This window comes from Natronoarchaeum philippinense (assembly GCF_900215575.1).
In the GTDB taxonomy this organism is placed as follows: domain Archaea; phylum Halobacteriota; class Halobacteria; order Halobacteriales; family Natronoarchaeaceae; genus Natronoarchaeum; species Natronoarchaeum philippinense.
Genome location: NZ_OBEJ01000003.1, coordinates 453298 through 507691, shown reverse-complemented (window position 1 = coordinate 507691; position 54394 = coordinate 453298). Strand labels below are relative to the sequence as shown.

Annotated in this window: 56 protein-coding genes and 2 tRNA genes (2 of these 58 running past the window's edge); 27 read left to right on the top strand and 31 right to left on the bottom strand. The window is 65.7% G+C overall.

The features are described 5' to 3' along the window. From CRO01_RS13255 to CRO01_RS13240, 4 genes are all read right to left on the bottom strand, one after another. Positions 1 to 1674, bottom strand: partial view of a cation:proton antiporter domain-containing protein gene (locus tag CRO01_RS13255; protein WP_097009617.1) — the 5' portion only. 249 nt of this gene lie to the left of the window's left edge; 1674 of the gene's 1923 nt are visible here — the first part of the coding sequence; it begins with the start codon at positions 1672 to 1674; its stop codon lies beyond the left edge, outside the window. Between the two features lie 205 nt (positions 1675 to 1879). Further along, a complete protein-coding gene (locus tag CRO01_RS13250) occupies positions 1880 to 3868 on the bottom strand; it encodes an AMP-dependent synthetase/ligase (protein ID WP_097009616.1) in 1989 nt (662 codons plus the stop codon). Between the two features lie 88 nt (positions 3869 to 3956). Continuing rightward, positions 3957 to 6014, bottom strand: a complete 2058-nt coding sequence (locus CRO01_RS13245) for an AMP-dependent synthetase/ligase (RefSeq protein ID WP_097009615.1) — start codon at positions 6012 to 6014, stop codon at positions 3957 to 3959. A gap of 110 nt (positions 6015 to 6124) precedes the next feature. Then, on the bottom strand, positions 6125 to 7036 hold the full coding sequence (locus tag CRO01_RS13240) for an MBL fold metallo-hydrolase (protein ID WP_097009614.1): 912 nt from the start codon (positions 7034 to 7036) through the stop codon (positions 6125 to 6127). Between the two features lie 127 nt (positions 7037 to 7163). Here CRO01_RS13240 and CRO01_RS13235 point away from each other — a divergent pair, with 127 nt between their 5' ends. Beyond that, positions 7164 to 7466 (top strand): zinc ribbon domain-containing protein, encoded by a 303-nt coding sequence (locus CRO01_RS13235; protein WP_097009613.1) that lies wholly within the window; start codon positions 7164 to 7166, stop codon positions 7464 to 7466. 173 nt (positions 7467 to 7639) lie between these two features. Beyond that, positions 7640 to 9022: a serine--tRNA ligase gene (serS, locus tag CRO01_RS13230; RefSeq protein ID WP_097009612.1), complete on the top strand. Its 1383-nt coding sequence runs from the start codon at positions 7640 to 7642 to the stop codon at positions 9020 to 9022. A 15-nt stretch (positions 9023 to 9037) separates the two neighbouring features. Here the strand turns inward: serS and CRO01_RS13225 are convergent, their stop codons facing one another. Continuing rightward, on the bottom strand, positions 9038 to 9424 hold the full coding sequence (locus tag CRO01_RS13225; RefSeq protein ID WP_310731938.1) for a nuclear transport factor 2 family protein: 387 nt from the start codon (positions 9422 to 9424) through the stop codon (positions 9038 to 9040). A 54-nt stretch (positions 9425 to 9478) separates the two neighbouring features. On the opposite strand from CRO01_RS13225, the gene CRO01_RS13220 reads away from it, so the two are divergent. Continuing rightward, positions 9479 to 10120 (top strand): alpha/beta hydrolase, encoded by a 642-nt coding sequence (locus tag CRO01_RS13220; RefSeq protein WP_097009610.1) that lies wholly within the window; start codon positions 9479 to 9481, stop codon positions 10118 to 10120. Between the two features lie 27 nt (positions 10121 to 10147). On the opposite strand, the gene CRO01_RS13215 is transcribed toward CRO01_RS13220, so the two are convergent. Together CRO01_RS13215 and CRO01_RS13210 are read right to left on the bottom strand one after the other, a co-directional pair. Next, a complete protein-coding gene (locus CRO01_RS13215; protein ID WP_097009609.1) occupies positions 10148 to 11395 on the bottom strand; it encodes an iron-containing alcohol dehydrogenase family protein in 1248 nt (415 codons plus the stop codon). Continuing rightward, positions 11396 to 12376, bottom strand: coding sequence for a ring-cleaving dioxygenase (locus tag CRO01_RS13210; protein WP_097009608.1), 981 nt, complete (start codon positions 12374 to 12376; stop codon positions 11396 to 11398). 287 nt (positions 12377 to 12663) lie between these two features. Between CRO01_RS13210 and CRO01_RS13205 the strand changes: the two genes are divergently transcribed. Further along, a complete protein-coding gene (locus CRO01_RS13205; protein ID WP_097009607.1) occupies positions 12664 to 14301 on the top strand; it encodes a bacterio-opsin activator domain-containing protein in 1638 nt (545 codons plus the stop codon). A gap of 253 nt (positions 14302 to 14554) precedes the next feature. Then, positions 14555 to 14628, top strand: a tRNA-Phe gene (locus CRO01_RS13200). A 418-nt stretch (positions 14629 to 15046) separates the two neighbouring features. Here CRO01_RS13200 and CRO01_RS13195 read toward each other — a convergent pair. Further along, a tRNA-Arg gene (locus CRO01_RS13195) sits at positions 15047 to 15121 on the bottom strand. Between the two features lie 43 nt (positions 15122 to 15164). Continuing rightward, positions 15165 to 15542 (bottom strand): YccF domain-containing protein, encoded by a 378-nt coding sequence (locus CRO01_RS13190; protein WP_097009606.1) that lies wholly within the window; start codon positions 15540 to 15542, stop codon positions 15165 to 15167. Positions 15543 to 15645: 103 nt separating this feature from the next. Here CRO01_RS13190 and CRO01_RS13185 point away from each other — a divergent pair, with 103 nt between their 5' ends. From CRO01_RS13185 to CRO01_RS13175, 3 genes are all read left to right on the top strand, one after another. After that, positions 15646 to 16245, top strand: coding sequence for a hypothetical protein (locus CRO01_RS13185; RefSeq protein WP_097009605.1), 600 nt, complete (start codon positions 15646 to 15648; stop codon positions 16243 to 16245). Positions 16246 to 16327: 82 nt separating this feature from the next. Then, positions 16328 to 16891, top strand: coding sequence for an AAA family ATPase (locus tag CRO01_RS13180; protein ID WP_097009604.1), 564 nt, complete (start codon positions 16328 to 16330; stop codon positions 16889 to 16891). Further along, positions 16888 to 17307: an RNA-binding domain-containing protein gene (locus CRO01_RS13175; RefSeq protein ID WP_097009603.1), complete on the top strand. Its 420-nt coding sequence runs from the start codon at positions 16888 to 16890 to the stop codon at positions 17305 to 17307. Before CRO01_RS13180 ends, CRO01_RS13175 begins: the two co-directional genes overlap by 4 nt. Positions 17308 to 17327: 20 nt before the next feature. Here the strand turns inward: CRO01_RS13175 and CRO01_RS13170 are convergent, their stop codons facing one another. Both CRO01_RS13170 and CRO01_RS13165 read right to left on the bottom strand, forming a co-directional pair. Continuing rightward, complete coding sequence (locus CRO01_RS13170) at positions 17328 to 18287, bottom strand: hypothetical protein (protein WP_375097344.1); 960 nt, start codon at positions 18285 to 18287, stop codon at positions 17328 to 17330. 44 nt (positions 18288 to 18331) lie between these two features. After that, positions 18332 to 19507: a hypothetical protein gene (locus CRO01_RS13165; RefSeq protein WP_097009601.1), complete on the bottom strand. Its 1176-nt coding sequence runs from the start codon at positions 19505 to 19507 to the stop codon at positions 18332 to 18334. Positions 19508 to 19707: 200 nt separating this feature from the next. On the opposite strand from CRO01_RS13165, the gene CRO01_RS13160 reads away from it, so the two are divergent. Further along, the gene (locus CRO01_RS13160; protein WP_097009600.1) at positions 19708 to 19965 is read left to right on the top strand and encodes a DUF7511 domain-containing protein; all 258 of its coding nucleotides are present in this window, start codon (positions 19708 to 19710) and stop codon (positions 19963 to 19965) included. Positions 19966 to 19997: 32 nt separating this feature from the next. On the opposite strand, the gene CRO01_RS13155 is transcribed toward CRO01_RS13160, so the two are convergent. Then, a complete protein-coding gene (locus CRO01_RS13155; RefSeq protein WP_097009599.1) occupies positions 19998 to 21401 on the bottom strand; it encodes a signal recognition particle protein Srp54 in 1404 nt (467 codons plus the stop codon). A gap of 201 nt (positions 21402 to 21602) precedes the next feature. On the opposite strand from CRO01_RS13155, the gene CRO01_RS13150 reads away from it, so the two are divergent. From CRO01_RS13150 to CRO01_RS13140, 3 genes are all read left to right on the top strand, one after another. After that, positions 21603 to 23882 carry an amino acid permease gene (locus tag CRO01_RS13150; protein WP_097009598.1) on the top strand — a complete coding sequence of 760 codons (2280 nt, stop codon included), beginning with the start codon at positions 21603 to 21605 and terminating at the stop codon, positions 23880 to 23882. A gap of 50 nt (positions 23883 to 23932) precedes the next feature. After that, on the top strand, positions 23933 to 24361 hold the full coding sequence (locus CRO01_RS13145; RefSeq protein WP_097009597.1) for a universal stress protein: 429 nt from the start codon (positions 23933 to 23935) through the stop codon (positions 24359 to 24361). 112 nt (positions 24362 to 24473) lie between these two features. Next, entirely contained in the window at positions 24474 to 24656 is a 183-nt protein-coding gene (locus tag CRO01_RS13140) for a hypothetical protein (protein ID WP_097009596.1), read from the top strand. Between the two features lie 31 nt (positions 24657 to 24687). Here the strand turns inward: CRO01_RS13140 and CRO01_RS13135 are convergent, their stop codons facing one another. After that, positions 24688 to 24900, bottom strand: coding sequence for a zinc ribbon domain-containing protein (locus CRO01_RS13135; protein WP_097009595.1), 213 nt, complete (start codon positions 24898 to 24900; stop codon positions 24688 to 24690). Positions 24901 to 24967: 67 nt separating this feature from the next. Between CRO01_RS13135 and CRO01_RS13130 the strand changes: the two genes are divergently transcribed. Beyond that, positions 24968 to 25216, top strand: coding sequence for a hypothetical protein (locus CRO01_RS13130; protein ID WP_097009594.1), 249 nt, complete (start codon positions 24968 to 24970; stop codon positions 25214 to 25216). Between the two features lie 96 nt (positions 25217 to 25312). Here CRO01_RS13130 and CRO01_RS13125 read toward each other — a convergent pair whose 3' ends face one another. The 8 genes from CRO01_RS13125 to ahaH all read right to left on the bottom strand — a co-directional run bounded on the left by CRO01_RS13125 (position 25313) and on the right by ahaH (position 33660). Then, complete coding sequence (locus CRO01_RS13125) at positions 25313 to 26734, bottom strand: ATP synthase subunit B (protein ID WP_097009593.1); 1422 nt, start codon at positions 26732 to 26734, stop codon at positions 25313 to 25315. A gap of 2 nt (positions 26735 to 26736) precedes the next feature. After that, a complete protein-coding gene (locus CRO01_RS13120; protein WP_097009592.1) occupies positions 26737 to 28497 on the bottom strand; it encodes an ATP synthase subunit A in 1761 nt (586 codons plus the stop codon). A 3-nt stretch (positions 28498 to 28500) separates the two neighbouring features. Next, positions 28501 to 28830 carry a V-type ATP synthase subunit F gene (locus CRO01_RS13115; RefSeq protein ID WP_097009591.1) on the bottom strand — a complete coding sequence of 110 codons (330 nt, stop codon included), beginning with the start codon at positions 28828 to 28830 and terminating at the stop codon, positions 28501 to 28503. After that, positions 28827 to 29882, bottom strand: coding sequence for a V-type ATP synthase subunit C (locus tag CRO01_RS13110; protein ID WP_097009590.1), 1056 nt, complete (start codon positions 29880 to 29882; stop codon positions 28827 to 28829). Before CRO01_RS13110 ends, CRO01_RS13115 begins: the two co-directional genes overlap by 4 nt. Next, entirely contained in the window at positions 29879 to 30460 is a 582-nt protein-coding gene (locus CRO01_RS13105) for a V-type ATP synthase subunit E (RefSeq protein ID WP_097009589.1), read from the bottom strand. Before CRO01_RS13105 ends, CRO01_RS13110 begins: the two co-directional genes overlap by 4 nt. A 22-nt stretch (positions 30461 to 30482) precedes the next feature. Beyond that, entirely contained in the window at positions 30483 to 30794 is a 312-nt protein-coding gene (locus CRO01_RS13100; protein ID WP_097009588.1) for a hypothetical protein, read from the bottom strand. 267 nt (positions 30795 to 31061) lie between these two features. Further along, entirely contained in the window at positions 31062 to 33341 is a 2280-nt protein-coding gene (locus CRO01_RS13095) for a V-type ATP synthase subunit I (RefSeq protein WP_097009587.1), read from the bottom strand. Further along, positions 33328 to 33660 carry an ATP synthase archaeal subunit H gene (gene ahaH / locus CRO01_RS13090; protein ID WP_097009586.1) on the bottom strand — a complete coding sequence of 111 codons (333 nt, stop codon included), beginning with the start codon at positions 33658 to 33660 and terminating at the stop codon, positions 33328 to 33330. Before ahaH ends, CRO01_RS13095 begins: the two co-directional genes overlap by 14 nt. A 128-nt stretch (positions 33661 to 33788) precedes the next feature. On the opposite strand from ahaH, the gene CRO01_RS13085 reads away from it, so the two are divergent. Further along, positions 33789 to 34409, top strand: a complete 621-nt coding sequence (locus CRO01_RS13085; protein WP_097009585.1) for a methyltransferase domain-containing protein — start codon at positions 33789 to 33791, stop codon at positions 34407 to 34409. Between the two features lie 10 nt (positions 34410 to 34419). Here the strand turns inward: CRO01_RS13085 and CRO01_RS13080 are convergent, their stop codons facing one another. Together CRO01_RS13080 and CRO01_RS13075 are read right to left on the bottom strand one after the other, a co-directional pair. Next, entirely contained in the window at positions 34420 to 34887 is a 468-nt protein-coding gene (locus CRO01_RS13080; protein WP_097009584.1) for a type IV pilin, read from the bottom strand. A gap of 110 nt (positions 34888 to 34997) precedes the next feature. Continuing rightward, on the bottom strand, positions 34998 to 36236 hold the full coding sequence (locus tag CRO01_RS13075) for a DUF7096 domain-containing protein (protein ID WP_097009583.1): 1239 nt from the start codon (positions 36234 to 36236) through the stop codon (positions 34998 to 35000). A 191-nt stretch (positions 36237 to 36427) separates the two neighbouring features. Between CRO01_RS13075 and CRO01_RS13070 the strand changes: the two genes are divergently transcribed. From CRO01_RS13070 to CRO01_RS13060, 3 genes are all read left to right on the top strand, one after another. Next, positions 36428 to 37738 (top strand): helix-turn-helix transcriptional regulator, encoded by a 1311-nt coding sequence (locus tag CRO01_RS13070; protein WP_097009582.1) that lies wholly within the window; start codon positions 36428 to 36430, stop codon positions 37736 to 37738. 108 nt (positions 37739 to 37846) lie between these two features. Further along, entirely contained in the window at positions 37847 to 38641 is a 795-nt protein-coding gene (locus CRO01_RS13065; RefSeq protein ID WP_097009682.1) for an electron transfer flavoprotein subunit beta/FixA family protein, read from the top strand. Continuing rightward, positions 38638 to 39597 (top strand): electron transfer flavoprotein subunit alpha/FixB family protein, encoded by a 960-nt coding sequence (locus CRO01_RS13060; protein WP_097009581.1) that lies wholly within the window; start codon positions 38638 to 38640, stop codon positions 39595 to 39597. The genes CRO01_RS13065 and CRO01_RS13060 overlap by 4 nt, the downstream gene beginning before the upstream one ends. Positions 39598 to 39697: 100 nt before the next feature. Here CRO01_RS13060 and CRO01_RS13055 read toward each other — a convergent pair whose 3' ends face one another. Further along, entirely contained in the window at positions 39698 to 40921 is a 1224-nt protein-coding gene (locus tag CRO01_RS13055) for an FAD-dependent oxidoreductase (protein WP_097009580.1), read from the bottom strand. Between the two features lie 115 nt (positions 40922 to 41036). Here CRO01_RS13055 and CRO01_RS13050 point away from each other — a divergent pair, with 115 nt between their 5' ends. Next, positions 41037 to 42272 (top strand): cation:proton antiporter domain-containing protein, encoded by a 1236-nt coding sequence (locus tag CRO01_RS13050; protein WP_179747486.1) that lies wholly within the window; start codon positions 41037 to 41039, stop codon positions 42270 to 42272. 87 nt (positions 42273 to 42359) lie between these two features. Here the strand turns inward: CRO01_RS13050 and CRO01_RS13045 are convergent, their stop codons facing one another. After that, the gene (locus CRO01_RS13045; protein WP_097009578.1) at positions 42360 to 42554 is read right to left on the bottom strand and encodes a cold-shock protein; all 195 of its coding nucleotides are present in this window, start codon (positions 42552 to 42554) and stop codon (positions 42360 to 42362) included. Between the two features lie 211 nt (positions 42555 to 42765). Continuing rightward, positions 42766 to 43620 (bottom strand): alpha/beta hydrolase, encoded by an 855-nt coding sequence (locus tag CRO01_RS13040; protein ID WP_097009577.1) that lies wholly within the window; start codon positions 43618 to 43620, stop codon positions 42766 to 42768. Positions 43621 to 43732: 112 nt separating this feature from the next. On the opposite strand from CRO01_RS13040, the gene CRO01_RS13035 reads away from it, so the two are divergent. Further along, positions 43733 to 44053 (top strand): 2Fe-2S iron-sulfur cluster-binding protein, encoded by a 321-nt coding sequence (locus CRO01_RS13035; protein WP_097009576.1) that lies wholly within the window; start codon positions 43733 to 43735, stop codon positions 44051 to 44053. 23 nt (positions 44054 to 44076) lie between these two features. Here CRO01_RS13035 and CRO01_RS13030 read toward each other — a convergent pair whose 3' ends face one another. Next, the gene (locus CRO01_RS13030; RefSeq protein ID WP_097009575.1) at positions 44077 to 44757 is read right to left on the bottom strand and encodes an RNA ligase partner protein; all 681 of its coding nucleotides are present in this window, start codon (positions 44755 to 44757) and stop codon (positions 44077 to 44079) included. 44 nt (positions 44758 to 44801) lie between these two features. Next, positions 44802 to 46457 (bottom strand): sensor histidine kinase, encoded by a 1656-nt coding sequence (locus CRO01_RS13025; RefSeq protein WP_097009574.1) that lies wholly within the window; start codon positions 46455 to 46457, stop codon positions 44802 to 44804. Between the two features lie 212 nt (positions 46458 to 46669). Between CRO01_RS13025 and CRO01_RS13020 the strand changes: the two genes are divergently transcribed. Next, on the top strand, positions 46670 to 47794 hold the full coding sequence (locus CRO01_RS13020; RefSeq protein ID WP_097009573.1) for an RNA ligase: 1125 nt from the start codon (positions 46670 to 46672) through the stop codon (positions 47792 to 47794). Here CRO01_RS13020 and CRO01_RS13015 read toward each other — a convergent pair whose 3' ends face one another. Beyond that, on the bottom strand, positions 47795 to 48874 hold the full coding sequence (locus CRO01_RS13015) for an AI-2E family transporter (protein WP_097009572.1): 1080 nt from the start codon (positions 48872 to 48874) through the stop codon (positions 47795 to 47797). It abuts the gene before it with no gap. Between the two features lie 93 nt (positions 48875 to 48967). Between CRO01_RS13015 and CRO01_RS13010 the strand changes: the two genes are divergently transcribed. After that, positions 48968 to 49759 carry an alpha/beta fold hydrolase gene (locus CRO01_RS13010; protein ID WP_097009571.1) on the top strand — a complete coding sequence of 264 codons (792 nt, stop codon included), beginning with the start codon at positions 48968 to 48970 and terminating at the stop codon, positions 49757 to 49759. Here the strand turns inward: CRO01_RS13010 and CRO01_RS13005 are convergent. Then, on the bottom strand, positions 49756 to 50127 hold the full coding sequence (locus CRO01_RS13005; protein WP_097009570.1) for a truncated hemoglobin: 372 nt from the start codon (positions 50125 to 50127) through the stop codon (positions 49756 to 49758). The genes CRO01_RS13010 and CRO01_RS13005 overlap by 4 nt on opposite strands. Before the next feature lie 100 nt (positions 50128 to 50227). Here CRO01_RS13005 and CRO01_RS13000 point away from each other — a divergent pair, with 100 nt between their 5' ends. From CRO01_RS13000 to CRO01_RS12990, 3 genes are all read left to right on the top strand, one after another. Further along, positions 50228 to 50458 carry an Lrp/AsnC ligand binding domain-containing protein gene (locus CRO01_RS13000; RefSeq protein WP_097009569.1) on the top strand — a complete coding sequence of 77 codons (231 nt, stop codon included), beginning with the start codon at positions 50228 to 50230 and terminating at the stop codon, positions 50456 to 50458. 190 nt (positions 50459 to 50648) lie between these two features. Beyond that, positions 50649 to 51038 carry a hypothetical protein gene (locus CRO01_RS12995; RefSeq protein ID WP_218839193.1) on the top strand — a complete coding sequence of 130 codons (390 nt, stop codon included), beginning with the start codon at positions 50649 to 50651 and terminating at the stop codon, positions 51036 to 51038. Positions 51039 to 51041: 3 nt separating this feature from the next. Further along, positions 51042 to 51239 (top strand): helix-turn-helix transcriptional regulator, encoded by a 198-nt coding sequence (locus CRO01_RS12990; RefSeq protein WP_097009568.1) that lies wholly within the window; start codon positions 51042 to 51044, stop codon positions 51237 to 51239. Between the two features lie 130 nt (positions 51240 to 51369). Here CRO01_RS12990 and CRO01_RS12985 read toward each other — a convergent pair whose 3' ends face one another. Beyond that, positions 51370 to 52617, bottom strand: coding sequence for an RNA-guided endonuclease InsQ/TnpB family protein (locus tag CRO01_RS12985; RefSeq protein WP_097009680.1), 1248 nt, complete (start codon positions 52615 to 52617; stop codon positions 51370 to 51372). 227 nt (positions 52618 to 52844) lie between these two features. Here CRO01_RS12985 and CRO01_RS12980 point away from each other — a divergent pair, with 227 nt between their 5' ends. The 3 genes from CRO01_RS12980 to CRO01_RS12970 all read left to right on the top strand — a co-directional run. Next, a complete protein-coding gene (locus tag CRO01_RS12980; protein ID WP_097009567.1) occupies positions 52845 to 53207 on the top strand; it encodes a hypothetical protein in 363 nt (120 codons plus the stop codon). A 334-nt stretch (positions 53208 to 53541) separates the two neighbouring features. Beyond that, entirely contained in the window at positions 53542 to 54117 is a 576-nt protein-coding gene (locus CRO01_RS16705; protein WP_179747485.1) for a heme NO-binding domain-containing protein, read from the top strand. A 1-nt stretch (position 54118) separates the two neighbouring features. Continuing rightward, a protein-coding gene (locus tag CRO01_RS12970; RefSeq protein WP_097009565.1) for a methyl-accepting chemotaxis protein crosses the window boundary here: on the top strand, positions 54119 to 54394 show its 5' portion. The gene runs 1242 nt beyond the window's last position; only the first 276 of its 1518 coding nucleotides appear in the window; it begins with the start codon at positions 54119 to 54121; its stop codon lies off the right edge, out of view.

Here is a 54394-nt window from a genome sequence, read left to right as displayed (position 1 = left end):
CCAGTCCGACAGCGCGGGGCGCTCGATCATGTTGTCGATCGCCCACGCGGTCGCCAGCGACGAGGAGACCGTCTCGACGCCGAGGTCTTCGAATGCGTCGACGTTGCTCGGCTCGTTGACGCGCGCGAGCACGCGTTCGACATCGAACTTCGAGCTTGCAAGTTGGGCGACCAACAGGTTGGCGTCGTCGTTGCCGGTCGCGGCGATGACGGTCTTGGCGTGGTCGGCGCCGGACTGTTCGAGTACCTCCGAGTCGGTGCCGTCACCTTGGTGGACGGTGAAGCCGCGCTCGCGGGCGGTTTCGATGCTATCCTTCCGGTCGTCGACGATGACGACGTTTTCTCCGCGGTCTTCGAGGCGTTCGGCGAGGGCAAGCCCCACGCGACCGCCTCCGACGATGAGTACGCGCATTGGTAGTACGTCTAGTTTTTCTGCGATCTGTCTGGCGAGGCCGCCTTGGAAGACGACCGTCAGTAGGATGGTCAGGAAGACGGTTCCGAGCAGCAGGTCGGCTTCGGCGGCGAGCTCCGGGGTGTTGGTCTCGGCCGCCAGCGTCTGCAGTTCGAGCGCGAACAGCGTTGCGACCGACGCGGGAATGATCCCGCGCGGGCCGACGAGTCCGATAAAGAGCCGTTCGTTCCGGGTGAAGCGCTCACCGGAGGTCGAGATCCACGCCAGCAGCGGCCGGATGACGACCCCGACGAGCACGGCGACCAACAGGCCGCGCCAGCCGACGACTGCGAGCGTGCTGAACTCGATCTGGGCGGCCAGCGCGATGAAGACGAACGACAGGACGATCAGCGTCATATCGCCTTTGAACTCCTCGATCTGTTCCTCGTAGGGAACGTCGGCGTTGCCGAGCAGGATGCCGGCGGTCGCCGCCGCGGCGACGCCGGCTTCCTTGGCGATGGTGTTAGCGCCTGCGAATGCGACGATGGCGCCGGCCAGCGTCAGCAGGCGGGCGTGCTGGGGAGCGCTCCCCCGGGAGAGATCGACGTGCTCGAAGAGATACCACAGCACGAGCGCGACGACGCCGCCGACGATCAGGCCGGCGCCCAGCCGCTCGAAAAACAGCGAGACGAACTGGACGTCTTCGAGGCGCTCGGCGGTGACGCCCTTGAACACGACGATCGCGAGGATCGCCGCCGTGACGTCGTTGACGATCCCCTCGACTTCGAGCGCCGCGGCAACGCGGTCACGTACGGGAACGACTTCGAGGATCGGCGTGATGACGGTCGGCCCGGTGGCAACCAGCAGAGCGCCGATCAGGAGCGAGATGTCCCACGCGGCAGGCAGCAGGAAGTGAACGGCGGCGCTGGTACCCAGAAACGCGATCAGGGCGCCGATCGTCACGAGGTTGACCGCGGCCGACGGCGCCGTCCGGATCTTATCGAGCTTGAGGTGAAAGGCCCCCTCGAACACGATAATGGCGACGCTGATGCCAACGATCGCCGAAAGCGTTTCGGGCGCAAAGTGGATGAGGTCGAGCCCTTCCGGCCCCATGATGATCCCCGCGAGTATCAAAAACAGCACGCTGGGCACGCGGAACCGGTCGGCGATCACCTGCGCACCGATGCCGACGGCGATGATCGCCGCGATGATAATGACAATGTTCGAGTGGCCGCCGGATTGCTGGAGCGGCGCCAGCGACTGGAGGCCGAGCGCGACGTTCATCGCACCTCGCCGCTGGCCAGCGGCGTCCGACGGGTGTAATTGTTGAAACGACCCACAGCGGGCCTTGGGTTGCTACTTACAAACCGGTTTCCCATCCGGACACCGGCTCCAGAACGAAAGCCGGATCGGCCTCTCGGTACAGGGGCAATCTAGGGAATAGTTCAGGAATCGATAGCCAATCGATCGTCTCGCGGTGGAGCGACGATCACTCGGCTGGCGCCGGTTCGGTGTCGGAGGGCTCGTCGGCGTCGTAGATGTCCGCGACCTGCTCGTCGAACCGCGCCAAGATGTTGCGCCGTTTCTTCTTCATCGTCGGCGTCATCAGGTCGTTGTCCTCGGTGAACTCCTGACCGACCAGCCGGAACTTCTTGATCCGTTCGTGGGGCTCGAAGTTCTCGTTGACTTCGTCGACCTCCTGCTGGATGCGTTCTCGGACGCGCTCGTCGTCAGCCAGCGCGTCGGCGGCCGGGAGGTCGACCCCTTCGCGGTCAGCCCACTTGCGCAAGCCTTCGATGTTCGGAACGAGCAGGGCGCCGACGAACTTGCGGCCGTCGCCGACGACCAGACACTGCTCGACGACCTCGCTGGAGGCGAAGGCGTCTTCGATCGGCGCCGGCGCGACGTTCTTGCCCGTCGACAGCACCAGTAGCTGTTTGGCCCGCTCGCGGAACACGAGGTAGTCGTCGGGGCGCTGCTGGACGATGTCGCCGGTCCGGAACCACCGCTTGCCGTCGATCTCTGTGAAGGCGGCCTCGGTCTTTTCGGGCTTGTTCCAGTACCCAGAGGTGACGTTCGGGCCGCGGACGAGCAACTCGCCGACCTCCCCGATCTGGTCGGTGAACTCGCCTTCGGGGACGACCGAGGTGTCGATCTTCACCTCGACGTCGGGCAGCGGCGGGCCGATCGTACCGACCTTGACGTCCTCGGGCGGGTTCGTCGAGACGACCGGCGCCGTCTCGGTCAGGCCGTACCCCTCGTGGATCGGCAGCCCCATCCCGTGATACAGTCGACAGAGGTCCGGCGAGAGCGTCCCGCCGCCGCTGTTGAGAATTTCCAGTTCGCCGCCGAGCGCGTCCCGAACGTCAGAAAACACCAGCGCGTCAGCGACTTTCATCTTGACTTTGAGCCCGAGCCCGGGGCGCTCCTCGCGCTGGTACTCTTTGCTGACATCGGTGGCCCACTCGAAGATCCGAGCCTTCAGATCGGACTCTTGGGCCTGCTCGCGGATCGCGTCGTACATCTTCTCGTACACCCGCGGGACGCTGGTCGCCGCCGTCGGCTTGATGGCTTGAAAGTCGTCCTGCAGGGTATCGGGGCTCTCGGCGTAGCCCACCGAGGCGCCGACGGCGAACATGAGATAGTGGCCGACGGTGCGCTCGTAGACGTGAGCCAGCGGGAGATACGAGACGGCCCGCGTCTCGTGGTCGATCGAGGGCAACGAGGCGTCCCGATCGGGGCGTGGCGCGACCCGCCGGTAGATCTGAGAGACGTTCGCACGGAGGTTCCGGTGGGTGAGTTCGACGCCTTTGGGCTGGCCGGTCGTCCCGGACGTGTAGATCAGCGTCGCCAGATCGTCGAGATCCCGGGCGTCGAGCCACGACTCGTACTCGTCGGGATCGAACAGTTCGGCGCCACGTTCGTAGATATCCGCGAGCGTATAGACGTTCGCCCGCTCGCCGGCCGCGCCGTCGAGGTCGTCCATCGCTACCACGAAGTCGATCCCCACGTCGTCGGCGACGGCCAGCACGCGATCGAGATGGTCTTCGGACTCGACGACGACGCCGGTGGCGCCCGGGTCGTCGAGTAGATACTCCACCTGATCCGGCGACGATCCCTCGTAGATCGTCGTGACGACGCCGCCGGCGGCCAGCAGCGCGAAGTCCGATTGGGCCCACTCCATGCGCGTGTCAGCGAAGATGCCCACGCGCGTGCCCGGCTCGACGCCGAGGTCGCGGAACCCGGCCGCCAGATACCGGACGATCTCGCGCATCTCGTCGTAGGTGATCGACGCGTACTCGCCGTCCGGCGCCGGGTCGACCGCGACACCGGCCAGCGACCGGTCGTAGATACCACCCTTATACTGCTGGGCGGACTGCCCGCCGTGGCGCCGGGCGGCCGCCTCGAACGTTTTCGGGAGCGTCTGTAGCTCCGTTATCTCGTCGTCGTACTCCCGTTCGGCATCCCGCCAGCTCATAGCTAGCGTGTCAGTCAGACTCTATAATAATAAATTAGTGGGTCGTTTTTTCGGAGTCCCAGTCCGAGAGAACGAGTGTAGGAGCCTCCTACTCGTACATCGAGTCGATCTCGGGCTCGAAGCGCTCCAAGATGTTGCGGCGCTTTTTCTTCATCGTCGGCGTCATCAGGTCGTTGTCCTCGGTGAACTCCTGACCGACCAGCCGGAACTTCTTGATCTGCTCGTAGGTCTCGAAGTTCTCGTTGACTTCGTCGACCTCGCGCTGGATGCGCTCTCGGACCCGCTCGTCGTCGGCCAGCGCGTCCTCGTCGTCGGGCAGGTCGATCCCCTCGCTGTCGGCCCACTTCTGCAGGCCGTCGAGGTTCGGGACGACGATCGCGGAGACGAACTTGCGGCCGTCGCCGACGACCATGCACTGCTCGACGACCTCGCTGGAGGCGAAGGCGTCCTCGATCGGCGCCGGCGCGACGTTCTTGCCCGTCGACAGCACGAGAATCTGCTTGGCGCGCTCCTTGAACTCGATGTAGTCGTCGGGACGGAGATGAACCACGTCGCCGGTGCGGAACCAGCGGTCGTCGGACGCCTCGGCCGCGGCCCCGCCATCGGCTTCGGCTGATTCGCCGTCGTCGGCTGACGCCGCGGCGTCGGCGGCGTCGCCCGCCCCGCCGGCGTCGAGCGCGGCGTCCGAGACAAAGGCCGACTCGGTCTCGTCCGGCCGGTTCCAGTAACCCGACGTGACATTTGGCCCCTTGACGAGCAACTCGCCCACGTCGCCCGGCAGTTCCTCGTACTTCTGCTGGGAAACGACGGACTCGTCGACCCGGACTTCGGCGTCGACGACCGGCGGGCCGATCGTGCCGACCTTGGGCTCCTCGGGCGGGTTGACGGCGACGACCGGTGCCGTCTCGGTCAGACCGTACCCCTCCATGATCGGCAAGCCCATGCCGTGATAGAGCGCGCAGAGTTCCGCCGAGAGGCTGCCGCCGCCGCTGATGAAGAAGTCGACGTTCCCACCAAGTGCTTCCTTGACCTGCCCGAACACGAGCTTGTCGGCGACTTTACGCTTGGCTTCGAGCACGAATCCCGGCGAGTCGGCCTCGTGGTAGTCCCGTCCCACGTCGGTCGCCCACTCGAAAATCCGGGCCTTCAGATCGGACTCTTGGGCCTGCTCGCGGATCGCGTCGTACATCTTCTCGTACACCCGCGGAACGCTGGTTGCGGTGGTCGGCCCGACAGTCTGGAAGTCCTCCTGTACGGTATCGGAACTCTCGGCGTAGGCGACGCAGGCGCCGACGGCGAACATCAAGAAATGGCCCGCGAGGCGCTCGAACACGTGGGCAAGCGGGAGAAAGGAGACGGTCTGCGTGGTCTGGTCGATCGCCGGTACGTCGCCCTTGTCCGGTCGGGGACCGTATCGGGTGTACACCTGGTTGACGTTCGACCGGAAGTTGTGGTGGGTGAGTTCGACGCCCTTGGGCTGGCCGGTCGTCCCCGACGTGTAGATCAGACTCGCCAGATCCTCGGGGTCGCGCTCGTCGAGCCACGATTCGTACTCGTCGGGATCGAACAGTTCCGCGCCCCGGTCGTGAACGTCCGCGAGCGTCAGGATGTCCTCACGGTCGAAGGCGTCGTCGCGCTCGTCGAACTCGTCGATCACGACGATGAACTCCAGATCGAGTTCGTCCTCGACGGCCAGCACGCGATCGAGCAGTTCCTCGTTCTCGACGACGACGCCGGTCGCGCCCGGATCGTCGAGGAGGTACTGAGCCTGCCGGGGCGAGGAACCGGTGTAGACCGTCGTGACGACGCCGCCGGCGGCCAGCAGCGCGAAGTCCGACTGGGCCCACTCCATGCGCGTATCGGAGAAGAGGCCCACGCGCGTGCCCGACTCGACGCCGAGGTCGCGGAACCCGGCCGCGAGGTGACGGACGATCGAGCGCATCTCGGCGTAGGGGATCGACCGGAACTCGTCGTCGGGGGCCGCCGGCAGTACGCTGTCGGTCAGCGACCGATCGTACACGCCGCCTTTGTACCGCTGGGCGGGGCGGTTCTCGTTGCGCTCCGCGCTCGCTTCGAACATCCGCGGGAGCGTCGTCATCCGCGTCACCTCGTCGGAGAAGTCCCGTTCTGCCTCTCGCCAGTTCATGTGCATGTCAACGCCCCCCGTTCATGATAAAAGGTCCTGAACTGGCAGGGCGTGTATAGTTGTGTACAGTCGGGTGGCTGGATCGACCGGACGCCCTACGTCGAGTCCCGTCATCGCTGATCGAGGTAGCCCAGCACGCCCCGAACGTTCATCGCCGTCTCGGCGCGCGTCTTGTGCTCACCCCAGACCTCCACGAGTTCGGGATCGACGTTCCCCGCGAAGTGCTCGATGACGGCTTCGTCATCCGCTTGCTCGGCGCGTTCGCGCTCGACGGCGTCGACCCACTCGGCCAGCACGTCGGCGTACTCGTCGAGCACGCCGTCGGCCGGACACGGTCCGAAGTGAGCGAACAACAGCGTCTCGACGCCGAGGTCCTGCAGCATCTCCACGTCGTCGAGCGCCGCCTCCAGATCGAAGTTCGACGGCGGCGAGGTCGGTTCGATCTGATCCAGCGACGGCACCCAGATGCCGGCGGCGTCGGCGGTAAAGACGGCGTCGTTGGCGGGGTCCTCGAAGACGACCTGATGGGGGGCGTGGCCGGGCGCGTGGTGGGCGATCAGTTCGTGGTCGCCAAGATCGATCGCGTCGCCGTCGGAGAGTTCGACGATCCGGTCGGCGGCGATCGAGCGCGGTTCGACGTAGTACTCCCACTGATCGCCGACCGCGCGCTTCGTCCCCTCGACGAGGCGCTCGGGGTCGGCGAGGTGGCGCGCGCCGATCTCGTGGACGTACACGTCGGCGTTCGGGCAGTCCCGCGCGAGAAAGCCCGCGCCGCCGGCGTGATCGAGGTGGACGTGCGTCACCGCGATCACCTCGATGTCGTCGAGAGAGAGTCCGACTTCCTCGATCGCGTCGACGACGCGCTCGTAGTTCGTGCCGATCCCGGTGTCGATCACCGCGGGGCGCTCGGCGTCTAACACGTACACCGAGCCGTACTCCGGGGAGTCGTACATCCCGGTATCGACGTAGTGTAGGTCCTCGCACTCGCCCGTCGTCACCTCGAAGACATCGCCTGCTGCCATACCTTGACGCCCGTCCCCCGTCCTCAAAGAACTTGCCGCGCCGGAAGCCGTTGCTGTCGCCGCATCACCGGAGACACCAGCGGTCGGCCCCGCAATCTTATGACACCCGAACGGGAACAACCGGGCAATGAGATACTGTCACCACTGCGACGCCGTGGTCGACCCCGACGCCGAGGTCTGTGATGAGTGTGGCGGCGACCTGTTCGAGCCGCCGGAGGACCTGCGCGCAGACCTCGACGAGGATGTCGAAGGAGAGGGCGACGACGCCGACGATACCGAGGCGGACGCCGAAGCGGCGGCTGTGGACGATGCCGAAGACGAGGCTGGCGCGGCCGAAACCGACGACGAGGACGCCGACAGCGAGGGAGCGGACGCCGACAACGAAGACGACGATGGCTTCGTCGACTCGCTGCTGGCGAAGTTCAGGTAACGAGGACAGAGCAACGGCGTCGAACCGCACGCTCGATCAGCGGCGTCGAGCAGCAATTGACCAGCGGCGTCGAGCGACACCCCGTCCGGCGGCGTCGAACGCGAGCGCTGGCCGACGCCGAAGCCCCGGCATCGACACGGTTTTGCCACGCGCCGCGGAACTGCCGAACAAGAATGCTCGACAGAACGTTGCTCCGCGAGGACCCCGAGCAGGTGCGCCGAGCCGTCGAGGTGAAAGGCGTCGACGGCGTCGACGTAGACCAGATCATCGCGCTCGACGAGGAGTGGCGCGAGCTGAAGGCCCGCGGCGACGACCTGCGCCACGAGCGCAACGAGGTCAGCCGCCAGATCGGCGAGTACAAGCAGTCCGGCGAGGAGGAGAAAGCCCAAGAGGCGATCGAGCGCTCGCAGGAACTCAAAGACGAACTCGAAGACGTCGAGGACCGCGCCGACGAACTCAAAGACGAGATCGACGAGCGCATGCTCGAACTCCCCAACATCCCCGACGAGGACGTGCCGGTCGGCGACGACGAGGCCGACAACGTCGAGGTCGACCGCTGGGGGTTCGACGAGCTTCGTGACCTGCCCGAGGAGGTCATCCCGCACTACGATCTCGGCGAGGAACTCGACGTGCTCGACTTCGAGCGCGGCGCGAAAGTTTCCGGCGGCGGGTTCCAGTTCGTCAAGGGCGAGGGCGCGCGCCTAGAGCACGCGCTGATACAGTTCATGCTCGACGTGCACCGCGAGCAGGAGTACCTCGACGTGCTGCCGCCGATCCCCGTCAACTCCGCGTCGATGGAGGGTACCGGGCAGTTGCCGAAGTTCGACGAGGACGCCTACCGCATCGGCTCGCGGCAGGACGACGAGATCGACGACGACGATCTCTGGCTCCTGCCGACCGCGGAGGTGCCGGTCACCAACATGTACCGCGACGAGATCCTGCTGGACGACGACCTCCCGATCAAACACCAGGCGTTCTCGCCGAACTTCCGCCGCGAGGCCGGCGAACACGGCACCGAAACCCGGGGATACGTCCGGGTCCACCAGTTCCACAAGATCGAACTGGTCAACTTCGTCCGTCCCGAGGAGAGCTACGAGCGCCTCGACGAGCTGGTCGAGGAGGCCGCCGAAGTGCTCGAACGCCTCGATCTGCCCTACCGCGTGCTGGAGATGTGTACGGGCGATATGGGCTTCACGCAGGCCAAAAAGTACGACATCGAGGTCTGGGCCCCCGGCGACGACATGGAGGACGGCCCCGAGGTCGGCGGGCGCTGGCTCGAAGTCTCCTCGGCGTCGAACTTCGAGGACTTCCAAGCCCGGCGCGCCGGACTTCGGTATCGCCCCGAGCGCCACGAGTCCGCGGACTACATCCACACGCTCAACGCCTCCGGCGTCGCCATCCCGCGCGTGCTGGTCGCGGTGCTGGAGTACTACCAGAACGACGACGGTACCGTCACCGTGCCCGAGGCGCTCCGTCCCTACATGGGCGGACAGGAAGTCATCGAGGGTCACGACCCGGTCGGCGAGTCGGCAGTCGGTGCGGGCGAGAAAGAGTAGGTCGCTACGGCTTTTCTACTGCGTATACGTTCTCAAATGGACGATCCGTTCGTCGTCGACGGTGTGAACGTCGGCAAATCGGAACAGTTCCTCGCCCGCCGAGTCGAATAGCCGCCCCTCGACGACCACGCGCGAGTCGTCGACGATCACGCCGTCGATCTCGTGGGTCGTGTCCGCGTTCGGGCGGTCGTCGCGCATGAACGCCACGAACGACTCGCGGTCCTCGAACGTCCGGTCGGGCCGCTCCTGCACGAACTCGGGATCGAGCACCCCGCGCAGGTCGTCGTAGGCGTGCTCGTCGAGGGCGGCGTAGTACGTGCGGACGAGCTCCTCGGTTGTGGCCATGACGTTCGTTTCCGGTGGGAGGACACTAAAGGCGTCGCAGGCGCTATCTGAAGCCATGCAAGAACCACGACGTTTGACGGGGGAACCGGCCGCGAACGGAGGGCGATCGGCGTGAGCGGTCCCCATCGGGACCAGCCGCTCGTGACGGCCGGCGCGGAACTGGAGGACGCCGACGCCGCCGCGGTGCTCGTCCACGGCCGGGGTGCGACCGCCCAAAGTATCGTCGGGATGGGCGAGGAGTTCCATCAGGACGGCGTGGCCTACCTCGCCCCCCAAGCCGCCCGAAACACGTGGTATCCCAACTCCTTCCTCGCGCCCGTCGAGCAGAACGAGCCCGGTCGGAGTTCGGGCTTGCAAGCGGTCGGCGACGCCGTCGAGCGGGCGACCGACGCCGGCATCCCGACCGAGCGCGTCGTCGTGCTGGGGTTCTCGCAGGGCGCTTGTCTCGCCAGCGAGTTCGTCGCCAGAAATCCGACGCGCTACGGCGGGCTGGTCGCGCTGAGCGGCGGGCTGATCGGCGAGGCGATCGACGAAGGCGACTACGAGGGCGACCTCGAAGGGACGCCCGCCTTCTTCGGCTGCAGCGACGTGGACCCCCACATCCCCGAACAGCGCGTCCACGAGTCGGCGTCGGTGTTCGAGAATCTGGACGCCGACGTCGAGAAGCGCCTCTACGAGGGGATGGGCCACGGCGTCAACGAGGACGAAATCGAGTACGTCTCGGCGCTGCTGGCCGATCTGGTCGACGAATAGCTACCAATCGCTGCGGCGAAGTCGGCGTCAGTACGCCTCGCGCAGCACGGCTTCGATTTCTTCTGCCCGGACAGCGAGTCCGGGCGGCGCGTTAGCGATGAACGAGTCCGCGACGATCTCTTCGGCGACCTGCGGGAACGCCTCGGGCTCAGGGCCGTCGACATCACGGAGTCGCGCGGGAAGCCCCAGCGCGTCGCGGACCTCGGTGACGGCATCGACGACTGCCTCGGCGGGATCTGCGGCGTCGGGCGCGCCGAGCGCGTCGGCGAGCAGGTCCCGGCGGGCGTCGACGCGCTCGAAGAGATATCTGAGTGCGTGCGGTGCGATGACCGCGTGAGCGGCGCCCTGCTGGACATCGGAGGTCCGAGTCAACCCGTGGCCGAAGGCGTGGATCACAGAGAGCGTCGTCTCGCCGGGCCGCGAGATGCCGTACTGGACGAGCAGGATGCCTTCGACGACGGGTTCGAGGACTTCCGCAGTCGGCCCCTCATCGCCGAGCCTGCGGAGGCCGTCGGCGAGCAGGCCCAATCCGCGGGCCGCCGTCGCGTCCGTGACTGGCGTCGCGTTCGACGCATAGAGCGTCTCGACGCCCTTGTCGAAGCCGTTCATCGCCGAGGCCGCGAGCACGCGCTCGGGCGTCGTGGCAAAGAGTTCGGGATCGTAGACGGTCGCGGCGGGCATCAGCCGTGGGTCCGAGACGCCGCCGCCGACGGCGTCTGTGCCGGCTGGCACGTCATCCGGCTCGACGAGGCCCGAGTCGGGCGACGCCGTCACGCCGGCCACCGCCGAGAGGTCGGCGCCGGCGAGCGTCGTCGGAACGCCGACGACGGGGAGCAAATCGCCGTCAGGAACGGTGATCGAGCTCGTGTCGGCGAGTTCCCGACCGACCGCTTCGGGGTCGCGGTCGTCGGCCGAGAGCGCGCTGATCAGCGTCGCCACGTCGAGACTGCTCCCGCCGCCGAGCGCGACCAGCGCGTCGGCGTCGTGCTCGCTGACGGCGTCGAGCCCGTCGTAGGCGGTGGCGAGGCGCTTTTCCGGCGTCGTCTCGGCGAACACGCCCGCGAGCCGGTCGCCCAGCCCCTCGGTCACGGGGTCGATCACGTCCGGCGTCGATCCGACGGTCGAGCCACAGACGACGAGCGCGCGCTCGATTCCCTGCCGATCGAGTTCGTCGACCAGTTCGGCGGCGCTCCCCGAGCCGAACCGGACGACGCCCGGGTCGTACTCGAACCGGAAGCCGTCACGAGGCGAGGCGATGGCGTCTGGACGAGCCATCTACTCGCTCCCGGCGTCGGCCGAGGAGTGATCGATCGAGGGACCGTCGAACGCGGGCAACTGGGCTTCGATCGCCTCGCGCTTGGCTTCGAGCCGCTCGGGCAGCACCAGCGAAGAGCCCAGCTCGTCGATATCTTCGTCGACGGTGAAGCCGGGGCCGGTCGTGGCGATCTCGAAGAGGACGCCGCCGGGCTCGCGGCAGTAGATCGACCGGAAGTATGTCCGGTCGACGATCGTGGTCGCTCGCAGCCCGCGCTCGGCGAACGCCTCACGGTACTGCTCCTGTTCGGCCTCGTCCTCGGCCATAAACGCGACGTGATGGACCGTCCCGACGCCCATCTGCCCGCGGCCCGCGTCGGTCTCGACGAGGTCGACGATGGAGTGGGGCCCACCGTCGGCGGCGCGGTAGCGGCGGCGACCGTCGGCCTGTCGGTCGAGTTCGTAGCCGAGAACGTCGGTCAGCACCGACTCTGTCGGTCCGAACTCGGCGACGCCGAGCGTGACGCCGTGGAACCCGCGGAGTTGGTGCTCGACCGGGACCGGCCCGTCGGCCCACGGCTGCACTTCGGCGTCGTCCGCGAGGTCGGTGGCGACGAGTTCGAGACCGATCCCGTCGGGGTCCTCGAACCGGAGAACCGTCTCGTCGAACCGCTCGGTTCGCTCGAACTCGACGCCGCGGTCGTCGAGGCGGTCGGTCCAGTACTCGAGCGAGTCGGGCCGGATCGCGTAGGCGGTGTCGCGGGTCTGGCCGGCGCCGAACTGCCCGGAACGTCCCGACTCGGGCCACGGAAAGAAGGTGATGTTCGTCCCCGGCGTCCCGACCTCGTCGCCGAAGTAGAAGTGATAGGTTCCGGTGTCGTCGTGGTTGACCGTTCGCTTGACGAAGCGCAGTCCGAGCGTGCCGACGTAGAAATCGGCGTTGCGCTGGGGATCGCCAGCCATCGCGGTCACGTGGTGGAGTCCGGCAGTTGTAGGTGCCATTAACGTCTCGTAGGCGCCCGACGTTGGTATGGTTTTGCGGACAGCAACACCACTAGGTTACGCCGATGTCACCGGCCGGCGACGCGGGAGACGCCGTGGCTCGCGGCAGCGAGTTCCGGACGAACTGCCGCGACCGGCGCAAGCACCCTGATCGCTGAGACGACAGCGGCGGGGCGCCTCCAGCACGGGAGCGTTAGGCGAGAAATCTGTCGTGCAACTATGCAGATATCTTGGTGAATCAGACTGGTAGGAAACGTATTTTGTGGCGTTCGACGTACCGGCACGCAATGGAAACCGTCACGGACGTCGTCGAGCCGACGGTGCTGCTCGCTGGACGCCCGGACGCCGTCGATTCGACGGCGGCGGCGCTGCGAGAGTCCCGGCCTGCGACCGACGTGATGACTGCCACCAGCAGGGACCGGGCCGAGACGCTCGTCGGCGAGGACGAGATCGACTGCGTCGTCTGTGACGAAGAGCTGTCGGACACCGACGGTATCTCGGTGCTGTACGCGATCCGGGAAGAACACCGTTCGCTCCCCGTGGTCCTCTATGCCGGCGACGGGAGCGAGGAACTGGCCAGCGAGGCGATTTCGGCGGGCGTTACCGATTACGTCCCGCTGTCGTTGACCGACGAACAGCCGGCCGTCTTGGCGAACCGGATCCGGAATGCGGTCGAGAAGTATCGGGCAGAAACAGCCCTGAAGGCGCGGGGGCGGCGTCTGGCAGCGATCAACCAACTCCATCGCGTGCTGCAGGACATCACGACATCGGTGATCGAGACGCCGACGCGCGACGAGATGGAACAGCGCGTCTGTGACCGGTTGGTCGAGTCCGACACCTACGCGGCGGCGTGGTTCGGCGACTTCGATCGCGGGACCAACGCCGTCACGCTCTCGGCGTCGGCGGGTGAGTCGTGTGAGCGTCTCAACGAGCTTGCTAGACAGGACGGCGACGACGGGCACGAACCAGCAACGCAGGCCGTCCGCTCGAAGGAGATACAACTCGTCTCGGAGCTCGACGATGGCGGCGACGAGCGCTGGCGCGAGGCCGCACTCGAGTGCGGGTATCGGTCGCTGGCATCGATCCCGATCACCCACCGACGATCACTGTACGGCGTCCTGACGATCTACTCGAAGCGTTCAGGGGCGTTTCGTGGGCACGAGGACGACATTCTCGAAACGCTCGGGAACGTCCTCGGCCACGCGTTCGAGGCGTTCCAGCGCAAGCAAACCCTGATGAGCGATGTCCTGACGGAACTCGAACTGCGGCTACCCGAATTGGAAACGCCGCTGGTCGACGCCGCTGCGGGCGAAGATTACACGATTCGCGTCGATCGGACGCTCCCGGCCGGCGACGACGAGTACGTGCAGTATCTCACCGCCGACGGACTCGACACCGATGCCGTCGAACGACTCGCGGACGCGGTCGATAGCATCGAACGCATCTCACCGGTCGGTGCCGGCGAGGAATTCCACCAGTTCGAGGTGACACAGACAGCCCCACCGCTGACCGGTACCATCGCAACGTTCGGCGGGCGCGTCCGCTCGGCGACTGTCCGGAACGGGGAGTGTCACGCTGTCGTCGAACTGCCGTCGGACGTTGACGTTCGCTCGCTCCTCGAAGCGCTCCGGGAGCGGTTTCCCGAGGCCGAACTGGTCGCTCAGCGAACAGTCGAACAGGACAGCGTCACGACCGGCGAGTTCCGCAGTCGGGTGTTCGAGGAGCTCACCGAGAAACAGCGCACCGCGCTTGAGGCCGCGTACTTCTCGGGGTTTTTCGAGTGGCCTCGCGACAACAGCGGCGAGGAAATCGCCGAGACGCTCGGCGTCGCTCCGGCGACGTTCTCCCAGCACATTCGCAACGCCGAGCGCAAAATCGCCGACGTGTTGCTCAAACACGAGCGCGAAGACCGCTCCGAGGAGTAACTACCGCTCCAGTGGTGCCCCGCAGTCGGGACATCGTTCGTCGCGGATCGACGCCGGCGCATCACACTCCTCGCAGAACACGAGATAGCAGGCGCGCTCTCCCATGAGGTTTGCTGACTACCTCCGTGAGTAAAACCCTCACGACCAGTCAGACTGACACGGGATTGCGGCATCGTACCACGGTACGGCGTCGGCGACGGATCGAAATCCTTTTTCCTTTCATCGTTCGAGTAAGGAGTACGCCACGCGGCGGGCCGCCTTAGCTCAGACTGGGAGAGCACTCGACTGAAGATCGAGCTGTCCCCGGTTCAAATCCGGGAGGCGGCATACTTTTGCGGCGAACGTTACGGCGAGCAGTTCATCTGCTCGCCTCTCCGTGAGCCGGAAATATGATACCTGACCGGATTTGAACTAGACCGGGAACGCGCAGCGAAGCGAGCATTTCCGGGCGTAGTTCACAATCCGGGAGGCGGTATTCAGATTCTACGCGAGTCTATTCGAAGAGCTTTCGCACTCACCTGAAGATCGAGCTGTCACCGTTTCCGGGAGCCAGCGATCCGGAAGTCGAAAGACGAGCACGGCGAGTCTCGCACCGATCTCCGAGCCATATACCGCCGTGCGCAGCAACATCAGCGGGCACGGTGGGATTCTCACCCGATGCCAGACCTCACTGCGTTCGGTCTGCCGTGGTTCGAATCCACCTCTTTCAGTGATTCACTCGTCGCGTCCGCTCCTCGCAGAATCACGGGCACGGTGGGATTCGAACCCACGACCGTCGGATTAGAAGTCCGACGCTCTATCCGGACTGAGCTACGTGCCCTCGGCCGGACTTTCCGTCCGAGTTCTCAAAAGCGATTGGATTTCTACCCGTCGAAGCGGTACAGCGACGTTACGAACGGCAGGCGGTTGAACATCCAGTAGGCCACCGGCAGCCCGATAATCGTCACCGAGAGGAGGGCGGCGACGTTCGCCCACAGCAGGCTGGCCCACCAGCCGACGAGGACGAACCAGATTGCCCGCACCACCAGCGAGCGCTGCCCGCGGGCGCTGTCCGGTTCCGACAGGGATCTTGGTTCTTTGAGGGTCAGCACCGTCGGAACGAGGTTTATCAGCTTGATCCCTACCGGCAGCAGGATGATCGTCACGTTACACAGCCACGCGACGTTAATCACGATCGGCGTGAGCCACCACCCGACGAGGACGAACCACAGCGCGCGAACCGGCAACGAACGTTGTGCCATGATACCAATTCTATCGCACGTCCGTATACAGGTCACGGTCCGCTACGGTGCAATCGTGTCTCACGCGCAACACTAATGTGACGAACCGCCGAAGTGACACGCGATGGACCGACGCCGTCTCACAGGAAAAGCGATCGAACTTGCAGGGGTCGTCAGCGCGACTGCCCTGCTGGTTCTCGCGCTTGGGTGGCCGATCGAGCGGCTCGTGCCGATCGCGTTAGCGTTCGTGGCCGTGAAAATCTACGACGCCGTTCGGGACCGATACGACCTCAACCCCGGCTGGTCGAAGACGATCCTCGGCGTCGCGCTGGCCGTCCTCGGCGTCGTCGCGCTCTTTCGGCCCGGCGGACTGCTGTGGATCAAGTTCGGCTTCCTCGTCGCCGGTGCGTGGCTCGCACTCGACGGCACATTCGACCTCCGCGTCGGCGCCGAGCCGCGGCGGACCGGAAACGCCTACGTCACGGTACAGGACGGCGGGACGATCTGGCGTTCGCTCGACGCCGATCCAAAATCGGCCGAAGAACTGTACGACGCCGTCGACCTGCCCGACGACCGGATCGAGCAGGCCCTCGAAGAGCTCGAACGGCAGGGCCGCATCGAGGAAGCAAACGGCGTCTACCGGACCAGCACCCCCGATCGCGACTGGACGAGCGTCCCGGACCGCATCTTCGACCGGCTCCTGCGACCGTTTGGGCAGTTCTGACGCCGCGGGTTGGCGCGTCGTTTCGGCGTGCCGGCGCTCGGAACACAGCCCTTAAGCGCCCGTCCGCGCTACAACTGACCCGATGAGAGTTATCGGGACCGTCGGCCTGCCGGGAAGCGGTAAGGGCGAGGCCGCCGAGGTCGCCCGCGAACTGGGCGTCCCCGTCGTGACGATGGGAGACGTGATCCGCCGGGAGTGTCGGGAGCGCGGACTCGATCCCGCGACCAGCCACGGCGAGGTCGCCCAAGCGCTGCGCGAGGAGAACGGACCGGCAGCGATCGCCGAACGATCGCTCCCACTGCTCCGCGAGGCGCTCGACGACGCCGATACGGTGCTGGTCGATGGCATCCGGAGCGATGTCGAGGTCGACGCCTTCGAGAGCGCCTTCGGCGAGGACTTCTCGCTGGTCAGCATCGAAGCCCCTGCCGAGGTTCGGGCCGAGCGGCTCGACGAGCGCGGGCGCGACGCGGGCGCCGACGAGGGCGGCGAAACGCTGGCAGAGCGCGACGAGCGCGAACTCGGCTTCGGCATGGGCGAGGCCATGGAGCGCGCCGACGTGCGCATCGACAACACCGACTCGCTGGAGTCGTTCCGGCGGACGGTTCGAACGGTCATAGAGAGCGGTCCCGAGGAGGCCACCCAATGATCTACAGCATCGACGTTCAGATTACGGCGCCAGTCAACGACACCGAAGTTACCGACCGCGTCCGGGACGCCATCACGAACCTGTTCCCGAACGCCGACGTGGAGTTCCAGCACGGCGAGCTGGTCGGCGAGACGCACTCGATGGATCACTTCTCTGAACTGCTCCACCGACAGGAGATTCTCGACACCGCCCGCGGCGAGTTCTTCGGCGACAAGCAAGGAGAGACGTTCTCGTTCGGCCTGAAGAAACAGCCCGCCTTCGAGGGCGTGGTCAACTTTGCGGTCGGCAACCCCGACGAACTGGGCGACATCCGCGTCCGGGTCGAGGTCGAGGATCCCGATGTCGAGGCCTTCGTCGACCACGTCGCGCCGCCGACCGAGGAGGGCAAGCCCGTCACCGACGAGTCCGACGCCTGATCGTCCGGTCCGACTCCTTACTACACGACGAGCAGCGCGACCGTCACGCTGATAAACACGATTTTCAGGGCCGTGTTCACGAGGATTACCTTCGTCCCGAACTCCGGACCCCAGATGCCGTACTGGAAGGGGATCGAGCGCTTGAACGTCGAGAACGCGAAGGAGACGACGCCGCCGATCAGCATCGTCGCCACGGCTTCCTGCGTCGTGAACGGCGCTCCTAGCTGGGGTGCGATAGCGGCCGCGCCGCTTGTCGTGTCGATCGCAAACACGGCGATCACGCCCGCGCTTGCGGGCGGGAGTCCGAGCAACGAGGTCACGGGCTCGACGCCCGAAAACAGCGCCGTGATGTCGAACCGGGCCGTGAGAACCGCGACAGTTGCATAGACCACGGCGAGCCGCGGGACGATCGTCCGGAGCTTCGACGCCGTGCGATCGACGGCCGTTCGGACTTTCTCGCCGGCGGACTCGGCGTCCCCGTCGTCGGCGTCGATCGCCGATTGCGCGCTCGGATCGACGTTGTCAGTCGAGAGCAACACGGCGCCGGCGAGCAGGCCGACGAGCGTGATCGCCAGCGAGATGCCGGCCCGCGCCCCGACGTACGTGAGCCCGACTTCGACGCCGAGGATCGGGATCAACACCGGCACGTAGAACGTGAGGATGTGCTGGAGGAAGCCGAAGAACGTGTTGATGGTGATCGCGACCAGCGTCGCGGCGTCGTCGATCAGTCCCGACTCGCGGTACTCCGCGAGCATCCCGTAGCCGGCCGTCGGCGACGTTGCGGTCGCCAGAATGGCCGTCCCGACCTCGTCGGGCAGGTTCGCCGGCCCGGTCAGCGGCCGCGAGAGGACAGCGATGTACTCGACGACACCAAAGGCCACTGCGAGGTTGGCCAGTCCGACGCCCACGCCGACGAACAGGGCGATCGTCGCTACTCTGGGCAGGACGTTCCCGAGTAACAGTTCCACGAGCCACTGCACACCCACCGAACGGGTGGCTGCGAGCAAAGGGCTGCCGATTCAGTCTAGCAGTTCTTCGCAGCCTCAACCTGCTGTTGGCCCTCTTCGGCCTTGCTGCGGGCGCGAATCAGGTTGCCGTTGTCGGCGGCAGTCGCGGCTTCTGAGAGCGTGTCCGCGGCCTCGACGAGGTGGCCGCTGCGACACCGGGCGGTCTCGAAGCGCGAATCGAACTCGCCGGCGGGCGCGGGCTCGGTGTCGAACGTCGCGCTGGCGTCCTCGAAGGCCGCCCCGGCGGCGGCGAACGACTCGCTGGCGGCTTCGTATTCTTCGTTCTCGAACTGCTGGCGGCCGGTCTGGAGATCGGTCATCCCGCCCAGCATCGTCGCGTATCCGCCCGCGAGGGTGTTGAGCGAATCGCTCCGGTCGGTCGCACGCGAGAACCGCTCGTCGAGCTGCTCCGGTGCGGCCTCGGCGCCGCTCTGGAAGGTGCTCTGGGAGTTCTGGAAGTGCGTCCGGGCGTTTTCGAACGCGGTCTGTGACTCGCTGTAGGCCTCCTCGGTGAACCGTTGCTGGGCCGTGTCGATGTCGGCGACGCCGTCGACGAGTTGCAGGTAGCCCAGCGAGAGTCCATCGAGCCCCTGCGAGAATCCGACCAGCGTCGACGCGGCGTCGGAGACGCGGCTGATCGCGGCGTCGAGATCGCGCAGGACCGACGCTTCGGCGCTTTCGAGTCCAGAAGTCGCGTTCTCTGCCGCCGTGACGGCGCTGCTCAGGGGATCGCGACTCGCTTCGAGCATCGTCCGCAGCTCGCCGATCGCGTCGGGATCGAACTGCGATTCGAGCGTCGAAAGATCCCGTGCACCGGTCAGTAGGTCGGCGAATGCGTCGACCATCGCCGCGATCACGTCGGCGTAGGTCCGCGCCTGCTGGAGTTCGGTCTCGAACGATCCCGACGCGGCGTCCTCGGCCTCGTCCAGCGCTGTCCGGGCGGTCTCGATGCGATCGCGGGGGCCCGAGGCATCGAACTCGACATCGGCGGGTGTCTCGATGTCCGCGCTGACCGTCCCGAGCGCCAGCGCCGCGGTGTTGAGTTCCCCGATGGCGGTGTATAGCTTGTCCATAACCGCGTTCTGTGGGTCTCGCTCGGGCGTCGACCCGTCGGAGAGCGGGTTCGAACAGCCCGCAAGCGAGGCGCTCGCACCGGTTGCAGCGAGCGCGGAGAGGTAGCGTCGTCGATCCATACACGTACGGAACCGTCCGATCCCCTTAACGGTTGTCGCCAATTCGGTAGGTACAGCCTACCGACCGTTCGTGGTCGTGCCGACGGACGTGGCTGTCGTCGTCGGTTCCCGAGCGCGTGGTACCGCTATACAGCAGTACTGCTCGGACCGGCGGCCTCCTAGCAACGTATTTTGGATGTCGGTGTCGGCGTCTAGACGGGATGGTTTCAGACGACCTTCGCCGCCGATCCGCCCCAGCCCCGGACCACGGAACTGCACCGGACGCCAGCGCCCGGACAGCCATCGAGCGTGTGCGTGCTCGGGACAGTCCAGTCGGTCTTTGTCACGAGGTCGTCGCCGAGGCTGATGGCCCGGATCGATGCACGATATTCCCGCCGGACGCCACCGGCGTGGTCAAAATGTCGACGTGGCTGACGGCGGACGCTGACGCCTTCGTCGATCTCTCGACCGTTCGATAGACGCCGTCGCGTCCGCGGCGTCGACCGGCCGTTTAGAACGGCCCCTGTCCGCCGCCGCCGAGACCGCCCATGCCGCCGCCACCGCCACCGCCGCCCTGCTGCATCTTCTTCATCATGCGCTGCATGTCGCCGTCGCCCATGCCCTGGAACTGCTTGATGGTCTGTTCCATCATCTTGTGCTGCTGGAGCAGTTCGCGCACCCGCTCTTCGGGCTTGCCCGATCCACGGGAGATGCGCTCGATCTGATCGGCGCCGATGGCGCGGGGGTACTCCATCTCCTCGTCGGTCATCGAGTCCATGACCACGTCGAAATCGCGCATGCGCTCTTCGGTCACGTCCATGGCGTCATCGGGGAGCTGATCCATCAGCCCGCCGCCGAGCCCTGGGATCATGTCCATCACCTGATCGAGCGGCCCCATGTTGTTCATCGCCTCCATCTGCTTTTGCATGTCCTTGAGGGTGAACGACCCCGACATCATGTCCTCGGGGTCCCAGTCGTCCTCGGACTGGCCGGTCTCTTCCATCGCGCGCTCGACGCGCTCGGCGAGCTGGCGCAGGTCGCCCATCCCCAGCAGCCGCGAGATGAAGCCGTCGGGCTCGAAGCGCTCGACGTCGGCGACCTCCTCGCCGGTCCCCAGGAAGGCGATCGAGGAGTCGGTCTGATCGACGGCGGTCAGCGCCCCGCCACCTTTCGCCGTCCCGTCGAGTTTCGTGATGACGACGCCGTCGATGCCGATCGACTCGTCGAACTGCTGGGCCTGATCCTTGGCGCCCTGCCCGATCGCGGCGTCTAACACGAGCAGGTTCCGGTCGGGATCGACGACCGATTCGATGTCCTCGATCTCGTCGATCAGATCGTCTTCGAGCGCGTGGCGACCGGCCGTGTCGACGATGTGAACGTCGGCGTCGCTCGTCGCTTCGAGCCCCTCGCGGGCGATCTGGACGGGGTCGTCGGCGTCGGGGTCACCGTAGTACTCCACCTCGGCGCGGTCGGCCATCTGCTTGGCCTGATCGTACGCGCCCGGCCGGAACGTGTCGGTCTGGATGACGGCGGGTCGGAGCCCCTTCTTCGAGAACCACCACGCCATCTTCGCGGCGGAGGTGGTCTTCCCCGACCCCTGCAGGCCGGCGAGCATGATCGTCTGCTCTTCGAGCGGGAGGTCGGTGCTGTCGCCGACGAGGCCGACCATCTCCTCGTAGACGATCTTGAGCACGTGATCGCGCGCGGACGTGCCGCCCGGCGGTTCTTCCTCCAGCGAGCGCTCTTTGATCCGACTCGAAAGGTCTTGGACCAGCGCGATGTCGACGTCAGCTTGGATCAGGGAGCGCTGGATCTCCTTGACCACTTTGTCGACGTCTTCTTCGGTGACGCGGGACTTCCCACGGAGCGTATCGAGCGTGCCCCGAAGGGAGGTGCCGAGATCGTCGAGTACCATTTGCGGGGACGTAGGCTTGCCAGTCGTTAAAGGCTTTCTCGGTCCGCCGCGCTCGCGCGTATCGTAGCACCCTTAACGACTCGGTAACCAGTGATGGTACATGAACACGACTCGACAGTCACCGCGCTCCCCAGCGGACGATCCCGCAAGTCCGGACTACCTCGGGGACGAACGATCGCGCGAAAGCGCGGAGGTCGGTAGATGAGCGACGAGGAGCTCGCCAAAGACCTCGGCCTGCTGTCGGCGCTGACGATCGGTATCGGGACGATGATCGGCGCCGGCATCTTCGTGCTACCGGGGACCGCCGTTGCCCGCGCCGGTCCGCTCGCCGCGGCGACGTTCGTTCTCGGTGGCGTGATCGCACTGTTTACCGCGCTGTCGGCTTCCGAACTCGGCACGGCGATGCCAAAATCCGGCGGGGCGTACTTCTACGTCAATCGCGCGCTCGGGCCCCTGTTCGGATCAGTCAGCGGCTGGGCCAACTGGCTGGGGCTGGCCTTCGCCTCGTCGTTCTACATGTACGGATTCGGCGAGTACGTCAACACGCTCGTCGGCGTCCCCTCACTTGCTCTCGGTCCGATAACGATCTCCGCCGCCCAGCTGATCGGTCTCGTCGGCGCCCTGCTGTTCATCGGCATCAACTACGTCGGCGCCAAGGAGACGGGCGGGCTCCAGATCGTGATCGTCCTCACGTTGATGGGCATTCTCGGCCTGTTTACCGTGGTCGGACTGCTCAACGGCGATATCGACTCGCTGACACCGCTTGCGCCCGGCGATACGACCAGTGAAGTGCTGCCCGTGACCGCGATCGTGTTCGTCTCGTATCTCGGCTTCGTCCAGATCACGTCGGTCGCCGAGGAGATCAAAGATCCCGGCCGGAACCTGCCGCTGGCAGTGATCGGGTCGGTGCTGATCGTCACCGTCATCTACGCGCTGTTCCTGCTCGTGTTGCTGGCGGCCGTACCGAACGAACTCGTCGCCAACAACAGCACAGCGGTCGTCGACGCCGCCGAGTTGCTCTTTGGCCAGTACAGCATCTTCGGGTTCAATCTCGGCGTCGTCGGCTCGGCGCTGTTGCTGATCGGCGGCCTGCTGGCGACGGCCTCGTCGGCGAACGCGTCGATCCTCTCGTCGTCCCGGATCAACTTTGCGATGGGCCGCGAGAAGATCGTGACGCCGAAGCTCAACGAGATTCACCCGCGTTTCGGGACGCCCTCGAAGTCGATCATGATCACGGGCGGGCTCATCGTCTTTTTCCTGCTGGTCGGTGACATCGAGCTGCTGTCGACGGCCGGCTCGGTATTGCACTTGATCGTCTATGGCCTGCTGAACATCGCGTTGATCGTCATGCGCGAGGCAGACCCCGACGAGTACGATCCCGACTTCCAGGTGCCGCTGTACCCCGTCGTCCCGATCATCGGCGCCGTCTCGTCGTTCGCGCTCATCGCGTACATCGAGCCGTTCGTGATCGGACTCTCGGCTGCGCTCGCTGCCTTCGCTGCCCTGTGGTACCTGTTCTACGCGCGCTCGCGCGTCGAGAGCTCCGGCGTGCTCGCCGACTGGATCATCGACCGCTCCGAGGAGATGCCCGACGCCGCCGTCTCGGCGGCCGACACCGTCCGTCCCGACGCCGCTGGCACCGCCGTGCCAAACGGCGGCGACTTCCGCGTGATGGTGCCGCTGGCAAATCCCCGGACAGAGACTGATCTGATCACGCTCGCCAGCGCCGTTGCCAAGCAGAAAGGTGGTACGGTCCACGCCGTCCACATCGTGCAGGTCCCCGACCAGACGCCGCTGAACCGCGGCGACGAAATCGCCGGCCAGCTCGACGCCGAGTCCAAGGAGCTACTGGACCACGCTCGGGAGGACGCCGAGACGTTCGGCGCCGCCGTCGAGACCCACACCGTCCTCTCACACCGCACGTTCGACGAGGTCTTCGACTCGGCCCGTCGGCTCGACGCCGATCAGGTCGTGATGGGCTGGGGTCCCCACTCCCACGGCCGCGCCGAATCGCGCGTCGACGAGCTCACCGAGGACATTCCCTGTGACTTCCTCGTGCTCAAGGACCGCGGGTTCGACCCCGATCGCATCCTGCTGCCGACCGCCGGCGGCCCGAGCACCGACCTCAGCGCCGAGGTCGCCAAGCTCCTGCGCGAGGAGTACGGCTCGGAGATCACGCTGCTCCACGTCGCCGACGAAGGCGGTCGTGACGAAGCGCGTGCGTTCATCGACGACTGGGCAGCCGACCACGGCCTCGACGACGCTGAGGTACTCGTCGAGAGCGGCGATGTCGAGGAAGCGATCGAACGAGCATCCGCCGATGCGACGATGATGGTGATGGGTGCGACCGAGCGCGGCCTGCTCTCGCGGCTGGTGAACCAGTCGCTCGTGCTCGACGTGCTCGATGACGTCGAGTGCTCGGTGCTGCTAACCGAGAAGGCCCACAGTCGCTCGCTCAAAGAACGACTGTTCGGTCGGTAGCGCCGCCCGACGACGGTACTGTTTTTGTCGGTGCGCGGAAACCACTAGGTATGACGACGCCACTGTTCGAGCGCGCGCTCGTTCCGCTCGCCAGCGAAGACGACGCACGATCGACCTGCCGGGCTATCGAACCGCATCTCCCCGAAGACTGCGAGATCGTTGCCGTCCACGTGATCGAGAAGGCCGGCGGCGCGCCCGACAAGGCCTCGGTCGAGCAGCGCGAAGACGTGGCAGACCATATCTTCGAGATCGTCACCGACCGGTTCCCCGACCGCAACGTCTCGACGGACGTGCTCTACGGCACCGACGTGGCCGACACGATCATCGAGTACGGCGGCGAGGTCGACGCATCCGTCGTCGCGTTCACGCCGCGGGAAGCCGGCCGACTCGTTCGCCTGCTGACCGGCGATACGATGACCTCGATGGTAACCGAGACGGATCGGCCGGTGTTGGTGTTGCCCGACCCCGACGACGAGTAACGCCCGTCGCGTTGATCGTACCGCACGACGCCGAGGGGAGGGTCGACGCTGTCGCCGAAAATATCTAAAAAACAGCCCGTTTTATGTAGTTTGAGACACATATACTCGCTTGATGGTCCGATCTACGACTGCCGGTTCGACGCCGCTCGGCGAGCGAATCGAACTGGGTCTTCTCGGCCTCGGTACGCTGGCGACCGCCGTCGCGGCCTACCACGCCGGGACGACCGGGAACTGGGTGCCGTTGCTGATCGCCAGCGTGGCGACGGGAACGCTGGTCGCGCTCACATCCCGATAGGGGGGCCGCGAAGCGGCGACGCAGTCGCCGGTCACCCGAGAAACAGATCCGCTAGATTCCCGCTCGACGAACTCTTGTACAGTTCGGCGTACCCGCAGTTCACGCAAGAGACGACCTGAAACGACCTGTTCTGTACGTCGAACATCTTCGAGAGGCCGCCGCCGGTCGTCGAGATGCTGTCGAGTTCCGTTTCGGTGTGGCCACATTTTGGACAGCCTCTCTCGTCGGTCTGTGGAGGGCTCATATTTCGAATGGGAGTCTGCACCGACAAAACCTTTATGCTCAAATGATACGTTCGAAACGTTAACACTATGTCCGGAGTCGGCGTCATCGCGGTGCTCGCACTCGGCGTCGGCGCGACGTTTGTTCTGTACGGCCTCATCGCGAGCGAGACGGCCGATCCCGAGATCGTCGACCGCGAGACGGCCGAGCGCAAGGCCCGAGAGCGCGGCGGACGCGGTGGCGCCGCTGAGACGACCGATCGCTCCGACACAGAGCGGGACGATCCGGACGCGGTCGGCTGGGACACTCGTGACGACGGTCGGTGGAACGACGGCTAGCAACCCACGTACGACGCTGTTCGGGGTGGGGGCCTTGGCTAAAATGAACCGCAGGTGTCTCCGGTTGATCGACCGGAGCCGGTGAACTGAGTGCGATCAGTCGGCGGTCGCTTCGACGGTTTCTCCCTCGTCCTCGCGGTAGTGCTCCGCGATGAGGTCCTCGTCGATGCGGTTGAGGGCCTCCTTTGGGAGCATGCTGAGCAGGTCCCAACCGAGCTCGATCGTGTCGTCGATCGAGCGGTCGGTGTCGTAGCCCTGCTGGACGAACTCGGCCTCGAAGCGGTCGGCGAAGTCGAGGAACTTGTTGTCCCGCTCGCTGAGCGCTTCGCGGCCGACGATGTTCACGAGGTCCCGAAGGTCCTCACCTTCCGCGTACGCGGCGTACATCTGGTCGGACACGTCGGCGTGGTCCTCGCGCGTGAGGCCCTCGCCGATGCCGTCGTCCATCAGTCGCGAGAGGCTCGGCAGCACGTTGACCGGCGGCTGGACGCCCTGACTGTTGAGGTCCCGATCGACGTAGATCTGGCCCTCGGTGATGTATCCCGTCAGGTCCGGGATCGGGTGAGTGTCGTCGTCGCCGGGCATCGTGAGAATCGGGATCTGCGTCACGGAGCCCTCGCGGCCCTCGATGCGGCCGGCCCGCTCGTAGAGCTGGGCGAGGTCCGTGTACATGTATCCGGGGTAGCCACGTCGGCCCGGAACCTCCTCACGCGCGGCGCCGATCTCGCGCAGCGCCTCGCAGTAGTTGGTCATGTCCGTCAGGATGACCAGCACGTGGTAGTCCTGCTCGAAGGCGAGGTACTCCGCCGTGGTCAGGGCCATCCGCGGCGTAACCGTCCGCTCGACTGCGGGGTCGTCCGCGAGGTTCATGAACACGACCGAGCGCTCGAGCGCACCGGTGCGCTCGAAGTCCTCCATGAACTCGTTTGCCTCCTCTTGGGTGATCCCCATCGCGCCGAAGACCACTGCGAACTCCGAGCCCTCGTCGTCGTCGCCGGCGTCTTCTTCTTCCGGGACGGTCGCCTGACGGGCGATCTGCAGGGCGAGTTCGTTGTGGGGCAGGCCGGATGCCGAGAAGATCGGCAGCTTCTGGCCACGCACCAGCGTGTTCATGCCGTCGATGGCGGAGACGCCGGTCTGGATGAACTCCTCGGGGTACTCGCGGGCGTAGGGGTTGATCGCCTTTCCGACGATGTCGATGCGGTCGTCGGGGACGATCTCGGGGCCGCCGTCGATCGGGCTGCCCGACCCGTCGAGCACGCGCCCGAGCAGGTCCTCGGTGACGGGCATCTTCATCGTCTCGCCCAGGAAGCGAACCGACGAATCGCGGTCGATGCCGCCGGTTCCCTCGAACACCTGGATCGCAACGACGCCTTCGCTCGATTCCAGTACCTGGCCGCGCCGGGTGTCGCCGTCGGGGGTCTCGATCTCGACGACCTCGTCGTAGCCGACGGGCTCGTCGACCTCGGCGAACACCAGCGGACCGCTGATCTCGGTGATTGTCTGATACTCTTTCATTGTTAGTACAGCTCCCGGAGCTGGTTCGTGATGTCGTCTTCGAGATCGCTGATGAACTCCTCGTAGTCCTCGGCGACGCCCATACGATTGAGCTGCGGGGCGGCGTCGATGTCTTGGATCTCCTCGACGGGAACGCCGGCGTCGAGCGCCTCGAACGCCTCGTCGTTGAACGTCTGGATCGCCTGTAGCATGCGGTAGGTCTTCGTCGGCTCGCAGTACGTGTCCACGTCGTGGAACGCGTTCTGCTGGAGCCACGCCTCACGGAGGTAACGGGCGACCTCGAGGGTCAGCTGCTGGTCCTCCGGCAGGGCGTCCTTGCCGACGAGCTGGACGATCTCCTGGAGTTCGTCCTCCTCGTCGAGCACGTCGATCGCCCACTGGCGCAGCTCGGGGTAGTCCTGCGCGACGTTGTCGCGGTACCACGGGTCCAGCTGGTCGCGATACAGCGAGTAGGACTCGTTCCAGTTGATAGAGGGGAAGTGACGCCGTTCGGCGAGGTCGGCGTCGAGCGCCCAGAACGTCTTGACGATACGCAGCGTGTTCTGGGTGACGGGTTCGGAGAAGTCACCGCCCGGCGGGGAGACGGCACCGATCGCGGACACCGATCCCTCGCGGCCGTTGAGCGTCTCGAACTTGCCGGCGCGCTCGTAGAACTCTGCCAGACGAGCGGCCAGATAGGCGGGATAGCCCTCCTCGCCGGGCATCTCCTCCAGTCGGGAGGAGATTTCGCGCATGGCCTCTGCCCACCGGGAGGTGGAGTCGGCCATCAGCGCGACGTCGTAGCCCATGTCGCGGTAGAACTCCGCGATGGTGATCCCCGTGTAGATACAGGACTCGCGGGCGGCGACGGGCATGTTCGAGGTGTTGGCGATGAGGCAGGTTCGGCTCATCAGCGGCTTGCCCGTCTTGGGGTCTTCCAGCTCGGGGAAGTCCTCGATCACTTCCGTCATCTCGTTGCCGCGCTCGCCACAGCCGACGTAGACGACGATGTCCGCGTCGGCCCACTTAGCGAGCTGGTGCTGGGTGACGGTCTTGCCCGACCCGAACGGACCGGGAATCGCGGCCGTCCCGCCCTTCGCGATGGGGAACAGGCCGTCGAGAATGCGCTGCCCCGACACGAGGGGCGTGCGCGGGGTTCGCTTCTCCTCGGCCGGGCGCTGCTGGCGAACCGGCCACTCTTGGTGCATCTGGACCTCTTCGCCGTTGTCCAGCTCGACGATCGTCTCCTCGACGTCGTAGGTGCCCGACTCGACGGCGACGACCTCACCGCCCTCGTAGTCCGGCGGCACCATCACTTTGTGCTCGATGCTCTCGGTCTCGGGAACGGTCCCGACGATGTCGGTCGGGCCGACTTCGTCGCCCTCCTCGACGGTGGGGTTGAACTCCCACGTCGCGTCGAGGTCGATCCCCGGCGCGTCGACGCCGCGGTCGAGGAACGCGCCCATCTTGTCTTCGAGCACTTCTAGGGGACGCTGGACGCCGTCGTAGATGGAGTCCAGCATTCCCGGCCCGAGGTCGACGCTCAGGGGTTCGCCCGTGTTCTCGACGGGTTCGCCCGGCCCGACGCCGGACGTCTCCTCGTACACCTGAATCGTCGTAACGTTACCTTCGATCTCGATGACCTCGCCCATCAGCCCTTCGTGACCGACGTAGACCACGTCGTTCATCCGGGCGTCGAGGTCCGTCGCGGTCACGACGGGACCGCTCACGCTCTCGATGAGTCCGTCTTCGCGGACGGACTCGGATTCTGTTGCTTGGCTCATGATTTAGCTCTCGTCTTCCTCCATCAGGTCGATACCGATCGCTCGCTTGATCTGTTCGCGCAGTCCGCCGCTGCCCGCGCCGCCACCGAGGGTGACGACGACCGGCTCCACGCTCGTCTCGACGTCCTGTCGCACGCCCCGCGAGAGGTGATCGAGGTCGTCGGAGTGCATCACGACGATGCCGACGCCCTCGTCGGTGAGGACGCGTTCGACGGCGTCGTCGAGCGCGTCGCCTTTCTCGTCGTCCGGGACGTTCTCGAACTTCCGGACGCCGGCAAGCCGGAACCCTGTGGTGAAATCCGGGCTGCCGACGACAGCGATTTCTTGGCTCATAGTACCACCAGCTCGTCTTCGATCTCGGCCTCGTCCAATCCGGCCTCGCGGCCGCGTGCGATCGCGCGGATGTTCTCGACCTCGCGCTCCTTGGCGAGGATGTAGGAGAGCACCGCGGCGATCGACACCGGGTAGACGTTCGACAGCTGATCGGAGTACTCCAGCAGCGCCGCCTCGAGGGCGTGCTCGAAGCCGATCAGACTATCGGCCGCTTCGAGTTCGTCCAGCGCGAGGTCTAGCTGGTCGCCGTAGTGGCTCTCGCGGATGTGCGCGACGAGTTCGTCGAAGTTCCCGACGAGTTGTCTAAGCGTTCGCTCGTCGAAGAGGGTTCCGCCCTCGATGAAAAACTCCGTCGGCTCGAGATCGGCGCCGCTGCGGGAGAGCCGCAGGGCGTTCCGGAAGTCGATCTCGGCCTCGAGGAACTCGACGTAGCGCGCTTTCGGCCCTTCGACGTTCGGCCCGACGCTGACGCCGGAGAGCAGTAGCTCGTAGAACGCGCGGTCGGTAGCGTTCTCGAGCGGGACGAGTAGTCCCTCTGCCTCGAAGGCCTCGTAGGCCTCGTCGAGCGGTTCGTAGAACTCGGTTCCCTCCAGCAGTTCGATCGCGTCTTCGATGCTGCCGGCTTCGGCCAGCCGGTCGAGCAGTCTGTCGTCGAACTCGCCGGCGCGGATGTAGTCGGACTGGATCGCCTCGGCGTCGGCGTCGGTGTAGATCCCACGCAGCGCCGTCTTGACGTTCCAGACGTCGAACTTCCGCAGGTATCGCGCGATCAGGTCGTACAGCGTTCCCTCGGACCACTCCAGCAGGTCGTCGAAGTGCTTTGCGAGGTTGGCGTGCAGCGCGTACTCGATCAGGTCGACGCCGCCGTAGCGCGACCCGAGCGTGTTGATCTCGCTCTCGTACTCGCTTTCTTCCATGAACCGCGCGATCTCGCCGGGACCCATCCGCACCAGCTTGCGGTAGTCCTCGTCGCCGAACAGCTTCCGCCGCCGGGAGCGAACGCGAGCGTTCACGTACTCCGGATTCGAGGCACCGTGCTGGCTCGTGCTCATTGTTCGAAGAGCCGCGAGCTGATCTCTCGCAGGTTGTCCTCCCAGACGTCTTCGAGCACCGAGTCGAACGTGTTGTTGACTCGCAGACGACTCGACTCGCTCTCGACGACGACGCCGCCGAGACAGTCGTACTCGCCGCCGTACTCGAACCCGTCGTAGTCTTCGAGGATCTCGGTCAGGAGCTCCTCGTCGTCGGCGCGACCGTACACGACCACGTCGTCGGCGTCGTCGAACTCCGGCTCTGCGGCGTCGAGCAGCGCGCGGGTCAGCTCCTCGCGCTCCTCGCCGCTGAGGTCGGCGAGCTCCGATTCGACGGTCTCTCGGACCGACTGGAGCGTGTCGCGTCGAGCTTCGAGGCGCTTCTGCTTGGCCTCCAGCTTGGCGCTGGAGAGCTTCTGTTCGCGCTCCTGTTCGATCTGTCGCTCCGCCTCAGCCTCGGCCTCGGCAACGGTCTCCTCGGCGTCGGCTTCGGCTTCTGCGACGATCTCCTCGGCGCGGGCTTCGCCCTCCTCGCGGATGTCCTCCGCACGCGCGCGGGCTTCGTCTCGAATGTCCTCAACGACTGTATCCAGACTCATTGTAAGAAATGGGGGGTGCGGTTTAGACGAAGAGCGCGACCAGCGCGAAGATCACCAGCGTCTCGGGAAGGACCGTCAGAACGATCCCGATACCCGTAGAGATGGAGTCTTCGGCGAGTGCGCCGACTGCGGCCGCGCCGATACCTCGCTCGGCGTAGCCCGCGCCGATGGCGGCGAGGCCGATACCGAGTGCTGCTGCGGCGCCCTGCTCGATGGCGGGGCCGCCGCCGTTTCCTGCGGCTCCAGCGGCGGACTCGTTGCCCTGAAGAACTGTAGCACTGTCTGCGAGACCCTGCGCAACTACCGGTGCGATGTCTGCTGCGGATTCGATCATAATTTGTGTACCTCGTGGCTTCGGACAGTCCGTACTTCTCCCCAGAGAGTTCATAAAGCTTCCCAAACGAAACGGCCGATTTCGGCAGTCTAACCCATGGAAACGGGATTCGACGGGCATTATACTTTCGATACGACGGCGAAATAGTGACAGCCTCAGTATAATTTCGCACTCCTCCCCGCTGTCAAACCGACCACCGCCCACAGCTCGCAACGAACGGTGTCGCTATCGCGTCGACAGCAGCCAAAAAACGACCGGCGGTCGAAGTCAGTCCTCGGCGGTGTACTCCCGGTCGTAGCCGAACGGGGAGAACACGCGGCCGCCGCCCTCGTAGAACTTGTCGAAGAACTCGACGTACTCGAGACGGATCCCCTGCAGACCGGCGCTGGTGACGCCCAGCAGCAGGACGACGAGGTGGCCGATCACGAGGATGAACACGCCGGCGACCGCCGAGGCGATGCCGCCGTGGAGCAGGCCGCCGAACATGATCTCGGTGACCTCGTGGCCGTGGTAGCCGTGTTCGGCGTAGTACGACGGCGCGTGGCTCGTCGCAAAGTGCCACTCGCCGTCGACGACGTACACCCCGAAGAACAGCAGGTTGACGACGAACGCCATCCCTGCCTTCGCAAGGATCACCGCGCCGATCCGGAGGTAGGAGAGCACGTCGCCGAACACGCTGAAGCTTTCGAGGCCGCCGATGAGGATGCCCATCAGGCCGTAGTGTTTGACCTCGCCGTAGACCATCGTCAGGAAGCCGATCGCCAGCAGCGGGACGCCGACGAACAGCCCGACGGCTTCGGGGAGTCCGCTAAACCCGAGGTTCAAAGCGGTGTGCTCGCCCTGCGGGCCGAACGAGGTGTACAGCATGTCGGGCTTTGCGCCTTCGAGGTGTCGGCTGAACACCCACGTCCACAGCCCGATCATCAACGTCGCCCACGAGCCATGTTCGAGATAGGACTCGACGACGCCGTGGTCGAGATCGTTGATGAACCCGAACACGTAGCCGATCGTGAGATGGAGCAAGCCAAGCAGCAGGCTCGCAACCAGCCACGCCTGTCCGTAGTAGCTAAAGGCAGGCTGGAGCCCCTTGTGCATCGGCGGGCTTCCGCTCGGGAACACGATCTCTCCGAGGAAGTGCATCCCGAACATCTCACCGTACAGCACGCCGAACAGCGCCGTGAAGCCGCCAGCCCACATGCCGATCGCACCGAGGCTGCGGAACACGTCGTCCTCGAAGCGGCTATAGAGCAGGTAGCCGACGCCGATATACAGCAGGCCGTAGCCCAGATCGCCCAGCATGAACCCGTAGAACGCCGGGAACGTCAACAGCAGGATGAGCGTCGGGTCCAGCTCGGAGTATTTCGGCCGGTTGATCATCTCGAGCAGGAACTCGAACGGTTGGGCCGCCTTGACGTTGTCCTGAATCACCGGCGGGTCGTCGGCCATCGTGACCGCGCTCGATGAGCCGGCTGCCGTTGCGGTGGCGGTCCCACCATCCGTAGCCGCCTTGGGCGGCTCTTCTTCGGCGTCGCCGGTCGACGCCGCCGCGGCGTCGTCCTCGGCGTCGTCGTGGTCGACTTCCTCGGTGTGGGCCGCGTGGCCGTCCTCGGTGTACTCGGCGCGTTCGAGCTCTTCGACCTCGACGCGATCGCCGACGGCGTCGTCGAGCGCGGCGACCAGATCGTCGTAGCGATCGGTCGGCACCCAGCCTTCGGCGACGAACGCGCGCTCGGTCGTCGCAAACTGCAGGGGCGCTTCGGTCTGCTGGACCTCGATGGACAGCTTCTCTTCGGCGGCCAGCAGGAAGCCCGCTGCGTCGACTTTGATCTCTTCGAGCTCGCTCTCGATCGAGTCGAGCTTCGATTCGAGCTGCTGTTTGCGGTGGCGCAGTTCTTCGAGATACTCCTCGGGGCTGCCCTCCGCGTCGGGCACGTCGAGCTCGGCGAAGTCGACGCCGACGAGCGCGTCGTCGAGCGCGCCCTCGCCTGCGTCATCAGCAGGGTAGACGAAGGCCGCGACGACGTCGCCGTCGCCGCCGAACAGCTCGAACTCGTCGACGCTGTCGGCGTCGGCGAGGGCGGCGCGGAGCGCCTCCTCGTCACCTTCGCCGACACGCACGTCAAGCGTGTCGTAGCCGCCGAGCAGATCGAGGTCGATCCCGAGCTCGGCAAACGGCGCCATCGAGCTGATGCGGTCGTCGACCTCGCGGAGTTCGTCTCGAAGCTCACTGCGTCGGTCGTCGAGTTCGTTGACCTCCGACTGGATCTCCGCGAGCTCCTCGTCGAGCGCCTCGTCGTCGACGATCCGGCTCGGGCCGGCGTCCTCGTCTTCGACGCCGAGGATGCTCTGGAGCGAACGGACGGTGACCAGCTTCTCCGACGCCGCCTCGGCGCCCGCGGCCGGGTCGCCGTTGTCGAAGCCCTCCCACGAGCCGTCGTAGTCACTGAGGTGGACTAGGTTGAGGTCGTGGATCGCGTCGATGACTGGCTTCATGACCGCGCGCGAGCCGGCCACCGACACCTTGCTCATCCGCTCAGGTCTGAGCATGCACCGCCTCCGTGAACACCTCGAGGACGTGTTCGACCACCTCGTCTTCACGTCCGCTTGCCTTCTCGGCGAGTTGGTCGCGCTGCTGGCGTCCTTCTTCGAGGATCTCCTCGCGCTCCTCGGACAGTTCTTCGCGGGCCTCCGAGAGTCGCTCGTCTTTCAGTTGGCGGGCCTCGGCGTCCGCTTGCTCGCGGATCTCCTCGGCGCGCTCGCGGGCCTCGGCGATGCGGTCGTCCCGATCCGCCTCGGCCTCCGCGACGATCTCGTCAGCTTCGTCTTCGGCCGTCTGTATTCGGTCGAGAACCTCTGGCCTCGGCATATCTATTATCAGGCGGAACTTTGCAAAGGGGCGTATAAGGTAGTTGCGAAAGGTGTCGCGGGACGAGCACCGCCAACCGTCGGCCCAAACGGTCAGCATTATGATCCGGTAGCCCTAATCCCCGTCCAATGGGCGTTCTCGAGAACAAGCGGCGCGCACGGCTGTTCTACAAGTACCTCTCGCAAGTGTACGACCGCGTCAACCCGTTCGTCTGGAACGAACGGATGCGCGACGAGGCGATCGGCATGCTCGACATCGACGCCGACGACCGCGTGCTCGACGTGGGATCGGGTACCGGCTTTGCGACCGAGGGACTGCTGGAGCACTCTGACAACGTGCATGGACTCGACCAGAGCGTCCACCAGATGGAGAAAGCGTGGGCGAAACTCGGCAAGCACGACCCCGTGCAGTTCGCGCGCGGCGACGCCGAGCGACTTCCCTATCAGACCGACAGCTTCGACGTGCTCTGGTCCTCGGGATCGATCGAGTACTGGCCGAACCCCGTGATGGCGCTGCGCGAGTTCCGGCGCGTCGTGAAGCCGGGCGGACAGGTGCTGATCGTCGGGCCGAACAACCCCAAGAGTACGATCGGACAGAAGGTCGCGGACGCGATCATGCTGTTTTACGACGCCGACGAGGCGGATCGGATGTTCTCGCGCGCGGGCTACGAGGAGATCGAACACCGTCTGATGGGGCCATCCCACAAACCCGACGTAGCCATCGTCACCGTCGCCCGCGTGCCCGAGTAGCGACAGGGCGTCACTCGGCCGCGACGCTTCGCTCCGCCAGTATCTGACCGTCGACGCGGACGACAACGTCGACGGTCGCTCCGGGGTCGATCCCGCCCGGCGCGTTCGTGCCGGCGATCCGTAGCGACGCCGATTCGCCCGCGCCCCAGTCGCCGCTCCACGCCGGATTGAACGGTCCCGTCGGCCCCGAAACGAACCCGTTTGCAGAGAAAAACGGCACCGGTGGCTGCTGCGCTAGCGCGCTGCCGTTTACCGTGATGCTGACCGAGACTGCCTCTGGGTCAAGTGTGCTCCCTCCGCCGTGGCTCACTGTGATTTCGTCGGCCTCTGTGTCGACATCGACCGCCAGCGCTGCCTGTGCCGGCGGGCCGTCGGCGTCGACGGCCGCCAGCCCGCCGGCGACGACAGCAGCGAGCGCGACGCTGACGAACACGAGCAGCGCGACACCAACTACGGGAGCGACACCTCGACGCGTCACGGGCGCCACTCGCGGCGCTTTCCGATATGAACCTGTGGACCGAGACGCCGACGATCGGCTCTGCTAGCGCGGGTGCTCTCTCCTTCAGAACGCAGTAGTGTGAAACGTGGCTACCGGACCGTCACCGTCGCCGTCTTGTTCTCAACTGTCACCGAGTCGCCCCCGACCGTGGCGGTGACCGACACCGGTCCCGAGCGTGCCGGAATCCATTCCGTTCCGTCGTCGCCGACAGCAACGGTGTGGTCATCGATGGTCACGTTGGCGTCGAGCGCGGCGCCGTCGGGCGTCGTCACGTTAACCCGGACCGGCCCACCGTCGGGAACACGGTGCGCCGCGACCTTGATGCCGTTTGCCGTGTTGCTCACCGTCGGCGACGTTTCGAGGTCGCTGACATCGAGTTCGTGGTACTCCAGCACGACATCACGGGTGGTGCCGTCGAGGAACGTCTGTAAGGTCCCTCGATCGTGCTCGATTCGGACCCACATCAGCGAGTTGTACCATCGGTGGGAGTTGTCGTTGCGGCTGTTCGAGTAGATCCACGGGTACAGCTCCGCGCCGCGCTCGCTGACGTCCATCCCGTCGGTCACGTCGAGCAGGCTCTCGAACCTGATCGGCCCGTCGTTGACGTAGCTATCGTACTGGACGGATTCGCGGCGGTACTCCGATCCGACGATCCGATCCATCACCACGTTGCTTCCGTTCGACGCGATCCGGATGTCTTCGACCGGCCCCCGGTCGCCTTCCAGCGCCGCGGCGATGTCAGCCCGCATCGGCGTCTGGAAGCGGGCCAGCTGTCCGTTGAGGCGGATGTCGCGGGCTCGCTCGTCCGACGCGAGCTCGGTAACCGTGTTAACACGCGTTTCCAACGCCGTCGCTTCGGCGTGGATCCGGCCGATCGTCGAGAGGAACTCGGCGCCTGTGATCTCGCCGCGGGCGTACCGCTGTGCGGCAGCCTGCTCCCGTTCGTGTAGCTCGCCGATGGTCGCTTTGATGTCGTCGACGGATTGGTTGATGATTCTCTGTCGCCCGGCGTCCGACGCCGCGGCGCCGTAGCTGTTCTCGATCCGAGTGGCGGCGAACGCCGCGCGCAGTTCGGCGTCGGCGTCGCCCAGCGAACTCCCGATGCCGGCGCTCGCTCCGGCGTACGACGTGCTCGTGTCGCCGCCGACCGTCACCCACGAGACGCCGCTGCCCGAGCTGCTGATCGTGAGGGCGTCGAGCCGTGGCTCTGCCGTCGGCGTCGCGTCGCCTGTGTCAGGTACCGCCGGCGCTGCCGGCCCTGCGACCGAGGCCGCAGGGAGCGACAGTACGAGGAGGGCTGCAAAGACCACCGCGCGGAGACGCGTCATGTCAGCAGGGTATGCTCCTCTTATACAAAAATTCGCCGCCTCTACTACTCTTTAGGTGGCTCGGTCGGCCCGAATTCTCCAGCGAGTAGCGCCACTGCGAGCACCTGAGAGCCCGTGAGACGTTTTATAGCTAGTGCTGGCGGTGTAACCCGATGAAAAGGATTTTCTTGCCCCAGTCAGCAAGGGAGGGTATGCGGGTTCGCGCCGCCCTCCTGATCGTCCCGCTGTTGTTCGCCCTCCTCGTCGCACCCACAGCGGCGGCTAGTCCGGGCATACCCGGCAGTGCCGACGGCACGTCGCAGCTGGCGGGGTCGACCGCCATCCAGAGCGACGGCACTAACCAGACCGAGCTCAGGCAGGTGTTCCGGATCAACCTCACCGCCGATGGCGACGCGCGCTGGACCGCGACGACGCGGATTCACGGCATCGACACGCCCGACGAGCGCGAATCGTTCAACGATCTCGCCCGCGAGCACGAGGCCGGTCACGCCGAGGCTGGGTATTCGACCGAGACCTTCGAGCCGTTCGTTGCCAACGCGTCGGCGGCGACCGGCCGCGAGATGTCGATTACCGACGTGAACCACTCGGCCCGCCTCGCCAACGAGACCGGCTACCTCTCGTTTTCGTTCACGTGGACGAACTTCGCGCAGGTCGAGGGTGAGAACGTCGTGCTGGGCGACGCGTTCCAGACCGAGACGGGAACGTGGCTGCCCCGGCTCGAAGCGGGGCAGCGCCTCGTCATCGCCGCGCCGCCCGGCTACGCCTTCGACTCGTGGAACTTCGGTACTTCGCCCGACGGCGGCGTCGACAGCGGCACCGCAGCGTGGACCGGTCCCACGTCGTTCGATGCGGGCGACATCGAGGCGACGTACGTGCCCACGGGTGACACCGGCGGGCCGGATCCCCCGGGACCGGACCCCTCCCTCGGAACGGCGCCGCTGGTCGGGGGCGGGCTACTGGCCGTCCTGCTCGGGCTCGCCGTCGCTTGGTACGCGTCCGACCTCCGGCGCGAGGACGTGATGGCGTACGTCGACTCGCTCGCCGACGCCGATGGCAGTTCGGTCGCGGCCGGCGACGGCGGCGAAGCCCGGTCGCAGGCGAGCACCGATGTCGATGATGCCGATCCAACTCCCTCGCCCGCCGACGAAGCGGCGCCGGAGAGCGGGACGACCGAAGCCGGCGGCGGCAGAGCAACGGCCGAGAGCGCAAGCACGGCCGCCACAGCTTCTGGGGCTGAACAGGCTGTGACCGATGCTGACGACGAGGACGCCGACCAAGTCGACCCCGAACTGCTCAGCGACGAGGAACGCGTCGAGCGACTCCTCCAGCAGAACGGCGGTCGGATGAAACAGGCGTCGATCGTCACCGAAACCGGCTGGTCGAACGCCAAGGTGTCCCAGCTGCTGTCGGCGATGGACGACGACGACCGCGTCGACAAGCTTCGAATCGGCCGCGAGAACCTGATCAGCCTGCCAGACGAGGACGTTACCGACGGCGAGTGACGCCCGCGATTCCGCTGCGGCGCCGACATCGGTGGCGCTGGGACAACGTTTCACGACGGATTACAGGTTTCAAAACCATTTAGCGGGTGCTCCGTCCAACGTATAATGATGAAGATTCTGGTCACCGTCAAGGAAGTGGCGACGGTCGCGGACGACTTCGAGATCGAGGGGACGGAAATCGGTGAGCAGTACCGGGAGTACGACCTCAACGAGTGGGACGACTACGCCATCGAGGCGGCCGTACAGCTCGCCGAAGCCGGCGACGATGTCGAGGTCGTCACGGCGACGATCGGCCCCGAGCGCAGCGAGGAGACGATCCGGATGGCGCTGGCGAAAGGCGCCGACCGGGCGATCCGAGTCTGGGACGACGCGCTGGCCGACGCCGAGACGCTCGACGTGGGCTCGAAAGCCGAGATTCTCGAAGGCGTCGTCGAGGCCGAAGAGCCCGACCTAGTGTTGACGGGCGTCCAAGCCGAGGACGACGCCTTCGGCGGCACGGGCGTTGCGCTGGCCGAGCGCGTCGGCTACGGCTGGGCGGCCGTCGTCAACAACCTCGATCTGGAACCCGGCGCTGACGTGGCGTCGGTCCGTCGCGAACTCGAAGGCGGCGTCGAAGAGCTGACCGATGTCGAGCTTCCGGCCGTCCTGACGATCCAGACCGGGATCAACGAGCCCCGGTACGCGAGCCTGCGGGGCATCCGACAGGCCCAATCCAAGGAACTCGACGTGCAGACGCTCGAGGACCTCGACCTCGGCGCCGCGGCGGCCGACAGCAGTCTCGCCGTGACCGACATGTTCGTCCCCGAAACCGACAGCGACGCCGAGCTGTTCGAGGGCGACGCCGGAGAGAGCGCGGCCAAACTTGCGGGTGTCCTCCGTGACAAAGGGGTGAGCGCCGAATGAGCGACGTACTCGCCGTCGCCGAACACCGACGCGGCGACCTCCGGGACGTGAGCTACGAACTCGTCACGGCGGGGCGCGCGCTCGCCGACCAGACCGGCGGCGACCTCCACGTCGCCGTGATCGGCGGCGCCGTCGGGGAGTTCGCCGAGAAGCTCGACCGCGAGGGCGTCGATCGCGTGCTCACCGTGCCGGAAGGCGAGGAGTTCAACCACGACATCTCCCTGCAAGCGGTCGAACAGCTCGCCGCCGATGTCGATCCCGCGGTCGTGCTCGCGCCCAACAGCGTCAACGGGCTCGACTACGCGCCCGCGGTCGCCTCCGCGCTCGGACTGCCGTACGTCTCGGACGCGATCGACCTCTCGATCGACGGCGACACGTTGCGGGCCGAACGCGAGATGTACGGCTCGAAGGTTGCAACCACCTGCGAGGTCGACGCGACCGACGGCGTCGTGGCGACGATCCGCGGCGGCGAGTGGCCGGCCGCCGAGGGCCGCGGCGACGCCGAAATCGAGACGTTCGAGGTCGACATCGACGATGACGCGATCACCTCGTCGGTCCGCGGGTTCGAGGAGGTCGGCGGCGGTGATGTCGACATCAGCGAGGCCGACGTGCTCGTCTCGGTCGGTCGCGGTATCGAAGAAGAGGAGAACCTCGACCTCGTGCGCGATCTGGCCGACGCCTTGGACGCGACGCTGTCGTCGTCCCGACCGATCGTCGACAACGGCTGGCTCCCCAAGAACCGGCAGGTCGGCCAGTCGGGCAAGGTCGTCACCCCCGACGTGTACATCGCGGTCGGCATCTCCGGCGCCGTCCAGCACGTCGCCGGCATGAAGGGCTCGGATACGATCGTTGCGATCAACAACGATCCGAGCGCGCCGATCTTCGACATCGCGGACTACGGCATCGTCGACGACCTCTTCGACGTGGTGCCGGCGTTGATCGAGGAGTTCCAGTAGCGGTCCTATTGCTCCTCCGCGAGGGAGCGAGCGAGCGATTTTTTGGCCGAGCGGCGACGCCGCGAGGAAAGCGCGCACACCCGACGAAAAGAGTCGTCTTCTACCGCCTGCCGACCACGTCCGCATCGGCCGGGCCGGCGGCGTCGAACTCCTCGACCAGCGCGTCGAGTCGGTCCGGATCGTCGTGAGCCGTTAGCTGCTCTTCTGCGGTCCGGCAGGCGGCGTCGACGCCGAGGCGTTCGGCGATGTGGTCGACGGCGGCCTCGGCCATCAGCCGGTGAGTCGTGAGCTTGCCGCCGACGACGCTGGTGAACCCGTCGAGCCCGTCGCGGTCGGCGTGGTCGACGACGAAAAAGCCCCGCGAGATGCCGCGCTCGTCGCCGAGTTCGTCCTCCTCGGGGCCGTACAGCGGGCGGACGCCCCAGTAGGTGCGGGTCTGTTCGGCGTCGGCGACCGACGGGAGCATCGCCGCACACTCCTCGACGGTGCGCTCTACCTCCCACTCGGCCTGCTCGTAGTCGTCGGGATCCTCGACGGCGACGCTCGTGGTGCCGAGCACGACTTGCTCGCCGTGGGGAACGACGATGTCGCCGTCGTCCGGCGGCCGACAGCGGTTGAGTACGGGACCTAGATCGGAATACTCGACGCCGATCATGACGCCGCGCGTCGGCTTCATGTCGAGGTCGACGCCGGCCATCGATCCCAACTGGTCGGCCCACGCGCCGGTGGCGTTGACGACGTGGTCGGCCCTGATCTCGCCGACCTCGTGGTCGACCGCGGCGCCGACGACGGCGTCGTCTTCGATCAGCAGATCGGTCACCGGCGCGTCCGGCAGGATGCGAGCCCCGTGCGCTCTGGCGTCGGCGGCCGTCGCGGCGACCAGCCGCGAGGGGTAGATCACGCCGTCGGGCACCGACAGCGCGCGCTCGACATCGTCGGTGAGGTCGGGGACTTCGTCCTGCGCTTCGGCGGGCGTGAGTTCCTCCGCGGGGATGCCGTGCTCGCGGCAGGCGTCCCGCTTGGCGTCGAAGTACGCGGGGTCGTCGGCGTCCAACTGGACGAACAGCCCGCCCGTCTCCGCGATGCACTCGCCGGCGATCTCTCGGAGGATCTCGTTTTCGGCGATGCACTCGCGCGCGCCGGTCGCGTCGGCCTCGGCGTACCGCGCGCCGCTGTGTAACAGGCCGTGCGAGCGGCCGGTCGTGCCCGACCCCAGCCCGCCGCGATCGACCAGTGTGGTATCGAGTCCGCGCATCGCTAGATCTCGCACGATCCCCGTACCGGTTCCCCCGCCGCCTACGACGAGAACGTCCGTTCGCTCCATCGGGCTCGTCTAGGCGCCGAAGCGACTTCAGGCCGCGGATAACGTCGTCGTAGCGCCGCGGCCGGCGGTGGCGCACGGTGGCTTATTGACCACGGCGTCGTTGCTTGGGATGCCGATGACGGAGCTGAACGTCGTGGTCCTTCTGTTCGGAGGGTTGACGCTTACGCTCAGCCTCATCAGCGGGCTCCTGAAGGAGCGACTCTACGTCGTGACCGATCCGCTGGTGGCCACGCTGTTCGGCGTCGTCATCGGTCCGGTCGGCCTCGGGATGGTCGTCCTTCCGGCGGGCTGGGAGCGACTCGTCGTCGTCGAGCAGACTGCCCGCGTCACGGTTGCGCTCGCGGTGACCAGTATCGCGCTTCGGCTTCCCGACTCGTACGTTCGACGCCGCGCGCGTTCGCTCGCCGTGTTGCTCGTCCCCGGCATGACTGCGATGTGGCTTCTCAGCGGGTTGTCGGCGTACCTCGCGGTCGGCGTCGCCGTCCCGACGGCGATGCTGATCGGCGCAGTCGTGACGCCGACCGATCCGGTGATCGCCAACACGATCGTCACGGGGCGTCTCGCAGAGGAGAACATCCCGTCTCGCGTCCGCCGGCTCATCTCCGGCGAGTCAGGCGCGAACGACGGGCTCGCTGCGCCGTTCGTCCATCTTGGCATCCTCACTGTCCTGTATCCTCCGAGTGCGGCGCTCGCGGAGTGGGTCCCGTCGACGTTCGTTCAGGAACTCGCCATCCCGATCGCGGTCGGCGTCGCCGTCGGTGCCAGTGCCGGGATCGTCGAACGCTGGACCAGCGAACGCGAGATCACCGACGAAACGTCGGTGCTGACGGTGACGGTCGCGCTCACGTTCGCGGTGCTTGGCGCCGTCACGGTGCTCGGCGGCGGCGGGATCCTCGGCGTCTTCGTCGCGGCGCTCGCGTACAGCCGCTTTGCCGATCCGAGCGACGAGGCTCACGAACAGCAGGTGACGGAGGTGTTCAATCGCCTGTTCAGTTTCCCGGTGTTCGTCCTGTTCGGAATGGAAATTCCGTGGGCTAGATGGACCGCGCTGGGCTGGCGGGGGCCGGCGCTGGTCGTCGCCGTCCTGCTGGCGCGACGGCTCCCGATGGTGCTCGCGCTCGGCCCGGCGATTCACCCACTCGATACGCTGCGCTCCCGGCTGTTCGCCGGCTGGTTCGGCCCGGTCGGCATCGCCGCGCTGTACTACGCGACGCTCGCGGCCCGAGAGACCGGGGTCGAAATCGTCTGGGTCGCCGGGAGTCTCGTCGTCGCCGGATCGTTGCTCGCCCACGGCGTCACTGCGACGCCGCTGACGCTGCTGTACGGACGGCACGACGCCGACGCTCAGTGAGTCTCGGAGAGCACTGCTGCTCGCAGTCGTAGCTATCGAAGAATGGTGTCTGTGAAAGTCGCGGTAAAGCGACCGATTAGTACCGAATTACAGCCGCGTAAGGTTCGTCGCGCGCGGACCCTTGGGGGCCTGCTCGATGCTGAATTCGACTTCCTGTCCCTCAGTGAGGTCCTCGCCGCCGACATCTTCCATGTGGAAGAATACGTCGTCGTCCTCGTCCTCAGTCTCGATGAAACCGTAACCGCCAGTGTCGTTGAAGAAATCAACGTTTCCTTTCGCCATTGCATTCACACCCAGTGTCCGTACACGGATAATGATTCCGGTATTTCAACATCAGCATGTAGTTTCTGAACAAACTTCTTGGAAAAATTATCCTCGCCGTTCGAATGACCACGACCGTCGGCAGATCATCGATATCCTGTCCGTTACGGACAACTCATGGGGTATTATCGACGGAACAGAAGTTCGAATCATCGACACCCCAGCGTCGGCGTCACTCACCGAGCAGAAACCGAGCCGCATCGGGGAAGCGCCGCGCCCACGCCGCTTCTTGGTGGACGGCCCCCTCTTCGAGCACGAACCGAAGCTCCGAGTCGTCGTACCCCATCGCCTCGAGTTGTTCGACCATCTCGCGGGCTTCCTCGCGGTAGCGCGCCGAGAGGTCGGGACTGTCGGGCATCTCGTCGCCGCCAACGTCGAGATAGAGCCGGCCGGGAACGTGGGACTGCTCAGCGACGTACTCGAAGATCTGTCCCTCGGTCCACCAGAACGCGGGACTCAGCACGCCGGCAAAGCCGAACAGATCGGGATACTCGAAGTAGCCATAGAGACTGACGAGCCCGCCCAGCGAGGAGCCGGCGAGCCCGCGATACTCGCGGCCTGTCTTCGTCCGGAAGCTGTCCTCGACGGCCGGAACGACGCGCTCAGCGAGGAACGCCAGATACTCGTCGGCGTCGCCGCCGGGCAACTCGTCGGGGTCGTAGGGTGCGTCTTCGACGCCGGCCCCCGTCGGCTCGACGGGGCTGTACTCGCCTCCCCGGTCGTCGTCGGCGTTCGGAATCCCGACGACGATTGCCTCGATTCCCTCCTCGGCGAGAGTCTCCATCGTCTCGTCGACCTGCCACTCCCCGGAGTAGCTGATCCGGTCGTCGAACAGGTTTTTGCCGTCGTGCATGTAGACGACGGGATACTCGCGGTCGGCAGTGTCGTAGGACGGCGGTAGGTACGCCAGCAGTTCGGTCTCGCGGTCCAGACGCTCCGAGTAGAGACTGCTCGATACGCGCACGTCGCCGGCGACGGTCGGATCCTCCGAGAGGTCGTACTCGCGCCAGTCGAGTGTGTCGCTCATTCGGTTCTCTGTTTTCCTTGCCGGTATCAACCGTTTCGGGTTCCGGCAGCCGTTCGGTGGCGGTCGGCGGCTGCCCGTCGGCTACTTTATGAACGCACCCGTTGGAACCACTATGCCCACAGTAACGTTCGACGGCACGGAAATCGAGTGCGAGGCGGGCGAAATTCTCCGGGACGTGCTGCTGGACGCCGGTGAGACGCCGCACAACGGCTTGTCAAGTCGGCTCAACTGCCACGGTATGGCAACTTGTGGCACCTGCGCGGTCGAGATCGAAGGCGCGGCCGGCGAGCGTAACGCCGCCGAGGAGCGACGCCTGTCGTTCCCGCCACACGATCCCCACGACGGACTCCGACTCGCCTGCCAGACGACGGTTCAGGGCGATGTCGAGGTGACCAAACACGAGGGGTTCTGGGGACAGAACGTCGACGAGTAGGCGGCTCGACGCCGCCTCACACGTCAGCCAGCGTCGGCGCCCGATTCGTCGATCTCCTCGACAGCCCGAAGATACTCCCGAAGGAGATCAGGGAACTCCCGCCCTCGCAGGTAACGCAGCCCGAAGTCCTCGGTCCACGCGACGATGCCCTGATCTTCGGTGACGACGCCGGCGTCGAGCTCGCGCCCGAGCACGAGCAGATCGAAGTCCTCCCGCGAGTCGAGCACGCCCCGGCGAAGGGCGCTGCGGTACTTGTCCCGTAGGTCCGAGATGACCTGATCGGCGACGGTCATGTGCTCGTGGTCCTCGATCGGCTCGTCGGACGCCGCTTCGGCCCGGCGGACCGCGTCCTCGGCGACCCGGAGCCCGCGATCGACGCGGTCGCTCATCTCGTCGACGAAGCTGTAGACGACGTTCGCGGGGATCGACACCTCGTACCGGTCGGGGTGTTTGCGGATCACCCACGTGTTGAGCTTCGAGAACACGTCGTCGTCGACGTCCCGATCGGCGAGCATCGTCGTCAACTCGTCGTGGATCGTCGGCGGGACGTAACAAGAGATGCCCAAGCGTAGTCGCGCCGCCGCGATCAGGTCCAACAGATCCAGCACGGCCGCCTGCAGGGACTCGCCGTCGCCCCGGATCTCGTCGGTCAGGAACACCGACGTATCGAGGACGAACCGCTGTTTGAACGGGTCGTCTGGCATACGTATGCGTAGGCCGCGAGTGTGCAAATAGCTGTGTCTCGGCGTCAGGACTCCGGGACCCGAGGTGCCCACTCGATTCCGTCGAACTCGAATCTCGCCCCGCCGTCGTCGCTCTCGGTCACGGTGACGGCCCAGCCGTGGGCGTTCGCGATCTTCTTGACGATTTCGAGACCGAACCCGGTGCCGTCCTCCGAGGAGGTGAAGCCGGCTTCGAGGACGCGCTCTCGGCTCTCCGCGGGAATGCCGTCACCGTCGTCTTCGACGTAGAAGCCGCTACTGCCGTCTAGCTCGCCGACGGTGATCGTCACGTCCGACCCGCCGTGTTCGACGGCGTTGCGAAGCAAGTTTTCGATGAGCTGTCGGAGTCGGCTCTCGTCTGCGATCACCTGCAGGTCGTCCTCGACGGCCAGCGTCGCGGCGGCGGTATCGACGCCCTGCCAGCACTGCTCGACGGTCGCCGCCAGCGACACCGGTTCAGTGTCGCCGATGTCCTCGCCCTCTCGTGCGAGCGTCAGCACGTCCTCGATGATGTCGTCCATCCGGTCGAGGCTCTCGTCGATGGCTTCCAACTCCTCGCGGTCCTCGCGCTCGCGCTCGATGTCGACGTACCCCTGTGCGACGTTCAACGGATTTCGGAGGTCGTGGGCGACCATGCTGGCGAACGCGTTCAGGCGCTCGGTCTCTCGCTCTAGCTCTCGGCGGTACCGCTCGGCTTCGGTCACGTCCTCGATCCGCAGCAGTTCGCCGATCTGGACCTCGCCGGCGGTAAACGGCGACGCCGACACCTGGTAGTAGCGCGTCGAGTCGCCCTGTGTGCGTTCGAGGATGGTCTCGCCGTCGTCGTCCAGACGGTCGGCAACGTCGGGAAGCACGTCCTCGATCGGTCGGCCGGTCGCGTCGACCAGTTCCGGAAACAGGGTGCGTGCCTGCTGGTTCGACTCCCGAACGGTTCGTTCCTCGTTGAGATAGACGACGGGTTCGTCGTCGTTGCCGGCGAGTTGAATGTTCTGAAAGCCGTCGAGGTAGAAAAACAGGATGCCGACGGCGAAGGCCGCGACGCCGATCGGCTCGTAGGTGGTGTTCAACAGCAGCGGGCTGGTGACGCCCAGTACGTCGGCGATGGCGGGCAGTCCCGTCAGCGTCACCAGCGCGATAAACGGCTTCGCATCGTAGTCGACCTGCAGAAATCGCTCGATCAGCATGAAGTAGCCGACGAACGACAGCGCGTACGCCAGTGCCATCGCCAGCCAGTGGGCCAGCCCCGGCTCGATGGCGAGGTAGCGAAACGGCGTCGTCTGCCACGTCGCCGTGTAGTAAATCCCGTGAATCGGGTTCGTGAGCTTCACCAGCACGATACCGGCGAAGACGGCGACAGCGGCCCGGCGGATCGACGGCATCCGGTGGAGCATCCGTCCAGTGTAGGCCGAACAGAAGTACAGCCACGCCCCGACGGCGGCCAGCCCCGTCGAGAGCCCGATCACGAAGAACACGAGCCGCGCCGACCGCATCGGGACGAGCAGGTAGCCGACGTGCGAGACGGACCAGCCGCCACACAGCACCAGCAACGAGACGAGTCCTCGCCGCGTGTCGGGGTCGGTTATCTGTCGAGTCCGGGGGATGCTGATAAAACAGAGCAGTCCCGTGCCGCCGAACGCGACGACGTAGGCGACGAGCAGCGGGTCTGCACCAAAGAGCGACACGATACTCCCATATCTATCAGCGATAGCATATATAAATTTCCCGTGGCTCACCCGTCGAGTGCCCGCTATTGCCGGCCTGAATGCGGCCGATCCGTTGTGCCACCCTCGGACCGGCGCCACGTCGGTCGCCGCCGCTCCGGTGCGCTGTTTGGCCGGTCGTCCGCCACGGGCGACTATGGTGCGTGCTGTCGTAGCTACGCCGGGGGAGACCAGTGGAGTACCACCGACAGCTCGGGCTGTCACCCGAGACGTTCGAGACCGTGCTCGACCACGTCGAGCGGGCGAGCTACGAGGGCACCGAGTACCGCCACGTTCCGGACTATCGCCGCGGCGTCGAGCGCGGGACGGTCCTGTTCGACGGCGCGGTCGTCCGCGGCTTCCCGAAGGTGCCCCGGACGCTCGTTCTCGGGGCGGGCGTCCCGCAGCAGTTCGACGGCCCCGTCGCCGTCGAGGAGAAACTGAACGGATACAACACTCGCATCGCACGCATCGACGGCGACGTGCTGGCGTTCTCGCGGAGCGGACTGGTCTGCCCCTACACGACGTGGTTCGTCGAGCGCCGACTCGATCTCGATCCGCTGTTCGACGACCATCCCGACACCGCGGTCTGTGGCGAGATGATCGGGTCCGAGAACCCCTACACTCCCCACGACTACTCCGGCGTCGACTCGCTGGCGTTCCGCGCGTTCGACTGGCGCGACCGCCAGTCGGGTGAGCCCCTCGACGTGCGCGGGCGCCGGGAGCGCTACGGCGAGTACGGCGTCCCGCAGGTCCGGCTGTTCGGCGTCTACGATCCGGACGACGCCGCGGACGAGCTTCGAGAGATCATCGACCAGTTAGACGCCGACGACCGGGAGGGCATCGTGATGAAATCCCTCGACGGCGTGACCCAGTTGAAGTACACGACCTCGGCGGCCAACCGTGGCGATCTTGCCTACGCCTTCTCGTTGCCCTTCGACTACGGACAGGCGTTCATGTTCCGGCGGCTCATCCGCGAGGCGTTCCAGTCGATCGAGTGGAACGAATCACCCGAGCAAGCACACAAGCGCGCTCACGCGGTCGGTGAGGCGATCGTACTGTCGATGACCGAGACTATCGAACGCGTTGCTGACGGCGAGGCCGTCGGCGAGCGCCACACGGTGCGGGGCGATCCCGCGGCGATCGACGACCTGCTCGATCACCTCGACGCGCAGGGACTGACGATCGACGTGCAAGCCGACGACCGGGTCGAGAGGGAGCGCGACGGCGCCGAGCGCGTCGTCACGTTCTGCAAGCGCGTCCAGTCGACTAACGACACGATTCGAGGCTACCTCGACGGACAGATCGTCCGGGAGTAGTTAGAGGTATTCGCCGACGAGCCACGGGAAGATGTCCTCGGCGAAGTGGACGGCGGCGACGACGACGATCGGGCCGAAAAACAGCCCCCACCAGCCGAAGGTCAGCGCCCCGAGGAAGTAGCCAAGCATCACGAGGCCGATGTGGAGCGTGTTGCGCCCCGAGAGGTACGGCCGGATGACGATGTCCGGGATCGTGTCGACGACGACTCCCGACACGGCGAGAAACGCGATCGGATGCCACGCCGGGGTCGAACCCACCACCGCCGCTGCCCCGAGGTACGCCGCGTAGGGCAGGTAGACCAGCTTCATCCCGACGACCGGGACGAGCGTCCCGATCCCGATGAGCGCGCCGAGCAACACCGGCGTCCCGACGACGGCGCTGCCCGGCGCGAGCAGGTTAAATCCGAGATAGATCAGGCTCGCCTGCACGGCCGTGAACACGATGAACGCGAGATTGTTGAAAAAGACCGTTTCGAGGTCGGCGTCGACGCCGTCGACGAAGGAGACGATCCGGTCGTCGTACTCGACGGCGCTGACGAACCAACTCCGGAGTTTGTGGCCGTCGCGCAGGAGATAAAAGAGGAGAATGAGCATCAGCGCCACTCTCGTGAGGACGGCGAAGACGGCGCCGATGGCTGCCACGAGCCGGCTCAGAACGCTGCCGGCTGCGCTTCCGGCCGAACCGGGCACACCGCCGGCTTGGGAAACTGTCTGGCGAAGCTGCCGAAGCTCACCGCGCTGAATCAAGTCCAGATACGGCTGGACGTACGGTTGCAGCGTCGAAAGAGCGCCCCCCGAGAGCACGCTGTCGAGTTCCTGTACCAGCAGGGCGAGGCCGTAGCCGATCACGATCAGCATCGGAACGACCAGCGCCAGCAGCGTCAGCACCACGGCGAGAGTCGGGTGGGCCGTGCGCGCCTCGATCCGGCGGTAGATCGGGCGAGTCGCGTAGTACAGAAAGATCGCCGAGACGAGCGCACCGACGTAGCTCCGCAGCGCGACGCCGACGAAAGCTGCCAGCACGACGCCGATCATCGTCCAAAGCAGCCTCTCGGCCGAGTTGCCGCCGCGAGTTCCCATACGACTCTCACCACGTCCCGCGGGAAAAACGACCGACACGGAGACTATGACCCGCACCCAAGCATCTTTGGGCCCCCTCGACAGTGTGCTCCCATGGATCTACCGGACGACTGGACGACTGGCACCGTCCGCGCGAACGGCATCGACATCCACTACTACCGAACGGGATCAGGACCGCCGATCGTCATGGCACACGGCTACACCGACAACGGCCGGTGCTGGGCGCCGCTGGCAGCCGATCTGCGCTCGGACTACGACCTCATCATGTACGACGCCCGCGGCCACGGCAAATCCGACGCTCCGGCGTCGGGGTACGGCATCGACGACCGCGTCGAGGATTTCGTCGGCGTCGTTCGGGCGCTGGACCTCGACGATCCCATCTTCTTCGGGCACTCGATGGGCGGCTCGGCGGCCAACTGCGCCGCGGCGGCGTACCCCGAGCTCCCGCGCGCGCTCGTCCTCGAAGATCCGGCGGGGATGCTCGGCGACTTCGGCGATCCCGACGCTCGCGCGCGGGACAAGCGCGCCGAGATCGAAGGATGGCAGGACCGGTCGGTCGAGGAGTTCATCGACGACTCGAGCGCGCACGGTGCCGAACTGGAGTATGCCCTTGCGCTGGCCCGAACCGAGTGTAGCCCCGAAATCGCACAGGTCGCCCGGGAGGGGTATCCCGACGCCGGAACCGCCTTCGAGGACGTGCGCTGCCCGACGCTGGTGTTGAAGGCCGACGCCGAACCGGCTGCTCGCGCCGATCACCTCGACGCCGCAGCTGCGCTTGCCGACGGCCGACTCGTCCACGTTCCCGGCGCCGAACACTGCGTCTTTCGGACCCGGTACGACGCCGCGTATCGGGAGCTTCGGACGTTCCTGCGGCGGCGGTCCTAGTCGTCCGAGCCGGCCAACAGATCCTCCTCGTACGCGGCGACGGCGCCGACGACGGCGTCAGCGTCCTCGGGCGCCACGTCGAACTCGTCGAGGCTCTCGTACAGCAGTTCGACGGCGCGCTGGATGTGCTCGGGCTCGAACGGGACGTGGCTGTGGGCCTCGCGGACCGGCGCGGCGTCGTACGTCTCCGGGCCGCCCGCCGCCTCGCAGAGGAAGTCAGTTTGCGTTCGGCGCAGCGACGCCACGTTCGCGTCCTCGAAGAACGGGCCCAGTGACTCGTCGGCGACCAGCCGATCGTAGAAGTCGTCGACGACTGCTCCGATTCCCTCGCGTCCACCCAACCGCTCGTACAGCGTCTCCGCGGTCATAGCCGCGCTTGGCGCGGCCCGATATATAGACCCCTCGTTGGCGGCGACGGAGGTCTCGGTGGCAGGGGTAGCTTTGACCTCGCCGCTCGAACGTGCAGGTATGGTCCGGGCGTACACTGTGATCGACACCGGTGCGGGAACGTCAACTGCGGTTTGTGAGTCCATACGAGCGCTCGACGGCGTCGCCGAGGCACACGTCGTCGGCGGCGAGTTCGATATCGTCGCGGAACTCGAAGGCGATCACACCCACGATCTCCAGCGCACACTGACCGCGGGCATCAGGACGATCGAGGATGTCGGGACGACGCGAACCTACGTCTGTCTGGAGTGAGTGGCCGAAGACGCCATCTGATGTGCTGAGTCGAATACTCCCGATTTCGGCGCTACTCACGCGCCATCGTGGGCACGTTCTGAATCGCTATTTTCTCGATCCTTCTGTGTGCAGTCGTCCCTAGTGGGTCGTTTTTCTCCGACACTATGGAAAACACTTATTTCATATTGGAAAGTTAGCTTTACACAGAATGGGACTGACCTACCGCACCCAGACCCACAGTAGCATCGTGCTGATGGCCCTCGGCGTCCTCGCGCTGACTGTCGGTGCCGATGTCGCACCCCAGCCGTCGACCGGGACCGCCCTCGCCGTCGGTGGCGGCCTCGTCGTGACCGTTGCCGGCGTGTGGGGGTTCCGGCTCGTCGAGCAGCGAGACGACTTCGACGAGCGGTACCTCAAGATCGGACTCCGCGCGGCAGCGATCGCCCTCTGGGCGTTCTACTGGGCGGCGTCGGTCGTGGCAGCACTGGACCGTAGCGGCGGCATCGCGACACCAGTGCTCGATCCGCTGACGTGGCTCATGATGATTCCCTTCGTAGTATTCTTCGTGACAGCGTTGTACTACAGCCGGGTTATGTGAACAATGGAGAACGATCTCAAAGTCTGGCGCGCGAAGGCGGACGTGACACAAGCGGAACTGTCCGACGCCGTCGGGGTCTCGCGTCAGACGATCAACGCCATCGAGCGAGGCCGGTACGATCCGAGCTTGGAGTTGGCCTTCGAGTTGGCGCTGTACTTCGAGTGTGACATCGAGGACATCTTCCACTACGATCCCGAGTAAACTACCCCACCCTACTCCCTCGGCGCATACGCGCCTCGGTCCTTGAGGGTGGGGCCACCGATAGAGCGGAGCTCTATCGAGGCCTCGAAAGGCTTCGCCTTTCGGTGGCTTTGATGTGGACTCCCGGCAATCAGTCACCAGCAATAGGCCGGTGACTCTCGCCGTTCAACGTCCCACCATTCACACGCAGGTCTACTTCTGCGTCTCCGCTCCCCGACTTGGGCGAGGAACGGAGTCTGTGTGTCCGCTTTCGGGCGTACCGTAGCCCGATATTCTTCGCACCGTTGTAATCCGCGTTCACCTCGTAGCCACACTTCTGGCAACAGAAGTGTTCTCCGCGGCGGTTGTCCTCGTGCGTGAACCCACAATCCGTCCGAGAACAGCGTTGAGACGTGTGATTCGGTTCGACTTGCTCCACGGAGATGCCCTGTTCGGGCGCTTTGTAGGAGACGTACTCGTAGAGGCGTCGGAACGCCCACACGTGGTGCCACTTCGCCTGCGGAAGCCGCTCTCGAATGTCGGTCAACTCCTCGAACACAATAACGTCGCAGTCGTGTTCGACAGCTTCCGCGACAAGTTCGTTAGCGGCCGTGTGGATGTACTGTTTCCGCCACGCTTCTTCGCGCTTCCCGAGGCGAAGCAAGGCGTTGTGCGCGGCTTGTGTGCCGCGCTGTTGCATCTCACCACGCCGCTTCTCAAACTCACGGCACCAGTGGTCGTAGTCGTCTCCCTGCCAGAACGTACCGGTCGAGGAGACTGCCAACGAGTTGACGCCGAGGTCGATACCGAGGACCGTTTGGTCGGGGTGCCCGGTATCTTCCGAAACCTCTGCGTCACCGTCTATTCGCCGCGTCGAGAGTTGGATGTAGAACTCGCCGTCCACCGCGTCGTATCGAACCGTACTTTCGCGGAACTCGTAGTCCTCGGAGAGAACGTACCGCTCGTAGGGCGTCGGGCTGTCTGCCGGGAGAACGAACGATGGTTCTATCCGCCCCTCGACGGTTGCCAGCGATACCTTGTTGGGGTAGAAGGTCGCGCTCCGTGCGTCGTAGTCCATCGTTTCAGCGGTAAACGTCGGGCAAGAGACACGCTGCCCTTTCTTCCACCGTTCGACACACGCTTTGACGGCTTCGACGGCGCGTTTGATGGCGGCTTGGACGAGTTGTGCCTGTAGGTCTGTCTCCTCTCGAAGCTCGGAGTAGAGTGCGTCACGAACCTGTCTCTTGTTGGTTCTGCACTCGGTGTAGGTGGTGTCGGACCAACAGTAGTCGGCGGTTCGGTTCGCGCAATACAGGTATTGCTCGGCAGTTCGGTGGAGTGCATCACGTTGCTCGTCGGAAAGGTCGAGTTTCACGACGGCAGTTCGACGCACGTCCAGAACTTCAGAGAGCACCTGACGGTAGTTATACGTTCGGGAGTCGATCGGTCGCAGTATGCTGGTTGTGTCGTACCATGTCGGTTTCCTCTCCGGCCTACTCACTCCCTTTGCTACGCTTCGGTCGCTCCTTGAGGCCGGAGGCTCCACCTCGAAAACGCTGAGTCCGCGCGGGTGCCAGAGCAACGGCGACGGTGAGTTTCAAGGGGCCAGACCGCTCACGTTCTGGTATGGATCTGGAAGAGATCGCTGACGACCGCGGTCGCCTCGCTCGAACACTCGCTGCCGGCGTTCTCGGGGTCGTCGCGCTCTGTTCGCTCCGGAAGGGGAAACGGTTGCGCGCCCTGCTTGCCGGCGGCGGCGCCGTCGCGCTCGGGTATCAGGCGACGACCGAAAGCGACGAGATGACCGACCTCGATATCGACTCGCTCGGCGCCGACGCAAGCTCGACAGACGAGGAGACTGCCGAGGCGGAGTCGGCTGACGACGAGTTCCGCTGTGCAGCCTGTGGCGAACCCATCGTCCCGGGGCAGGCTCGCGGGCCGAATGCGGCCGGCGAGATCGTCCACGAGGACTGCGACGCGGCGGCCTGAGCGTCGGATCACCGGCGCTGGTTCTGCCACTGTGCATAGCAGCGGGTCGCTACGGGACGCCGACGCTCAGTGTGGCTTGACGCCGCTGTCGAGCAAGGCGTCGCTGTCGGACGCGGCAGTTCGGTTGCGCTCCCGAGTGCTCATGCATCGGAAAGCCGCTGATCGCTGTTTTACTCCCGATATATGGCTTATATCTATCATATGTGGATTTATATTTCTCCGATACTTGGATAGTAGTCAGCATGGTTCTCGACCTGAAGATCGCACGGAGGAAGACGCCGGGTCCGGCAGCCGCCGGCGTCTGCTGGCCGTTCCAGCGCGGGGTCAGTTGCTGATGCATGGCATCATTCTGAAGACGCTCAAAGATTACATCGTCGAGCAGTACGACACGGAGACGTGGGCGGACGTGCAGGCGCAAGCGGGGCGGGAGGGCGAGATGTACGTCGCAGTCACGACCTACGACGAGGAAGTCACCGTCGAGTTGCTGGATGCAGCGCTCGATGTCACCGACACCTCGATGAAGGCGTTCATGTACGACTGGGGAGAGTGGATCATCGAACCGATCATCGACATCTACGGCAGCGCGTACGTCGAGCCCCACTGGGATGGCCTCGACTTGCTCTCCCAGATCGAAGCGATCCACACGCAACTCCGACAGCGCCGGATGGGCGAGATGACGCCGCCGGTCTTGCGCATCGACGAGATCGACGACCGGACGCTGAAGATCGTCTACGGCTCCCAACGACAGTGGTGCCAGTGGATCCCCGGGCTCATCGAAGGCGTCGGAGACTACTACGACGAGGCGTATCGCTACAAGGAACACACCTGTATGCTCGAGGGCGACGAGCAGTGTACGTTTAGCGTTCAGCGAGTTCAGAATCCGGAAGCCGCGGGACAGGTGGGTGACTGAGATGGCTGCTGACACCACCGTCGACGACAGCGGGGATGGGATCGGTGCCGTCTCGCTCGGGATCGTGACGCTACTCGTCGGCGGCGTCGTTCTCGCCGGCGCGCTCGTCGGTACCGGGAACGTCGATCCCACTGTCGCTGCCGCCGGTGGGGCGGGCGTCCTCGCCAGCACCGCCGTCGGGACGGCACTGTCCGCGCGGCGCTCCAGCAGCGACGCTGGCGACCGCGAGGCGTTCCGGACGGCGCTGGAAGCCCGCAGTACAGGTGACCAGATAGAG

What these genes read in the sequence shown, in the direction of transcription:
- CRO01_RS13250 (WP_097009616.1), bottom strand. Translation starts at nt 3,868, where the DNA reads ATGAGCTGGCGGGATGCCGAACGGGAGTACGACGACGAGATAACGGAG.
- CRO01_RS13245 (WP_097009615.1), bottom strand. Translation starts at nt 6,014, where the DNA reads ATGAACTGGCGAGAGGCAGAACGGGACTTCTCCGACGAGGTGACGCGG.
- CRO01_RS13240 (WP_097009614.1), bottom strand. Translation starts at nt 7,036, where the DNA reads ATGGCAGCAGGCGATGTCTTCGAGGTGACGACGGGCGAGTGCGAGGAC.
- CRO01_RS13235 (WP_097009613.1), top strand. Translation starts at nt 7,164, where the DNA reads ATGAGATACTGTCACCACTGCGACGCCGTGGTCGACCCCGACGCCGAG.
- serS (WP_097009612.1), top strand. Translation starts at nt 7,640, where the DNA reads ATGCTCGACAGAACGTTGCTCCGCGAGGACCCCGAGCAGGTGCGCCGA.
- CRO01_RS13225 (WP_310731938.1), bottom strand. Translation starts at nt 9,424, where the DNA reads ATGGCTTCAGATAGCGCCTGCGACGCCTTTAGTGTCCTCCCACCGGAA.
- CRO01_RS13215 (WP_097009609.1), bottom strand. Translation starts at nt 11,395, where the DNA reads ATGGCTCGTCCAGACGCCATCGCCTCGCCTCGTGACGGCTTCCGGTTC.
- CRO01_RS13210 (WP_097009608.1), bottom strand. Translation starts at nt 12,376, where the DNA reads ATGGCACCTACAACTGCCGGACTCCACCACGTGACCGCGATGGCTGGC.
- CRO01_RS13205 (WP_097009607.1), top strand. Translation starts at nt 12,664, where the DNA reads ATGGAAACCGTCACGGACGTCGTCGAGCCGACGGTGCTGCTCGCTGGA.
- CRO01_RS13190 (WP_097009606.1), bottom strand. Translation starts at nt 15,542, where the DNA reads ATGGCACAACGTTCGTTGCCGGTTCGCGCGCTGTGGTTCGTCCTCGTC.
- CRO01_RS13185 (WP_097009605.1), top strand. Translation starts at nt 15,646, where the DNA reads ATGGACCGACGCCGTCTCACAGGAAAAGCGATCGAACTTGCAGGGGTC.
- CRO01_RS13180 (WP_097009604.1), top strand. Translation starts at nt 16,328, where the DNA reads ATGAGAGTTATCGGGACCGTCGGCCTGCCGGGAAGCGGTAAGGGCGAG.
- CRO01_RS13175 (WP_097009603.1), top strand. Translation starts at nt 16,888, where the DNA reads ATGATCTACAGCATCGACGTTCAGATTACGGCGCCAGTCAACGACACC.
- CRO01_RS13165 (WP_097009601.1), bottom strand. Translation starts at nt 19,507, where the DNA reads ATGGATCGACGACGCTACCTCTCCGCGCTCGCTGCAACCGGTGCGAGC.
- CRO01_RS13160 (WP_097009600.1), top strand. Translation starts at nt 19,708, where the DNA reads ATGGTTTCAGACGACCTTCGCCGCCGATCCGCCCCAGCCCCGGACCAC.
- CRO01_RS13155 (WP_097009599.1), bottom strand. Translation starts at nt 21,401, where the DNA reads ATGGTACTCGACGATCTCGGCACCTCCCTTCGGGGCACGCTCGATACG.
- CRO01_RS13150 (WP_097009598.1), top strand. Translation starts at nt 21,603, where the DNA reads ATGAGCGACGAGGAGCTCGCCAAAGACCTCGGCCTGCTGTCGGCGCTG.
- CRO01_RS13145 (WP_097009597.1), top strand. Translation starts at nt 23,933, where the DNA reads ATGACGACGCCACTGTTCGAGCGCGCGCTCGTTCCGCTCGCCAGCGAA.
- CRO01_RS13140 (WP_097009596.1), top strand. Translation starts at nt 24,474, where the DNA reads ATGGTCCGATCTACGACTGCCGGTTCGACGCCGCTCGGCGAGCGAATC.
- CRO01_RS13135 (WP_097009595.1), bottom strand. Translation starts at nt 24,900, where the DNA reads ATGAGCCCTCCACAGACCGACGAGAGAGGCTGTCCAAAATGTGGCCAC.
- CRO01_RS13130 (WP_097009594.1), top strand. Translation starts at nt 24,968, where the DNA reads ATGTCCGGAGTCGGCGTCATCGCGGTGCTCGCACTCGGCGTCGGCGCG.
- CRO01_RS13125 (WP_097009593.1), bottom strand. Translation starts at nt 26,734, where the DNA reads ATGAAAGAGTATCAGACAATCACCGAGATCAGCGGTCCGCTGGTGTTC.
- CRO01_RS13120 (WP_097009592.1), bottom strand. Translation starts at nt 28,497, where the DNA reads ATGAGCCAAGCAACAGAATCCGAGTCCGTCCGCGAAGACGGACTCATC.
- CRO01_RS13115 (WP_097009591.1), bottom strand. Translation starts at nt 28,830, where the DNA reads ATGAGCCAAGAAATCGCTGTCGTCGGCAGCCCGGATTTCACCACAGGG.
- CRO01_RS13110 (WP_097009590.1), bottom strand. Translation starts at nt 29,882, where the DNA reads ATGAGCACGAGCCAGCACGGTGCCTCGAATCCGGAGTACGTGAACGCT.
- CRO01_RS13105 (WP_097009589.1), bottom strand. Translation starts at nt 30,460, where the DNA reads ATGAGTCTGGATACAGTCGTTGAGGACATTCGAGACGAAGCCCGCGCG.
- CRO01_RS13100 (WP_097009588.1), bottom strand. Translation starts at nt 30,794, where the DNA reads ATGATCGAATCCGCAGCAGACATCGCACCGGTAGTTGCGCAGGGTCTC.
- CRO01_RS13095 (WP_097009587.1), bottom strand. Translation starts at nt 33,341, where the DNA reads ATGCTCAGACCTGAGCGGATGAGCAAGGTGTCGGTGGCCGGCTCGCGC.
- ahaH (WP_097009586.1), bottom strand. Translation starts at nt 33,660, where the DNA reads ATGCCGAGGCCAGAGGTTCTCGACCGAATACAGACGGCCGAAGACGAA.
- CRO01_RS13085 (WP_097009585.1), top strand. Translation starts at nt 33,789, where the DNA reads ATGGGCGTTCTCGAGAACAAGCGGCGCGCACGGCTGTTCTACAAGTAC.
- CRO01_RS13075 (WP_097009583.1), bottom strand. Translation starts at nt 36,236, where the DNA reads ATGACGCGTCTCCGCGCGGTGGTCTTTGCAGCCCTCCTCGTACTGTCG.
- CRO01_RS13070 (WP_097009582.1), top strand. Translation starts at nt 36,428, where the DNA reads ATGCGGGTTCGCGCCGCCCTCCTGATCGTCCCGCTGTTGTTCGCCCTC.
- CRO01_RS13065 (WP_097009682.1), top strand. Translation starts at nt 37,847, where the DNA reads ATGAAGATTCTGGTCACCGTCAAGGAAGTGGCGACGGTCGCGGACGAC.
- CRO01_RS13060 (WP_097009581.1), top strand. Translation starts at nt 38,638, where the DNA reads ATGAGCGACGTACTCGCCGTCGCCGAACACCGACGCGGCGACCTCCGG.
- CRO01_RS13055 (WP_097009580.1), bottom strand. Translation starts at nt 40,921, where the DNA reads ATGGAGCGAACGGACGTTCTCGTCGTAGGCGGCGGGGGAACCGGTACG.
- CRO01_RS13050 (WP_179747486.1), top strand. Translation starts at nt 41,037, where the DNA reads ATGACGGAGCTGAACGTCGTGGTCCTTCTGTTCGGAGGGTTGACGCTT.
- CRO01_RS13045 (WP_097009578.1), bottom strand. Translation starts at nt 42,554, where the DNA reads ATGGCGAAAGGAAACGTTGATTTCTTCAACGACACTGGCGGTTACGGT.
- CRO01_RS13040 (WP_097009577.1), bottom strand. Translation starts at nt 43,620, where the DNA reads ATGAGCGACACACTCGACTGGCGCGAGTACGACCTCTCGGAGGATCCG.
- CRO01_RS13035 (WP_097009576.1), top strand. Translation starts at nt 43,733, where the DNA reads ATGCCCACAGTAACGTTCGACGGCACGGAAATCGAGTGCGAGGCGGGC.
- CRO01_RS13030 (WP_097009575.1), bottom strand. Translation starts at nt 44,757, where the DNA reads ATGCCAGACGACCCGTTCAAACAGCGGTTCGTCCTCGATACGTCGGTG.
- CRO01_RS13015 (WP_097009572.1), bottom strand. Translation starts at nt 48,874, where the DNA reads ATGGGAACTCGCGGCGGCAACTCGGCCGAGAGGCTGCTTTGGACGATG.
- CRO01_RS13010 (WP_097009571.1), top strand. Translation starts at nt 48,968, where the DNA reads ATGGATCTACCGGACGACTGGACGACTGGCACCGTCCGCGCGAACGGC.
- CRO01_RS13005 (WP_097009570.1), bottom strand. Translation starts at nt 50,127, where the DNA reads ATGACCGCGGAGACGCTGTACGAGCGGTTGGGTGGACGCGAGGGAATC.
- CRO01_RS13000 (WP_097009569.1), top strand. Translation starts at nt 50,228, where the DNA reads ATGGTCCGGGCGTACACTGTGATCGACACCGGTGCGGGAACGTCAACT.
- CRO01_RS12995 (WP_218839193.1), top strand. Translation starts at nt 50,649, where the DNA reads ATGGGACTGACCTACCGCACCCAGACCCACAGTAGCATCGTGCTGATG.
- CRO01_RS12990 (WP_097009568.1), top strand. Translation starts at nt 51,042, where the DNA reads ATGGAGAACGATCTCAAAGTCTGGCGCGCGAAGGCGGACGTGACACAA.
- CRO01_RS12980 (WP_097009567.1), top strand. Translation starts at nt 52,845, where the DNA reads ATGGATCTGGAAGAGATCGCTGACGACCGCGGTCGCCTCGCTCGAACA.
- CRO01_RS16705 (WP_179747485.1), top strand. Translation starts at nt 53,542, where the DNA reads ATGCATGGCATCATTCTGAAGACGCTCAAAGATTACATCGTCGAGCAG.